Origin of the sequence: Nonomuraea sp. NPDC049028 (genome assembly GCF_043197735.1) — a bacterium.
Taxonomy (GTDB): domain Bacteria; phylum Actinomycetota; class Actinomycetes; order Streptosporangiales; family Streptosporangiaceae; genus Nonomuraea.
The window spans coordinates 800,870-858,373 of sequence record NZ_JBICTR010000004.1 but is presented as its reverse complement, the minus strand read 5'-3'; the positions used below and the strand labels follow the sequence as shown (position 1 = coordinate 858,373).

Sequence of the window (57,504 nt, the reverse complement as noted above, 5' to 3'; positions counted from 1 at the left end):
GTCACCCTCATCCTCCCCCAGGGCGTGGCCCAAGCCGCGCCCGATCCGGGAAAGATCAATCAATCCGTCCAGGCCGACCTGGCAGCGGACGGAAAGGCCACCTTCTGGGTACGCCTGAAGGGCACCGCCGACCTCAGCGGCGCCCGCCGGGCCACGACCAAGGACGACAAGGCCGAGCAGGTCTTCGAGGCCAAGACCGCCAAGGCCGGCAGCTCGCAGGCGGCCCTGCGCAAGCTTCTGGACTCCCACAAGGCCGACTACACCCCGTACTGGATCGTCAATGCCGTCAGAGTGACCGCCGACCCCAAGCTGGCGGCCGAGATCGCCAACCTGCCGGAAGTGGACCGGATCGACCCCGTACGGACCGTGCCGCTGCCGAAGCCGGCGCCCGGCAAGGCCGAGGCGAAGGTCAATGCCGTCGAGTGGAACATCGACCGCGTCAACGCCCCGCGCGTCTGGAACGAGCTCGGCGACCGCGGCGAGGGCATCGTGGTCGGCACCATCGACTCCGGCGCCCAGTTCGACCACCCCGAGCTGGCCGCCGCCTACCGCGGCCGGAGCCCTGACGGCTCCGTCGACCACAATTACAACTGGTTCGACCCGGCGCACATCTGCCCGAGCGCGGCGCCCTGCGACAACCTCGGGCACGGCACGCACGTCATGGGCACCATGGTCGGCGTCAACGGCATCGGGGTGGCGCCCGGCGCCAAGTGGATCGCCGCCAAGGGCTGTGAGGTCAACACCTGCACGGACGCCTCGCTGCTCGCCGCCGGCCAGTGGATGCTCGCCCCCACCGACCTGAACGGCGCCAACCCGCGCCCCGACCTGGCCCCCGACATCGTCAACAACTCCTGGGGCGGCGTGGGCTTCGACCCCTGGTACAAGGAGATCGTCGACGCGTGGGTCGCCGCCGGCATCTTCCCGGCCTTCGCCAACGGCAACGAGGGGCCCGCCTGCCGGACCAGCGGCTCGCCCGGCCAGTACGTGAACAGCTACAGCGCGGGCGGCTTCGACGTCAACAACGTCCTGTACGCCCGCTCCAGCAAGGGCGAGGGCGAGAACGGCGAGATCAAGCCGAACCTGGCCGCCCCCGCCGTGGACGTCCGCTCTTCGGTGCCCGGCAACGGTTATGACAGCTACACGGGCACGTCGATGGCCTCGCCGCACCTGGCCGCGACGGTGGCGCTGATCTGGTCGGCGTCGCCGGGGCTCCAGGGTGACGTGGCCGCCACCCGGCCGCTGCTCGACAGCACCGCGATCGACGTCAACGACACCAGTTGCGGCGGCACCGCCGCCGACAACAACGTGTGGGGCGAGGGCCGCCTGGACGCCTTCGCCGCGGTGTCCGCCGCGCCGCGCGGGGGTCTCGGCGACCTCAAGGGTACGGTCACCGCCGCGGGCAGCCCGGTGTCCGGTGCCACGGTCACCCTGTCCGGGCCGCTGAGCCGTACGGTGGTCACCGGTACGGACGGGACGTACGCCGTCCCGCGCCTGCTGCCGGGCGACTACCAGATCGCCACAGAGAAGTTCGGCTACGACAAGGGCAGCGCGACGGCGACGATCGCGGCCGACCAGAGCACCACCGCCGACGTGGTGATGACCCAGAAGGCCACGGGCGTGGTGACCGGCACGATCACCACGGCGGGCACGCCGGAGCCGGGCGCCAAGGTCGAGGCGGCCGGCACGCCCGTCAGCGCGGTCACCGACGCCGCCGGCCGTTACCGGATGTCGCTGCCGAACGGCACCTACGACCTCACGATCACTCCGGCCTCCCGCTGCGCCAGCAGCGCCACGGCGTCCGTCACGGTGGCCGGGGACGTGACCAAGGATGTCGAGCTGCCGTTGCGCGGTGACGACTTCGGCTACACCTGCCGCAGTGCCGCCGCCCCGTACGTCGCGGGCACCGACAAGCTCGCGCTCTCGGGCGACGACGAGGCGCAGCAGGTGACGCTGCCGTTCCCGGTCCCGTTCTACGGGGTGGGGCAGAGCAAGGCGTGGATCAGCACCAACGGGTTCGCCACCTTCGCCACCGACAAGGTCGTCACCGGCAGCAACGGCAAGCTGCCCAGCGCTGGTACGCCCAACAACGCCGTCTACCCGTACTGGGACGACCTGGTGGTGGACGCCGACAGCGGCGTCTACACCGGTGTCACGGGGACGGCGCCGCACCGCCAGTTCGTGATCGAGTGGCGCAACGCGAAGTTCTACTCGGCCACCGATCAGCGCGTCTCGTTCGCCGCCCTGCTGGGCGAGGACGGCACGATGAGCTACCGCTACAAGGACATCGAGAGCGAGCGCGACAAGGGCACCAGCGCCACGATCGGCATCGAGAACGCGACGGGCACCGACGCGCTCCAGTACGCCAACGAGGAGGCCGCGCTGTCCGCCGGGCAGGGCCTGACATTCATCGCGAGCAGGCACGGCCTGGTGACCGGCACCGTCACCGACGCCAACGACGGCAAGCCGCTGGCGGGCGCGACGGTCAAGGTGGGCGACGTGGCCACCTACACCACCGGCGAGGACGGCGCCTTCTACGGGCAGGTCCTGGCCGGTGACTATGAGGTGGTGGTGTCGAAGGAGAACTACGGCACCTTCACCAAGAGCGTCACGATCGCGCCGACGACGGTCACCAGGATCGACACCGCGCTGGTCACCGGCCGGGTCAGCCCCTCGGTCAGCGAGCTGACCGTGGTGATGCCCACGAACGCCGCCAGGACCCGCACGATGGAGCTGACCAACCTCGGCTCGCCCACGGCGTACACCGTCACCACCGACCCGGCGCAGAGCTGGATCGGCGTCACACCGACGGCGGGCGATCTGGCCAAGGGGCAGGCGGTCACGCTGAAGGTCAGCGTGTCCAGCACCGGCGTCCAGCCGGGCACGTACCGCTCGGGCAAGCTGATCGTGAAGTCGGCCAGCGGGCGGCAGCCGATCATCGAGGTCACGGTGACGGTCGTGGTGCCCAAGCTCCAGGTGGCTCTGGAGGCCGGCGGCACCAAGGCCGTGACGGACACCGCCGGTGACGCGTGGACGGCCGACAAGAAGTACAGCACCGGCGGCTACGGGTATATCGCCACCTCGACCCGTACGACCACCTCGTCCAAGGCCATCAAGGGCACCGACGACCAGGCGCTGTTCAAGTCGGCCCGCGAAGGGATGCTGGAATACCGCTTCGACAACGTGCCGGCCGGGACGTACACCGTCGAGCTGGACTTCGCCGACGTCAAGTCGACGCAGATCGGCCGCCGGGTCTTCGACGTCCTCGTCGAGGGCCAGCTCGCGATCCCGGCGCTGGACCTGGCGCTGGAGGCGGGCACGTACACGGCCGTCAGCAGGCAGTACACGGTGAAGGTCACCGACGGCCAGCTCAACGTCCGCTTCGCCACGCGGCAGGGCATGACGATCGTCAACGCCATCCGCATCTCGGAGCGGCCCGACAAGGTCTCGTGAAACAGCCAGAATGACCCGGGCCCGCCTCTAAGGCGGGCCCGGGAGGCTTTTCAGGGCGTCTGCAGTATCGCAGGTTCGCCTTCATGGTGAAGGGCGATCGTCCATAGCCGGGGAGGCCAGGGGCAGGGTGACCGCGACCTCGAAGCCGCCTGACGGCTTCGGCCCGGCCGTGACCGTTCCCCCGTAGAGCTTGACGCGTTCGCGCATGCCGATCAGGCCGTGACCATCACCGTCCGGGGTGACGGCCGGCCCGCTGCCGTCGTCGGTGACGCGCAGCTCCAGCTCGGCGCCGTAATGGAGCGAGACCGTCGCCGTCGCCGGGCCCGCGTGCTTCAGCACGTTGGTGAGGGATTCCTGGACGATCCGGTAGGCACACAGGTCGATTCCTGGAGGTAACGGGCGTACGGCGCCGGTGATCGACATCTTCACCGGCAGGCCGGCCGAGTTCACCCGTTCCACCAGCTGTTCGAGCCGTTGCAGACCGGGTGCCGGGTCGTAGCCATCCGTGTCGTCGCTCGCTTCTATGCGCAGGACGGACAGCAGTCGTCTCATCTCGCCCATGGCCTCGCTGCCGGTGTCGGCGATGGTGGTGAGCGCGCCGCGCGCCGTGGCGGGGTCGGTGCCGAAGACGTACCGGGCGAGTCCCGCCTGGATCACGATGACCGACATGTGGTGGGCGACCACGTCGTGCAGTTCGCGGGCGATGCGCACCCGTTCCTCGGTGACGGCGCGCCGCGCCTTGTCCTCCTGGTCCTGGCGCAGCCGTCCGGTGAGGTGGGCCAGCTGCTTGTTGCGTTCGACCAGCATCCGGGTGCTGTTGCCGAACGTCCAGGCGACGGCGACCATGATGCTCACCTGCAGGACGTTCGGCCAGGCGAAGTCGGGCGGGGCGAGGAACGCGGCGTGCCACCAGACGGCCGTCATGGGAAGCACGCAGGGGAGCGACACGGCCGGACGCCACCGACTGGCCACGGTGTACAGCGCCAGCAGCGGCGCCACTTCGTTGAACCTGGAGTCGTAACCGGCCAGGTGGAAGACGAACGCCGCGGCGCAGGAGATCGCCAGCACGGTGAGGGACGCGCGCCGCCGCCAGGCCAGTACGAGGTTGGTCACCAGCGTCAATCCCACGCCGACGGCGTCCAGGGGACGCTCCGCGTAACCCGCCTCGGTCCCGCCCACGGAGAACAGGAACGTCAAGGTGATGGCGGCGACCGCCGCGCCGAAAGCCAGGTCGACGATGAAAGGGTTCATCGCGGCCAGCCGTCTGAGGGACGACAGCAGCTTTACCCGCATCAGCGCATGTTAGCGGCGATCTCCGCGCGCCGCTGGACGGCTTGGGCGCGGACCATCCGCGCGTACAGGCCGCGCCGGTCGCCGAGCAGTTCCGGAGGCGTGCCCGACTCGGCCACGCGTCCGCCGTCCAGTACGACGACCGTGTCGAACGCGTCCAGGCCCCCGAATCGATGGGTGATCATCACCGTCGTCAGCCCCCTGCGGCGCCGCAGAACCGCGTGGACGACCTCGCGTTCGGCCAGCGGGTCGAGCGCGGACGTCGCCTCGTCCAGGACCAGGACGGGCGCGTCGCTCAGGAGCGCGCGGGCGAGGGCGAGGCGCTGACGTTCACCGCCGGAGAACAGCGCCCCGCGCTCGCCGACCACGGAGTCGTAGCCGTCGGGCAGGGCCATGATCCGCTCGTGCATCCTGGTGGTCGCGCAGGCCGCGACCAGGTCGTCCAGGCCGGCGTCGGGGGCGGCGTAGCGGAGGTTGTCGGCGATGGAGCCCTGGAAGAGCAGAGCCTCCTGTGGGGCCAGGCAGACGCGTCCGCCGGTCCGTACGGAGCCCTCCGCCGGTTCGTACAGACCGGCGAGCAGGTGGCCGAGCGTCGTCTTGCCCGATCCGTTCGGGCCGACGATCAGGGTGGCGGAGGCGGCGGGCAGGTCGAGGGTCACCTCGCGGAGCGCCCACCGGGTCTCGCCCTGCGGCCCCGCGTAGGCGTACGAGGCGCCCGCGACGCTCACCTCACCCGCCCCTGCTCCCCCCACGGGAGGGGGCGATTCCGGCGGCAGGTCCAGGTACTCGAAGACCCGCTCGAAGGCCGCCTGGGCGGTGCGGAACTCCGTCGAGATGTGCAGGATCTGCCAGAGCGGCTGGTAGAGCCTCGACTGCAGGACCACGAACGCCATGAGCGTGCCGGGCGTGATCCCGTCCATGAGCCCGGCCGCGACGAACACGATGTACGGAGTCAGGACGAAGAAGATGTGCCCCGCGCTCAGCACCGACTGAGCGGCCAGGCTCGCGCGGACGCCCAGCCCGGCCAGCCGTTCGCTCTCCGCGGCGAACACCGCGGCCTCGTGGCCGTCGCGCCCGTGCACCCGGGCGAGCGTGATGCCGCCCAGGGAGAGGCGTTCGGCGGCGATGGAGGCGATCTCCGCGCGGGCGCGCTGGCCGGCGGCGGAGAGGATCTTGAGCGCGCGTCCCGAACGGGCGGTGACCCACAGGATGGCCGGCGCCAGGCAGAGGGTGACCGCCGCGAGCCGCCACGACAGCGAGAACATCGCCCCCAGCGCGAACAGGAACCCGAGCAGGCTGCCGAGCAGGCTGGGCAGCGTGTCCTTGATCGCGTCCTCGATCTGGTCGGTGTCGTTGGCCAGCCTCGACTGGATCTCGCCGCTCCGGGCGGCGGCGAAGAAGCCCAGCGGCATCCGCTGCAGGTGGCCGAACAGCCGCGTACGCAAGGAGTGGATGACCCGCTGGGCCATCCGGGCCGAGATCCACGCCTGGGCCAGGTCGACGCCCGCCGCCCCGGCCGCGACGACCGCCGCGAGAGCGGCGATCAGGGCCAGCAGGCCGGGCCGCGGGCCGCCCGCGCCGAACAGGGCGCGGTCGAAGACGACCTGGGTCAGCAGCGGCACGGCCGCGTTCAGCGCGGAGAAGATCGCGACCAGCAGCACGACGAGCAGGACGGCGCGGCGATACGGCGCGAACAGCCGGATGATCCTGCGGGTCGTCACGACGCCTGCCCTCTCGGAGATCTGGAAACGGCGTGCGGCCGATGCCAAGCCGCACGCCGTTATCTTCATCAGTTGGTGTCGGTGCAACCCGGGTGCTTGATGCAGTTGCTCAGCAGCGCCGACTCCGAGGTGCTCGGCTCACGCTCCTGCAGGTTCTGCAGGTCCTGAACGTCGAAAGACATGTTCTCCCCCTCTCTCTGGTTCCGTTCCTTCGGGTATCACCGCGCTCGAAGCGCGGTGAGCTCATGGGCTGGGCGGCCGATGACGTCGTCGAGCGTCCACAGGCGCGGATGTCCGTGACGCAGGCGCAGCAGGAAGGCGAGGACGCCTGCGGCCCCGCCCAGGTAGCTCGGCAGGATCCGGCCCAGGCGGTCGGGCACGTGCAGCCGGCCCGCGCGCCTGACGGCCCGCGCGGTCAGGCAGGTGGCCAGATCCTCCGCCCATCGGTGGTACCGCTCGTCTCCGGTGAATTCGGCCATGTCGAGCAGGAAGTCGCCTTCGCCCGGCAGGCCGTGGCACAGCACCGAGCCCGACTGCCACCTCGTCCGGTGTACGGCGACCGCCGCCTGCTCGGCGAGCTCCAGCGCGATCGGGTCGCCGGTGGCGTGCCAGTAGCGGATGAGGAACGAGCCGACGCCCGACGATCCGCTGCACCAGTGGGGGCGGCGCGGCCGTACGGACTCGGGCTCGTCACGCCGGAACGGCCACCAGGCCGCACCCCGTTCGACATCGGCGTGCGCGTAGAACGTGTGGGCCACCTCGCGCACGGTCTCCAGCCACTCCGCCTGGCCGAAGGCGACGCCCCCGTAGAGCAGGGCGGTGCCGATTCCCGCCAGGCCATGGGCGAAGCCGAAGTGATTGGTGCCGGCGAGGCTGGAGTCATGGGAGGCCGGTGTCAGCCATTGCGGGCGCCCGTCCAGCGAGGACCGCGCGTCGTGCAGGTTCTGGAACATCCGCGCGGCCCGCTCGCGCAGCGCGGCGTCGTCCGCGCGGATGGCCAGGCGCAGGGTGGCCATCGCGCACCCGGCCAGGCCGTGGGTCATGTCGGGGCTGGGATGGTCGGTCGGCAGCCGGTACGCGGCCCGCACCGCGAAGTCCCTCGACTCCGCGTCCCGCGCCGCCTCGTACAACGCCCAGAGGGCGCCGGATCGCCCGGCGTAGAGGCCGGACGGCCAGACGTCCTCCTCGGCGAGGCGGCGGCGGAGCCAGCGCGAGACGGTGCCGGCCTGTTCGGGAGGGAGGACCGGGAGGATGCCGGCCGCGCCGGCGCTCACCGCGCAGGGGTCGGCTTCGAGCCCATAGGTGATGTTGGGCCAGGGGGACGGGCTGTCGGCGCGGTCGTCCATGGTCTCGGCCAGCCAGGCGAGCCCGTCGGCGACCAGGTCGTCCGCGCTCACGCGAGACGGAAGAACGCGTCGCGCGAGGGGCTCTCGGAGCTTGGCCAGGAAGCGCGCGCAGGCGTCGAGCGTCCAGCGGTCCTCGGGTTCGGCGAGCAGGCCCGCCACCATGGGCCGGAGCGCCGCCAGAGCGGGGTTGCCCTCGGCGACCCTGGCCAGGAGGTCGCCGGCGCGGGCGCCCCAAGCCGGGCCGGCCTCCTCGTCCTCCGCCAGGCCGAGCTCGGCGCCGACCGCGAGGAAGTACACCAGCGCGCCGAGGCTGTAGAGATCCGCCGCCGCCGTGGGCGCCTGGCGGAAGGCTCCGGAGTACGGCGCCAGCTCCGGCGCGAGATAGCCGGAGGTGCCGCCGATCATGACGGTGCTGTCCCGCTTGGCCGCGTACTCGAGGTCGACGAGCCGGATCTGGCCGTCGGGCAGGATCATGACGTTGCCGGGGGAGAGGTCCCGGAAGACGTAGCCCTGCTCATGCACCTTCTGCAGCAGGCCGACCAGGCGTGCGACGACCGGTATGACCTGCTCGGCCGGGCAGCCGAAGCCGTCCCGGCCGAGAGGCGTCGCGTGCGCCTCCGTCCATCGGTGCGCGGTGTGGCCGGGCACCAGCTCCTCCGCGAGGAAGGCGTGGCCGCCCTGTTCGAAGAAGTCCACGACGGCCGGCACGCCACCGGTGGCGGCGAGGTCGTCGAGAGCCGAACGTTCGAGAGCCAGCCGGTCCTTGGCGTCCCGGCCGCTGAGGTCGGAGGAGGCATGCGGGCGACCCTCCTTGATGACGACCTCGCGGCCGGTCTTCGTGTCTTCGGCGATGTACACGCCGCCCCTGTTGGCGTGTCTGATCGCCTCCCGCACCACGAACCGGTCGTTGAGCATGACCGCGGACGTCCCTTTTGCGGTCTTTTTTGGTGGTTCAGGGAAAGGGCAGGCCGCGAAGCTCGGCGGGGTGAAGGAGGCCGCCCGTTCGTCGCGGACCAGTTGTCCTCCCGGAGCGCGCAGTCGTACCTCGTAGAACCCGTCGTTGCCCAGCGTCCGGTGCCCGGAGAAGGCGCCATAGCGGTAGTGGACGAGGCCGCCCGCGCGGTAGGGCCGGTCGGAGAGGATCGCCGGGCCAGGCAGTCCCCTGGTGGCCTCGTCGAGGAGGGCGGCCAGGCGGACAGATTCGGCGTCACTGGTCGGGTAGGCGGTCACGAACTTGCCCGCCTGCGCCCGCGCGCAATGCGGGGCGAGCAGCTCCCAGTAGTCGCCTAGCCGGTCGGGGAACTTGAAGGCGCATCCCGCCTCGATGAGCACCCGGGCGACCTGGGCCAGTACGAAGGGAGCCGACAGCATCGTGGCGGAGACGTGCAGCTTCCATCCCTGATCGGGCATCGGATAGCCGTCGGGAGTGACCCGGCACCAGAAATCGGCCGCCTCGATCGCCCAGCCGCCCTCGCCGGACCGGGCCAGCTCGTCGGTCACGAGGTCGCGCAGAATGGTCGCGTCCGCCCCCATGGCACTACCTCCCGAAGTCCGGCGCCGCTCGTGGAGCGCTCCATAGGAGGGTGGCCGACGGGTCTTGCATTTCGCTGACAGGGGCTGTCGGCGCCTGACTGATCGTCAGATGGGCGGCGAGCGACGCCGCGGGTTTCAGCCCAGGAACTTCGCGGTCAGCCCAGGAACTTCGCGGTCGTCGCCACGAACCGGTCGGCGTTGTCGACCCACGGGAAGTGGCCCGCTCGCGGTTGAACGACGAACTCGGCGTCGGGGAACAGCCCGGCGTACTCGGCCACGACGCTCGGGGGCGTGTTCAGGTCGACCTCGCCGGCCAGCAGCAGCACCGGCGCGTCGAAGGCGGCCAGTGCCGCGCGGGTGGCGGCCGGGTCGTAGACGCCCTCGGCGCCGAAGGCGGCGGCGGCCTCGTCGTTTCGATGACCCTCCTGAGCGGCGTGGTGGGCCTGCGCGGCCGCGTCCCACCGGCCGTAGAAGAAGGGGTCGATGGCCGTCCAGCTGTCGTCGGTGGCCTTGCCGCCCATGATCGCCTCAAGGGCCGCGAAGGCGGCCGCGAACCAGGGCTCCTCCTCGCGCAGCCGCGCGACCTCCAGCCGGGCCTCACCGGTGACCGCGAGGCCGACGGCGAAGGGGCTCGGCGTGATCAGCGCGAGTTTGCCGACGCGTCGCGGATGCCGGGCCGTGTACAGGGCCGCGAGGTTCGCGCCGGCGCAGTGCGCGAGCAGGTCGATCCGGTCAAGACCGAGGTGCTCGCGCAGCGCCTCGACGTCGTCGACCAGCCGGTCACAGCGGTAGGAGGTGGTGTCCTCCGGTGTCGCGGACCGGCCGGTGCCCCGAGGGTCCACCATGATCAGCTGTCGATGCGCCGACAGGCCGCCGAGTTCGCCGAGGTAGCCGGCGTCCTGCATCGGGCCGCCCGGCAGGCAGATCAGCGGGGTGCCCGCTCCGAACACGTGGTAGGCCAGGGTGGTTCCGTCAGGCGCGGAGAAGGCAGGCATGGCGTGGATCCTGTCAGCGGCGTTTCGGTCAGGGCGAACGATTATCCCGAGCCCCGGCCAGTGCCCCGAGCCCGGGTCTGGTCGGCGTCCCGGGCCTGGTCAGCGGCCTAGGTCGGCCGGTGCTCTCGGAGACACGGCCTGAGGGTCAGGTGGTGACGATCGCCGCGTTCTCCCCCAGAAGCGCGAGAACGACCGCCGTGTCGAGCAGTAGCGACGGGATCAGCCGGACCCGGAACACCGCGAGTATGGCCGCCACCTCGTCCGCGTGCGCCGTGTCGATCACCGGAACGGGCAGGCGGGCGGCAGCGGCGGCGGCGTCGGCCAGCACCTGCTCGCGCGCCTCGGCGTACTCCGCGCTGCGGGCGATCGGCTCCAGCCGCCGCCACACCTGCGGCATGAAGCCGCCGATCGCGCGGTAGTAGCTCAGCACCCGGGGATGACCGTGCACGGTGCGGATCTCCTCGTACACCCGCGCCAGTTCCTCGCCGGGCGGAGTGCCGTCCGGCACGATGTTGACCGCTTCCGGGGCGACGCCACGCGGGCCCGGATCGGGGGTGGTGCCGTCGAGCGCGAGGGTCGCGGGGGCGCCCACGGTCAGCCCTCGGTACCAGCACGAGGCCAGCAGGAGGATCTCGGGCAGCAGCCGGTGGAACGTGATCGTGTAACGGCGGGTGTCACCGGCCGCCAACGACTCCTCCGGAGCGGGCAGTAGCCCGGCCGGCACGCCCAGCCCCGCCGCGGCCTGCTTGAACTCGGGTGACCCGATGATCGGCTTGAACCGGTTCCAGGCCGGGACGAGGTAGTCAGGGTAGTTCGCGAGCGCCTGGAAGATCGGGCTGACGAACGGTACGCCCAGGTAGCCCGGTACCTCCTCGATCACCTGGGCGGTTTCGGGGGTCAATTCGGGCTTGCCGGGCAGCGACGGCAGGAGCACCGCGCCACGGGCGGCATCGCCGGGCTCCGTCGTGGTGATCGCCTCAGTCCGCGGGCCGACCGACGAGGAGCGCTTCGAAGATTGCATGCAACGTAGGGTACAAATTTGGATCCAATTTCTCAAGAGGCACCGTTTCCGGCCGCAACCGGTTGACCCACCATGCTCCCGACCTGTCCGGGAGCATGGTGGGTCAACCGGCTATGGGCGTCGTGCCGCCCAGGCGGTCCTCGTGGTGCGGACGTGAAGGTCGCCCCGCCGCAGGATGCCGTCGGGCCTTTCGTCGTCGAGAAGGGCGTCGAGTGCGGCCAGGTCGTCGGCGCTCAGCCGCTCGCCCAGCCCGGTTCGCAGGCGTCGCAGGGACAGCTGGGCGTAGCGGCCGGTGGCGGCGGGCAGAGGGGGCGTCAGGTCGACGGTGAAGACCCGTTCGGTCTCGACGGTGAACCCGGCCCTGGTCAGGAGTGGGCCCCAGTCGGCGCCCATATGCGGGAGCCGGGCGCTGCGCTCCTCGGCCATTGCGGCGTGGCAGCGCGCTTCGAGTCCGGGGCGGCCGATGCCGAGGTCATCGGGCAGGAAGCGCGGGAAGGAGTCGATCTCGACCGCCACCAGCAGCCCGCCGGGGCGGAGCGCCGTGCGGACGTCGGTGAGCGTGCGGACGGGGTCCGCCATGTGGTGCAAGGACGAGGCCGCCCACACGAGGTCGACGGGGTCGAGATCGGGCCAGGCCGCGTCCAGATCCGCCTGAACGGTGCGGACACGGTGGGCCACGCCCCGTTCATCAGCCTTGTTCCGGAGGTGGTGCAGATAGGGCGCGGACATGTCCAGCGCGGTCACCTCGGCCTTCGCGAAGCGCTCCAGCAGGGCGAACGTGCCGGTGCCGGTTCCGCTGCCGAGGTCGAGGAGATGGCTGGGGGCCGGGTCGCCGGCGAGCTGGTGGACCCAGGCGGTCACCTCGGACAGGTACGCGTGCAGCACCTCCGCGTCGAGATCCAGCAGTTCGGTCATCACGGCGTCGTCGGATCCGGCCGTGGAGTGGTCGTGGTGGGTTGCCATGTTCGGAGACTATGTCCACCTTGCTCCTCTGGCATAAGGTCTTGCGTATGAAGCAAGACGGAGATCTCGACGGCTTGGTCCGCAAGCGGATCAGGGGCCTGCGTACGGCCCGCGGCTGGTCACTCGACGACCTGGCGGCCCGCTGCTACCTCAGCCCCTCCACCCTGAGCCGGATCGAGACGGGCCACCGGCGCATCAGCCTCGACCAGCTGACCGCGATCGCCCGCGCCCTGGAGACCACCCTCGACCACCTCGTCGAGTCGGTCACCGACGACGATGTGGTGATCAGGCCCCAGCGCAACGAGGCGCGGGGGATGACCATCTGGACGCTGAGCCGGGAGCCGGGGCCGAACGGCATGACCGTGGCCAAGATGCGCCTCACCAAGCCGCCCCCGAGGGACCCCGCCGAGCTGAAGGTCCACCCCGGCAGGGACTGGTTCACCGTTCTGTCGGGAGCCGTCGTACTGCTGCTGGGGGAGCGGACCATCGTGGTCGAGACCGGTCAGGCGGCGGAGTTCTCGACCATGATCCCCCACGCCTTCGGCGCCCACGACGGCCCGGCCGAGATCCTGACCATCCTGGAGCACGACGGAGAGCGCACCCATCTCCGCTCATCGCCGTGACCGGGCCTTCAGGACAGGTACAGCCCGGCGGACATCCGCAGGGCGTCGAGCCGGCGGCAGGCCGCGGCCTGCACGTCCTCGACGTGGATCCGCGCCTGCCGCTCCGCGCCCTCACGGTCGCGGTTCGTCAGCGCCTCGACGATGCGCTGATGGCCCGCCACACACGTGACCACCTCGTCCGGGGTGAAGAGGACGGCCATGTTGTACGTGATGCCGAAGTCGCGGTTGCGCAGCCATTCGTCCAGCAGCCGGCCGTTGCCCGAGGCCCGCACGATGGCCTCGTGGAAGTCGCGGTTCATCCGCCCCAGCTCGGCCCGCGGGCGCTGGATGAAATCCGCCATCGGCCCGTCGTAGAACGCGGCGATCGTGTCCAGTTGCTCCTCGGACGCGCGCACGGCGGCCAGCCCGGTGGCCATCGACTCAAGGGCGCACCGCACCTCGTAGATCTCGCGGATCTCGTCCGGCGTGTGCTCGCGCACCACCCAGCCCTGCCGCTCCCGGACGACCAGCCCCTGGTCGACCAGCCGCATCAGCGCGACGCGTACGGGAGTGCGGCTGCTGTTGAGCCGCGCCGCCACCTCGTCTTCCGGAAGCCGCTGGTTGGGCCGGTATTCGCCCTGGAGGATCGCGGCGCGTATGTGCTCGTACGCCTGATCGCCGAGCGACTCCCCGCTACCCGCACGGGGCCTCCTGCGCTTGACCGCAGGCTCCTCCGCACGTGCCTCGCCGGGTCGTTCGGCCATCAGTCCTCCGGTCCGTCGCCTGTCATGGAGATTCTCCCAGTATGCGATGAGATCCAGAAACCTGAGGATCCTGCGATCAAAGTGCCGTTGACTAAGGTTGTGGCCGTGTCAGGTGTGGCTCAGTTAGAAGTCCCACGGGTGTCCGAGGACGTGCCGGACGTCGTGGTCGTGGATGGGCAGGCGCAGTCCTACAGCGGCAACGTCCATGAAGAGCTCAAAGTGGTTCTCGTGCTCGACTCCGGTTTCACCGTACGCAGACGCGGCACGACATTCCACGCCGCTCCCGGCCAATTACTCGCTCTCCATCCGGATGACGCCCATTCCGGGCAGCCGGATGATCCCGGGTCGGCGCACTGGCAGATCATGTGCGTGTCACCATCCTTGATCGCCGAGGTCGCCGCGCCTGACGCCGTGCGCTACGGGGACCCGGTGATCCGGGACGGCGGGCTGGCCGACCGCTTCCGGTCCGTACACAGCTCTCTCTACCTGCCGCCGGGGCAAGCCGGTTCGGCGCTGCGGCAGGAGACGGGGGTGCTGGAGTTCGTCGCCGCGCTGGCTCGGCACGCCTACGATCCCGAGGGCGGGAGGGACACCAGGCAGCGGGCCCCCGAACTCGTACGCGAGTATCTGCGGGCGAACCTCTCCCGCAACGTGACGCTGGACGAACTCAGCGCGATCGCGGACCTCAGCAAGTATCGGCTCGTCCGCGCGTGCACGGCGCGGTTCGGTCTGCCGCCGCACAAGCTGCACCTGCGTCTCCGGCTGGATCGGGCCAGGGAGTTGCTCCGGCGCGGCGCGGGGATCGCCGAGGTCGCGTACGAGACGGGATTCCACGACCAACCCCACCTGACCCGGGTGTTCGCGCGAGCCTATGGGATGACCCCGGCCATATATCAGTCGACCTATCGAGGCACGACCTGGACCTCGCGCTGACCCCGGGCAGGGCAAGTGGCGGGGCAAGAACGTGCAATACGGATGCCGATCACGGTCGATAGGTTCCTTCGCGTCGCCAACTTGGCGCGAATGTGAAGGAGATTATGTGATGCGGTACCGACTGCTTGGTCGCACCGGTTTGAGGGTGTCTGAGGCGTTCCTTGGCACGATGACCTTCGGGCAGGACTGGGGATGGGGCGCCTCCACCGAGGAGTGCCGCAAGATGTTCGCCGCCTATGCCGAAGCCGGCGGGAACGTGATCGACACCGCCAACCGCTACACCGAGGGCAGCAGCGAGCAGATCGTCGGGGAACTGCTCGGCACCGACCGCGACCGCTTCGTGCTGTCCACGAAGTACACCCTGACCATGGACGGCACCGACCCCAACGCCGGCGGCAACCACCGCAAGAACCTGGTCCGTTCGGTCGAGGCCAGCCTGCGCCGGCTGGGCACCGACTACATCGACCTGCTGTGGGTGCACATCTGGGACCCCAGCACACCCATCGAGGAGACCATGCGGGCTCTGGACGATCTCGTACGGGCCGGGAAGGTGCTGTATGTCGGAATCTCCGACGCGCCCGCCTGGCTGATCTCCCGCGCGAACACCATCGCCGAGTTCCGCGGCTGGACGCCGTTCGCCGGCCTCCAGCTGCCCTACAGCCTGGTCAAACGCGACATCGAGCGCGAGTTGCTGCCCATGGCCGCCGCTCTGGAGCTGTCGGTGGCCGCATGGTCGCCCCTGGCCGGCGGCGTCCTGTCCGGCAAGTTCACCCGGTCCGGTGCCGACGGTCCGTCCCGGGTCGACCGCGCCACCATCTCCGAACGTGACCTGAGCATCGCGCGCACGGTGGACGCCGTGGCCGACGAGCTCGGTGTCTCCTCCTCGCAGGTCGCCATCGCGTGGACGCGGGCGCACCGGCCCTGGATCCACCCGATCCTGGGCGCCCGCACCCTGGACCAGCTGACCGACAACCTCGCCGCCATCGACCTGGAACTGCCAGAAGAGGCGGTGCAGCGGCTGGAGCAGGCCGCCTCGATCGACCTGGGCTTCCCGATGGAGTTCATCATGGACACCACCACCGACTTCGTCTACGGACCCAGCGGAAAGCTGGTCGACGGCCGCCCCGTCGGATAAGCGCGCCGCCGGGCCGGATCGGCGGCTGAGCCACCCCTTTTGAAACAGGAGCCTCCCATGAGGTCTATTCGTCATGCCTTCCTGGCCGGAGCTCGCCGGCTCTCGGCGGTCATCGCGGTCGGCGCCGTCCTGGCCACCGCGCCCGCCACGGGCCCGCGAGCGAACGCAGACACCTGCGACCAGGCCTGCCAGATCGACTGGGCCTGGACCGCCCAGCGGCAGAACGCCCTGCCTCGTACCCCCTTCTACGACGCTCCCGACCCACTGCCGTGGGCGCCGAGCGGAACCCTGATCCGCGCGGCGGCCACCTCCGACTACGTGGTGGAGAACAAGCCGGTCAAGGCCGTCCGCGTGCTGTATCACTCCCGTACCTCCCGGGGCCGGGACGTGGCGGTCTCCGGCGTCGTCCTGGTGCCGCAGGACCGCCCGCGCCCGGCGGGCGGCTGGAAGGTGGTCGTGGACGCGCACGGCGCCAGCGGCATCGCCGCGGACTGCGCGCCGTCGCTGATGCGCGACCTGTACCACGGCAACCAGATGGTCCGCTTCCTGGAGCGGGGGTACGCGGTCGTCGCCCCGGACTACGCGGGCCTGGGCACGACCGGCCGTCCGGAACTGGTGAACAAGACCGCCGAGGCGGAGGACATCGCCGGGGCGGTGCGGTCCGCGCGCCAGGCGGTTCCGGACCTGTCGGGCGACTGGGTGCTGTGGGGCCACTCCCAGGGCGGCGGCGCCGCACTCGGCTTCGCCGAACGCCAGGGGACACGCCCCGAGCCGGGCTACCGGGGCGTGGTCGTCACCTCGCCCGCCGCCGACCTGCCCGCGCTGGCCGCCCACGTGGCCACGACCGTCCCGTACGGCGGGTTCGCCCCGCTGCTCGCGCAGGGCGCCGCCTACAGCGATCCGAAGATCGACATCGGACGTCTCCTGACCCCCGCCGCCCTGTCCCGCCAGGACGCCGCCCGGAACGGTTGCCTGGGCGTGGCCACCGCGGTCTACGGAGATCTGACCGGTCCGGCACTGGTCCAACCGGGCTACTCCGGCGACCCGCGCTTCACCCGATACCTGCGCGACAACAGCCTCGGCCGCAAGCGCGTCGTCGGCCCGGTGCTGTTCCTGCAAGGCGGTGCCGACACCGTGACCCCTGAGCCGATCAATGCCCAGGTCGCCGCCCGCCTCCGCGCCACAGGCTCGCACATCACCTACCGCGTGTACGACGGTCTCGAACATGACACGTACGGCACTGCGATGGGCATCGACGACGGCGCCATGCCCGACATCCTCGCCTGGATCGGCGCCCGGTTCGCCGCCGTTGAGATCCCTTGATGCGAGTTCTGACCCGGCGTTCCCGGGCGAACATCCGGTGAACGCCGAATGTCGGAAAAGCGTAGATGTGATCGTGACGACAGAGAGACACTTCGGACATATCAGACCGTGAGCATGATCACATGACGACTCCGTCCTCGCGATTAACGGTGACCGATGGCAGAAGCCCCTTCTGAGGGGCCGTCGCGGCCGCCCCTCGACATCGATCACGATCAGCTCAGGAAGCACGCGGCGCCCGCCTTCGACGACGCGTCCGCGGCGGTGCGGCGGGCCGTCGGGAAGGCCGCCGATGCGCTGAGCGCACTGGGTGGCTGGCCGGTGAACGAGCCGGCCGACAAGGCGTTCGTCGAGTGGTACAAGCCGAAGCGCGACGAGATGCTCCGCATGATCGAGGACTTCGCGGCCGTGTACGGGGACATCGCCGACGGCATCCTGACCATGCGCCGCAATGTGGCCACCGTCGACTGGGGCATAGCCGACGACATCAAGATCGCGGACGTGCCGGTCTACACCTGGCCGGTGGAGGGCACCCCGTGATCCCCCTCAGGCCGATGCTGTCGCCGACGGCCTTGAGCGGGGCCAGGGTCCTGTCACCCGCCAGCCTGATGACGACCCTGCTGCTGGCCTCAGCCGGGACGATGGTCGCCCTGCGCGTCTACGCCGGCGTCACCGCGCCGGAGATCGACCCGGCGGAGCTGCGCAAGGCGGCCGCCGCCTTCCGCGAGCTGGCCGACGACCTGAACGGCCCGGAGCAGCCTCCCCCGCACGGCCACACCGGCGGCGTCGCCGGGATGGCCGACAGCGCCGCCGCCTCGGTGTGGAACAACAACGGCGGTCAGGGAGTGGACGCCTTCGCCCAGCTCTACATCCTGCGGATCATGGGCTTCCCCGCCGCGTTCGCCAAGGACTGCCGGGTGCTCGCCGCCGGCTGCGACGCGTACGCCGACCTGGTGGAAGGGGTGCGCAAGCAGCTCGCCGAGCTGGACAAGGCGATCGTGCAGCTCCTGTGGCTGGTCTGCTTCCAGCCGTTCACGACCATGTTGTACGGCGTGGCGCAGGCGATGGCCGCCGCCCAGATGGCGCGGCTGGTGAAGCTGGCCCAGACGGTCAAGGCCGTCTTCGGCGTCAACGTCGGCCGGATCCTGCAGATCTGCCTGCCGAAGTACGTGCTGACCACGCTCAACTACGCCGCCATCGACGGCCCCGCCTACGCCGCCGGTGCGCTCACGCTGGACGCGGCGAGCGACGCCGCCCACGGCCGGCCGACGAGGTCGGCGGGCGAGAACACCAGGGAGTTCGGCGGGATCGTCGCCGGGAACACCGGCTACATCCTCGGCTACGACGTGGCCAAGCTGGGCCTGCCCGGTCCCGCCACGCGGGGCGGCGAGCTGGTGGCGCGGCTGTTCGGCTCGGGGTTCGGCTACACGCCGGTCAAGAGCGCCCTGGACGGCGACGGCGAGATCATGACGACGCCGGAGGAGTGGGCGAGCAAGGTGGAGGGACACGGCCTGCGGGCGCTCATCTTCCCGCCGGGCTGGAAGTTCGGCCGCTGAGTCCCACCAGCCATTCAGCCGGTGCTGTGCGGCGAAGGGATGACCCGAGTTGATCCCCTCTCAAGCACCCGGCAGGATATCCGGACGTCCTTTACCCTCAATTTACGGATGACATGTCATACCGAAAGCTCCTGCCAGCGATCATCCTCGCGGCCGCGATCACCACTACCGCCGCGCCTCCGGCCAGCGCCAACGGCTTCGGCAGCGCCAACGGCTGCTGCCCCTTCGCCGACAACGGCAAGCACTGGTACAACTACGCGTCCCTGGAGACCCGTACCAGGACCGCCGTGAAAGCCGCTCTGCTCAACCTGGACTCCCAGACTGACATGACCGTGGCCCACGACACCACCGCGGACCCGAGCACCGACGTCGAGTCCTTCGACCAGTACTACGTCGACCACTGGGGCCTCGACTGGGACGGCTCCAGCACGGGCTACAACCTGTTCGCGTACTCGAAGTGCGTCAAGACCGTCGCCCCGGCCGACAGCAGCCAGCCGTGGCGTTGCGACCAGTACGAGGTCCGCTACGATCTGGCCGACATCGACTGGATGACCGCGACCCAGCGGCAGGCCCTGGCCTGTCACGAGGTCGGGCACACGGTCGGGCTCGACCACTCCACCGAGTCGACGTCGTGCCTGAAGACCGGAGCGCACAAGATCATCAAATACAGCGCGCATGATGTCGCCCACATCAACGGCCGCTACTAGGAGACCGGCGATGCGAAACCTCAAACTCCTCACGGCCGTCGCCGCCTGCGCCACCGCCGCGCTGACCGGATGCGCCCAGCAGGCCGCCCCGCAGGCCGGTCAGCAGCCGCAGCGCTCGTTCTGGTCCCAGCTCCACACGGACGCGGGTGGGACGGGCCAGTACCTCTTCGACTCCCTGGAGGACATCACCCCCGGCGCCCGGCCGTCCGGCGCGTTCCGCCCGGCCGCCGCGCTGGTGGAGGGCACGGTCGTCGGCGTAGAGCCGGGCATCGCGTACGCCTCGGACGACGACTCGCTGACGCCGCGGGTCGTGCCATACGAGAGCCAAGAGGCCGCGATCCGCTGGGCCAGCGTCGTGGTCAAGGTGGACAAGGTCCTCGCCGGCAAGCTCGGCCGCGGGTACACCGGGGGACAGATCCGGCTCCGGGTCGAGCAGCCCACCGGCACAACGCTCGACGGCCTGCGCCAGTCGATCGGCACGGCCGGCCGCGGCCTGTTCTACGTGGACAACGCCCTGGACCGGGTCAAGCGGCGGGCCGCGTCGCCGCAGGCGCAGGCGTACCAGGCGTCCGTGCAGCTCCCGATCGGCCAGGGGGTGTTCGTCGAGGAGAAGCCGGGGGCGGCGCTCGTCGCCCCCCTCGCGGACGAGGACCGTGCCGCCCAGCTCCTGGGTACCGACGGCCGGCAGGCGCAGCTCAGGTCCACCGGGGACTCCCCGCTGGCGCAGCTCCGCGGCCGGGCCCAGGAGTCGGCCTGCGAGAAGGGCACGGCGACAGACAAGGCCGCCTGCTGACGGATGCCACGGCTGAGAGGCCCCCGACGGGGCCCTCAGCCGTGCTCTCACCGCCGCGCCCGCTCACCTGGCCAGGTCGCGGACCAGCGACGGGTAATCCTTCAGGGTGATGTTCTCGGCGAAGTCGTCCGCCATCTTCATCATGAGCTTGAGCATGAAGCTCGCCTTGAACATCCAGTTGCGCATCCGGATCCGCCCCTTCGACGGAGGCGCCAGCCACGGACCGGCGTTGCCCTTCTCCGAGACCTTGGCGTACTCGCGGAAGCCCTCCTCGTACCGCCGGAACGCCACCCGGTGGTCGCCGTTGGCCGCCGCCAGCTCACCCGCCAGCACGTACGCCCCCACCAGCGCCAGCCCTGACCCGAACCCGCCCAGCGTGTTGGCGTAGGCCGCGTCACCCAGCAGCGCCACCCGCCCCTGGGAGTACCGGTCGATCTTCACCCGGCTGATCGAGTCGAGGTAGAAGTCGCCGGTGCGGCGCACCGCGTCCAGGATCTCGGGCGTCCGCCACCCCATCCCGGCGTAGGCGTCGAGGACGACCCGCTTCATCGCCTCGGTGTCGTAGCGGTCGTAGTCGAGGCGCGGGGCGGCGAAGACGAAGAAGGCCGACGCCTTGGGACCGCCGGCGGCGACCATCCTGCCTGGCTCGTTGTACATCTTCGCGTTCGCGCCGAACCGCTCGGGCACCTCGGCCAGGGCGTAGTAGTGGCCGAGGAACTCGACGTAGTCCGACTCGGGGCCGAAGACCAGCCGCCGGACGTTCGAGTGGATGCCGTCGGCCCCGATCACCAGGTCGAACGTGCGGGGCGCGGAGCGCTCGAAGGTGGCGTGCACCCCGCCCGGGGTCTCGGTGAGTGAGGTGATCGAGTCGCCGAAGACGTACTCGCAGCCGGCTTCGACACTCCTGTCGTAGAGCAGGCGGGCCAGGTCGCCGCGGTGGATCTCCAGCTCGCCGCCGCTGAACTCGCCGGGCATCACCGCGAGCGTCCGGCCGCGCGCGTCGACGAAGGCCTGGTCGGTACCGCCGGTCTGCAGGCGGCGCACGTCGTCCAGGATGCCCATGCGGCGCAGGACCGTCATGTGGACCTCACCCTTGAAGTCGACGGCCTGGCCGCCGGGGCGCAGGCCGGGGGCCTTCTCGACGATCGTGACGCGGAAGCCGTAGCGGGCGAGCCAGTAGCCGAGGGCGGGGCCGCCGACGCTGGCACCGGAGATGAGGACGTTGGTGTTCTGCATGTCCCCGACTCTCGCGGGGCGCGCTGACACCCTGAGGACAACCGGCTGACAGTGCGTCCCCTTAACCGACGAGGACTGACAGCGCCTCGTCGCCGCTCAGCGCGGCTCCCGTGGCGAAGTGGGCGGCGAACACGTCCGCGCCCAGCCGCTCGGTCGCCGCCGCGGCGACCATGGCGACGTCCCGATCACCCGCGACGGTCGTACCGCGCAGCGCCACCCCCACGCCCAGCAGGTACGCCGCCCGCTCAGCCGCTCCGTCGAGCAGCGCCAGCCCCGCGTGGCCCTCGGCGATCTCGGCCGCGTCCGTCGGCACCACCGTGCGCGCCAGTTCCAGCGCCTCCCCGTGCCTGCGCCTGGCCTCGGTGAGATCTCCCTCGGCCGCGGCCAGCCGGCCCAGCGCGGTACAGGCGAATGGCCTCATGCCCTCGGTCGCGTACGAGCCGGGAACGGCGGCGTCCAGCACGGCGGTGTAGCGGGCCCGCGCCTCGTCGTACTGACCGGAGAACCGCGCCAGGTCGCCCCACGCCATGTTCAGCAACGGCAGCCCGCGCGACATGCCCGTCCGGCGGGCCAGCTCGGTGGCGCGTTCGAGATCGGCGCGGGCCCCGTCCAGGTCGCCTTCCCGCGTCAGCCCCGCCGCCCTGCGGCACAGCACGTCCACCAGCTCGTCCGCCGCGCCGAGCTGGCCGTTCAGGTCCACGGCCTGGCCCCAGAGCCGCCTGGCGGCCGCCCAGTCGCCGCGCCGGCTCGCGATCATCGCCAGCCATTCGTGGCTCTGCGCCATCCCCCAGCGCTCGCCGAGGGCGCGAAAGCGGGTCAGCGTCTCCTCCAGCCGCTGCTCACCCTCGGCCACCTGGCCGTCGTGCAGGAGGATCAGCCCTTCTCCCAGCATGGACACGGCCCGGCTCCACGGGTCGGAGCCGAGCAGTCGCCCGCGGCGCCGGGTGGACACCGCGTCTGCCGGGCCCGCCGTCATGCCCCACAGCACGGCCAGGAACGGGTGCCGCAACTCGCCGTCCAGCGTCGTCATGATGTCCACGGCCCGCGCCCACCGCTCGGGGGACACCTCCGGTACGGCCTGCAGCACGCACATGACGTACTCCTCTTCCAGCCCCGCGACCGGCTCGTCACCCATCAGATGGAGCAGCCGCATCGCGGACGAGGCGATCTGTTCGCGCCGCCCGCTCAGCCACGAGTACACCGACAGGGCCGCGACCAGCCGCGACGCCGTCTCCGGATCGTCCTCGACGGTGTGCCGGAGCGCGGCCCGCAGGTTGTCGTACTCGGCGGAGAGCCTGGCCAGCCAGTCGAGCTGTTCGGCCCGCCGCAGCCACGGGTCGGCCCGCCGGGCCAGATCGAGGAACCAGGCGGCGTGCGCGTCGCGGGTCCGCCGCTGCTCTCCCGCCTCGGTCAGCCGCTCGGCGCAGAACAGGCGGATCGTGTCCAGCATCCTGTAGCGCCCGCCGTCGGCCTCGATGAGCGATTTGTCGACCAGGTCGGCCAGCACGTCGCCGTCACCGCAGACGAACTCGGCCGCCTCCAGCGACGCTCCCCCCGCGAACACCGAGAATCGCCTCGCCACCTCCTGCTCCTGTGGGGTGAGCAGGCTCCAGCTCCACTCGACCACCGCGTGGAGGGTGCGGTGCCTGGCCGCCGCCGTACGGTCGCCGCGGGAGAGCAGCTTGAAGCGGCCGTGCTCGTTCAGGCGGTCGGCGATCTCCGCCGGGGTGAACGTACGCAGCCGCGCCGCCGCCAGCTCGATGGCCAGCGGCAGACCGTCCAGCGTGGCGCAGATCCCCGCGCAGACCTCCATGACCTCGGGATCGGCGCTGAACCCGGGCCGGACGGCGGCGGCCCGCTCGGCGAACAGCCGTACGGCCGGATAGGTAAGGGCCTCGGCGGGATCGATGCCCGGCGGCGGCACGGCGAGCGGCGCGAGGGGGACCAGCATCTCGCCGGTGAGCCCGAGCGGCTCCCGGCTGGTCGCCATGATCGCGACGCCGGGGCAGGCGTCCAGCAGCCGCCGGACCAGTTCGGCGGCGGCGGCCACCACGTGCTCGCAGTTGTCCAGCACGAGCAGCGCCGGCTGGTCGGCGAGGGCGGAGACGAGCCGGTCGACCGGGTCGGGACGGTCCAGCGCGGGCACCTGCAACCCGGCCTCGCGCAGCCCTAACGCGCCCAGTACGGCCGGGGCCACCTGAAGCCCGTCGTCGACCGACGACAGATCGGCGAACCCCGCCTCTCGCCCCGGACCCGCCCGGTGGACGGCCTCGACGGCGAGCCGCGTCTTGCCCATGCCCCCGGGGCCGACGATGGTGATCAGCCGGGCGTCGCCGAGCGCGACGATCCTGGCCAGCTCCTCCTCCCGGCCGACGAGCCGGTTGAGCGGCACGGGCACCCGCCGCCGGGGAGCCTGCTCCCGCCGTTCCTCGCCACGCAGGATCGCCAGGTGCAGGGCCGCCAGCTCAGGAGCGGGATCGGCCCCCAGCTCGTCGGCCAGCAGCCGCCGTACCTCGTCGTAGACCGCCAACGCGGCGGCCTGCTGCCCGGAGGCGTGCAGCGCCCGCATGAGCTGACCGCGCGGCCGCTCGCGCAGCGGATGGGCCGCCACCAGCTCGCGCAACTCGGCGACCGAGGTCCCGCCGGGCAGGGCCAGCTCGGCCTCCGCCAGATCCTCCCTGGCCGTGAGCCGCGCCTCCTCCAGCCGCGCCACCTGCGGCGCGGCGAACGGCGCGTCGGCCACATCGGCCAGCGCGGGCCCCCGCCACAGGGCCAGCGCCTCCCTCAGCACCCGCGCGGCCGACTCGTGCTGCCCCGCCGCCAGCAGCCTCCGCCCGTCCCGGGCCAGCCGCTCGAACCGGTGCGCGTCGATGTCCTCCGCCTCCACCGCCAGCCGATAACCGGCGCCGTGGAACTCCACCAACCCGGCCGGCAGATTCCGGCGCAGCCGGGAGACGTGAGCCTGGATGGCGTTGGCCGCCCCGGCGGGCGGGTCGTCGCCGTACTGACCGTCGATGAGCCGCTCCACGCTGACCAGCTGCCCGGCGTCGAGCAGCAGCAACGCGAGCAGCGCCCGAGGGCGCGGCCCACCCACGGCGACCGCTTCACCGGCGGCCGTCCGCACCTCAAGCGACCCAAGGATCCCGAACTGCACGGCACCGATTCTGTCCCATTCGATGAACTCCTCGTCCTCGGCTCTGGCCAGACCGGTCACCTGCCAGCCGCGGTCCCGCGCGAGCGAGACGACGTACCCCCCGACCGCCCCGGCCGCCCCGGTCACCAGCAACTGGTCGCCGTCGCTGGGTGCGTCACCAAGGAGATCGATGATCTGGGCGGCGGCCAGCCCGTTGAGCGGTACCGTCGACGCCGCGATCAAGTCCAGCCCGCCGGGAACGACGGCGACGCCGGCGGCCCGCACGACGAGCTGTTCGGCGTAGGTGCCGAAGTCGCGGTCGAAGCCGTCCACCAGGCCGGCGACCGGCGTGCCGGCCCTCAGGTCCACGCCGCGGCCGGTCGCGACGACAGTCCCGGAGAAGTCCCAGCCCAGGCCGGTGTGCTCGGGCTGGTTGACCAGCCCCATGGCATGGAAGAGGCCGCGGGCGACCGCGAGGTCGACGGGATTGACCGACGCGGCGGCGATCATGACCCGGACCTCACCGGGCCCGGGCTCGACGACGGGAACGTCGATGATCTCAATCGAGTCGGGTCCGGTCGGGGTGCGGACGGCTGCCGTACGGAAGGTCGGGATGCTCATGGTTTCGCTCCTCATGGCTGGGGGTCCCGGTAGCAATCGCGGAAAAACAACGAACCCGTCTCTGACCTGCGTCGCAGCCAAGCAGTTGTGGGGGGTGGTCGGTCCAACTACGGTCGCGTCGTCGGCATCGTCGGCCTGTCGCATACCGGCCGGCGGGTGGCACACCTGCTGCGGTCCTTCGACCTCACCGTGCTCGCGAGCGACCCCTACGCCACCGAGGCGGACGCCCAGGCCCTCGGCACGACCCTCGTTCCGCTGCCCGACCTGCTGCACCGCAGCGACATCGTGCCCCTGCACGCGCCGTCGCTGCCCGAGACCCGGAACCTGCTGAACGCCGACCGCCTCGCGCTGCTTCCCGACCACGCCACGGTCATCAACACCGCCCGAGGCAGCCTGATCGACACCGGCGCGCTCACCGCCGAATGCGTGAGCGGGCGGCTCAGCGCGATCCTCGACGTCACCGACCCCGAACCGCTGCCGGTCGACTCACCGCTGTTCGGGCTGGCCAGGTGGGTGTACGGCCCGGTTCAGATCTCGGTCGTGACGTTCACCTCCGTCGGTGGGGCCTCATGCGCCGCCGAGCTCGCAGCGGTTCAGTCCGCCAGGTCGACGACCAGTCCGGCGAGCTGGGCACAGCCGTGGACAGACCTCTTTCGGCGTAGCCGTTCCACGTGCGCCGAGGCGGCGGTACGGTCCCAGGGCCGGATGTGCGAGCGAGGGGGCAAGGATGCTGGAAGAGGCATTGGTGGCTCTGGCCGCGGCGGGCGGCACCGCGGTGGTCCAGGCCGCCGGCAATGCGGTCACATGTGCGCCAGGCCCGCACGCGCCGGGCTCAGCCTGCTTTGTAGGAACCTTCAGGCGGTGGTCGCGGTGGGGCCGACCCGCGGAGTTCTGGTCACCACCGAACCGGCCCGGCGCCGCTGCCCCGAGTTGCCGACCGCGCTGCATGGCGCGGCGCACGGCTGCTCGACAACACAGGTAACGGACACCACGTCGTCGTGAGAGTGGGACCTGCGGTACCCACACTCGCCGAGGTGACGTTGTCCTACCGGGGCGCGGTACAGGCGGCCCGGGTCGCTGACACCATGCCGATGTTCCGGCCGGTTGTCGAGTTCGGGAACTCAGGTCTACCGGCTACTCGCCGGCCTCCCCGTCCGTCTTGGCTTCCGGGCCAGCTCGACTCGATGGTGGGCCGGCTCCTGAACACCGATCCCATCGTCTTCGCCACCGCGGAGCTGTTCCTCGACCGCGCCGGCGACGTCCGCGCCGTCGCGGACCGGTGCACTCGACTGCCGTCGCGGATTCAGCCCGCCGGAAACAACTCCTTTGGCGTCATCGCAGCGAGCTGCATCCCTTCCCATCGGTACCGTCCTCGCCGCCGAACAGCCAGTTCGCAGAGGCCCGCGGCCATCATCGCCGTCATGACCCTGAAGGGATGTTCCGCCTAGGTCAGCGCAGGATTCGGCTGACTGTTGGGTGAGGGAAACATGGTGGCACAGGGATTCAAGATGGCACTGACGAGGAGTGCGGCCACCCAGCGCGGCGGTTGCACAAACCGCGGCGTTCGCGCTTACAGGGCACGGCAGGTCCTGAGGTAGCTGAGGAACGAGGCCTGCAGCCCAGTCACGTGCGTTTCGTGCATGAGTGCGCTGGTGACGGATCCGCTGCGTGAGGTGAGGCGGTGAAGGAACGTGGCCGCGTTCTTCGCGAGATTCTGGTAGACCGCCACGTCTCCGAGGATCTCTCGGTCGTTGAAGGTCACGTGAAGCTTGGTAGCAGGCAGGGTGTCACCCATTGCTTGAAGACGAGCGAAGACCTGACTGTCTGCATTGACAATGCCGGGGCTGCCCGCGCCGATGCTCTCGAAGAAGGTGCTATTGGTGAGCCAGGCGTAGAGACTGAAGAGTCCGCCGTAGGAATAGCCGAAGAGGCCGTGACCGCTCGGGGCAGTGCCGTAGTCGCGTTCGATCCGCGGGTGTAGATCGTCGGTAAGGAAGTTCAGGAACATATCCCCGCGGCTGTCGCTCAATTCAGCGAGGTAGGCGTCGGCTTGCTCGCGAGTCATCGTGCCCGCTTCGACCCCCATCTCCATCGCATCGATGTACTCCTTCGCGATGGGTTCGCCGGGGGGCACGAGGTCGCGGTTGCGCAACCGCTCCCAGTGCTCTGCTTCCTCGCCTGCGTAACCCACGCTGACTTGGACGTAGGGCTGAATCGACTGCATGGGGTCCAGTTGCGTGACGATGAGTGGGGCGGTCATGCCCACGGCCCAGTTGCCGTCGAGCACGTACACGACAGGCGCTTGCGCCGCGGCAGGGTCGTAGCGCGGTGGCGTGGTGACCCAGACGCCGTAGTCGTGCCCACCGCTGGAGCGCACCTCAAAGTAGTCGGTGTGGGCGAGGCAGCCCTGCCACATGGTGCTCATCTGAGGTCCTTTACGATTTGGCCGGCCTGGATTACGAGGACGGCGTTGGTGGGGTCGGAGAACAGTTCTGGGTCTTCGAGCGGGTTGCCGTTCCAAAGAACGAGGTCTGCCTGCGCGCCGGGAGTGATGACACCCACCTGGCCGGACAGGCGGAGGATCTCGGCGTTGGTCTGGGTCGCCGCCACGAGCGCTTCCATCGGCGTCTCGAGGGCTGCGCGCAGGCTGAGTTCTTTGCCGCGACGGTCCTGGGCCGGACCGATGAGATCGGAACCCAGCCCGATCCGTACTCCTGCGTGCTTGGCGACAGCGAGCGCCTTCGTCATCTGCTCGCGTGCGCCCTTGGCTCGGTCGCGGGTCGACTCGGCGAGACCTGCTCCGGCGGTGTCGTGCAGCAGTTGCTCGACGACAGCGAAGGTGGGCACGAGGGCAACCTCGCGAGCGGCCATCATGGTCGCTGTGGATTCGTCGAGGCTAGTGCCGTGCTCGACACAGCGCACCCCGGCCTCGACCGCATTTCGTATGCCCTCGTTGTTGTGGGCGTGAACTGTCACATAGGTGTTCCGTGCCGCAGCTTCTTGAACTGCAACAGCGATCTCTTCGACGGTGAACTGGGTGTCGGTCAGTCGATCATGTGCGCCCACCACTCCGCCGGTCACGCAGAGCTTCAGGAAGGAGGCTCCGCGGCGGAAGGCTTCGCGGACGTTGTGTCGCAGCTCGTCCGCGTTGCCCGCCATCATGGAGAGGGCGCACAGGCCCGCGATGTGGTGGCTGCTCCACAGCTCGGTGGGTTCCCATTCGGCTCCGTAGTAGCCGTGCCCGCCGATCTGGCACTGAACAGGTCCGCACGACAGGACGCGCGGCCCTCTGACCTTGCCCTTCGCGATCGCGGTGACGACACCGCCGTCGATCCCGCCGGTGTCGCGAACGGTGGTGAAGCCGGCGTCGAGCGTCGCGCCGGCCGTGGCGAAGATGTCCGCCGCGATCTCGGCGGCGCTTATCTGAAACGAGAAGTGCGGCTGGATCGGGCTCGACAGGCCCAGGTGGACGTGAGCGTCGATCAGGCCGGGCGTCATCGTCAATCCCTCGGCATCGAGACGCTCGCCGTGCGCGCTGGAGGCACCGAGTTGGGTGATGCGGCCGTTCTCGATGGTGATGTCGAGGTTGCTGGGATCGCGCCCCGATCCGTCGATGACCGCCGCGCCGACTACATGAGCAGGTCCCATAGTCGATCCTCCGCCGTTGCGAGCTGACTGCGACCATGTGCGAAGCAACACGGAACCGCCAATCTTTCTTTTCCAATGGATAAACTGTGGGAGTGATCCTGTCAACCTCGGAACGCAAGGGCAGCGCGCGCGAGCGACTCCTGGCACGGCTTCTCGACGCCTTCGGCGAGGCCCTTCCCTCGCCGGAGATGTCGCTCCGTGAGATCGCCGCCCGGATCGAGACCAGCCACGCCCTGTTGCGATACCACTTCGGGTCACTCTCGGGCGTCTTGGCCACCATGCTCAAGGCGCAGCGATCCCGTGACAACGAGGCACTTTTGGCGGCCGCCCAGCAGGGCACCTTCGACGATTTCGTTGTGGCGATCTGGCGTACTTACACCCGGCCAGAGCAGCTGCCGCGTGCCCGCGGCTTCTTCTACGTCGTCGGACTGGCCGCGTACAGCCCAGAGGACTTTCGTGAGTTCATCGACTCGCTCGACGACCTGACCAACATGCTGGCCTCTCTCGCGGAACGCGAAGGGCTCGACACGAAGGAAGCGCGGGATGTGGCCACCGTCACCATTGCCGCGATTCGTGGCCTGCTCTTGCAGGAGGTTCTGACTTCAGCAGTCCACTCGGAGGACGCGGTTGCCTTGATCCTGCGCATGAGCAAGGGGCGATCCGTGCCGCGCACAAGTCCGGGGCCTTGAGCAGGTAGCCGCCTTTCACCACCACGTGAGCCGGGGTCCCGGTAGTCCGGTAGGACACGAACACATCCCCGCTACGCAGACCATACGATGGCCTTGGCGGTAAAGCGGTGTGGGCGGAGGTGCTCACCACTGACGCAGATCCTTAAATCGGCCTGCATGAATACACAGACCGATTTGCGCTTTGTGCCGGCGGCGGTGTCAGGCCAGGTTTCGTGCGCAGGCGGTGAGCAGGGAGGCCAGCTGTTCCACCTCGCCTGGCGGGAGGTCGGTGATCATGCGTTCCTCCACGTCGAGCACAACCCTGTGGGCGTGGTCGAGCAGGGATTGACCCGCATCGGTGAGGGTGACCGGCAGGGCTCGACCTGAGGTCGGTTGCGTGGCGACGGAGACCAGCCCGGCCCGAGTGAGCCCGGCGAGCACGTCTCGCAGGGACTGCCGGGTGACAAAGGTGCGTCGGGCCAGTTCGGCGGCCGGGGCGCCGGGCGCGTCGGCCAGTGCCCGCAGCACCGCGTACTGGGACATGGACAGGCCCATCTCGCGCAGACGCTCCTCACACGCGCCGCGGAAGGCCTGGCTCACCTGCTTGACCAGATAGCCGACGCGCTGACGGACATCCATTTGACTCATGACAGGAACCTTACACATAATCCTCCGTGTAAGGAACCTGACATGAGGAGAAGCCGTGCCCGCGACCACCACCATCACCGTCGACGCCCCGGTGGCGACCCTGATCAATGTCTTCACCGTCCAGGCCGACCGTCAGCGCGAGCTCGTCGACCTGCTGGTCACCGCCACCGAGGAGGTCATGCAGCACCTCCCCGGATTCGTCGCCGCCAACATCCACGCCAGCGACGACGGCACCAGGGTGGTCAACTACGCCCAGTGGGAGACCGCGGAGGCATTCCAGGCCATGCTCGGCACCCCAGCCGCTCAGGTGCACATGCGCCAGGCCGCCGCCCTGGCAGACGGATTCGACCCCCACTTGTACGCCGTCGCATCAGTGCATCACCGCTGAGCACGTCACGGTCCGAAACAACAGCGACGAACAGACGCTCGTCCGCTACGGCTCCGCTACAGGGCGAGCTGGAGTGTCACCCTCTGATGGGTCGGCATGTAGCCGAGCGCGTCATTGATGGCGCGCATCGGACGGTTGCTGTCGGCCGTGTCGGTCAACAGGCCATCGAGGTACGGATAGCGCTCGCGGGCCTGCCGGATGGCCTCGGCCTTCATCCAGCGGGCCAGGCCGTGCCCGCGATGTTCCGGCAGCACGCCGGTGCCGTAGTGCTGGGCATCGCCCTTGCCGTCTCCCGGGACGACCAATTCGGTGAAGCCGACGATGGAACCGTCCGACTCGGCGACGGCAGCCACGGTGTGGAGCAGATCGCCTCGGTTCTCGATCGTTCGCACCGCCTCCCGTACGCGGTCGACGTCCCAATGCACGCTGCTGTAGTCGGTGTCGTCCATCGGCATGTCGTCCATGGCGCGGCGGGCCGCGGCGAACGTATCAGCCAGTTCGTCGGGCACCATCCCGTCCCACGCGACCAACCGGTACCCGAGGTGCGGGCTGCTGACGATCTCCCGAAGGCCGGCGAGGTCGGCCTGCGCCAGTGGCAGTCGCGTGTAGGTCAGGGTCAGCACTTTGCGGAAGTCGTGTGCCGACAGGAAGGCCTCTCCCGGCGAGCCAGGCTCTGCTTCCGCGATGACGGAGCGTCGGCCCTCATCGCGGGCCGCGGCCAGCGCGGCCGTCAACAGGAGAGAACCAACACCGACGCGCTGTTCGGCCGGGTGGACGTGGAGATCGAGCTCGGCCAGATGATCCTGGCCCGCCCTGGTGAACAGGCGCAGAAAAGCCGACCCGACGGGAACGCCGGTGGATCGGGTGGCCAGCCAGGCGAGGCGCCGGCTGGATGAGGTGAGCTTGGGGTCAATAAGAGGGGTGATGCGAATCGACACGATGTCTCCGGCTTGAGGGGAGGTGGTGGGTGATAGCAGAGCTGCGGCCTTGCCGCTGAACGGTCCTGCGCATCTGCTGCACACCTCCTGCAAGTACGGCCTCGACATCCGACGGGATCGGCAGACTATAGCGGACGCGATCATCGTGCAGTAGATCGGCTCACGTCGACCGATCGTGCCACCGCCGGCTCAGAAGGTGTCGTCCCAGACCTGAGCAGTTGTGCTGTTGCACCGCCAGATCCGCATCGCGAGGCCCGGCGCTGTCGAGGCATTCGGGACGTCGAGGCAGTGGCGTCACGGTGGACCGGGCGGGCCACCCGATCAGAAGCCGGGTCGCCCGAAGGATCTCCCTCGGACGACTCGGCTTCTTGCCACATTTCCGCCGGCTCAGCCGGTCGTGGCATAGCGCAGCAGGACGTTGTCGGAGCCGTCGAGGCTGCGGACCTCCGCGACGGTGAGCCCTTCGACCGGCTGAGTGAAGATCGGCGTCCCCTCGCCGAGCGCCTTCGCCCCCACGATCAGGTGCAACTCGTCGACGAGCCCGGCGCGGAGCAGAGCGTTCCAGGTGATCCGGCTGCCGAAGGTGACGATGTCGCCGCTGGTACGTTGCTTGAGCTCCTTGACCCACCCCTCGGCGTCGGCGCGCTTGACCACGGTCGTCCGGTCCGCCCACGACGCGATGTCCGAGTCCGTGAGCGAGTCCGACACGACGCTGACCTCGATCCGCCCGTAGATCGCGCCGAACTGCTGGTTCACCGTGGACGTCTCGGGGTTGTCCGCTTGGGCGGGCCAGAACCTCATGAACATCCGGTACGAGTCGGCGCCGAGCAGCAGCGAGCCGGCGGCCTGGATCCGCTCCAGGTTGTAGGCGTCGAACGCGGCGTCCATCGGCAGCACGAGCGGGTTGCCGTCCGCCGCCGCGTAGAAGCCGTCAAGAGACATGATGTTGCAGACGATGAGCTTGGCCATACCAGGCACTCCGTTTCCTCCGTCGATCAGCTTGTGGCGCCCACCATGTCTGGGAGATGCGTCGGCCGACAGATGCAAATATCACCAGACCCCCGCTGACTTTCGCTACATCAACCGAGGTCAAGCCTGTTGCGGGAACCTGCAACACCCCTGTTCCTCATGCGGCCGGAACGCCCAGGATCGCCTCATGCTCAGTGCTGCGATCAACAGAAGAGGCGCGTTGCGGGCAGGCGCCGTGGCAGGGCTGGCCGCTGCGGGCACCGGATGCCGGGCCAACTCTCGTACGGCCTTCCACGCTCGCGCTTCCGACGGCGTCGCCAGCTTGGGCCGCAAAGCCGTGACGTAAGACGGCTCATGTAGTTGTGATCATCACGCGACACCCTACGCAGGCCACGAGTCGCCACTAGCACTTGGCCAGAGACCTTGATGACAAGTCGGCTCACGTCCGGGGGCGCGGGGGCCGGCAGGCCACCGCCCGGAGCGCCACCCGCGCGTAGCGCGCCCCGATCGCGATGACCGAGCTTTGTCAGGCCCGCCGCCGAGCCCGATAGGCGGCTACGTGCATCCGGTTTCCGCAGGTACGGCTGTCGCAGTAGACACGGGATCGGTTGCGGGACTCGTCCACGAACACCCGGTCGCAATCAGGTGCCGAACACGTTCGCAGCCGTTCCCACTCCTCGTCCACCACCAGGTGCGCCAGCGCCACCCCGCAGTCCGCCGCCAGGTGCTCGGAAAGTGTCGCGTCCGGGGCGAAGTAGTGCATGTGCAGCGGATGTCCGTCGTGCTCCGTCAGCCGGGGCGTGATGCGGGTCCCCGACAGGAGCGTGTTGAGCAGTCGTACGGCCGTCGGCTGGTCCGGGGCGGTGAAGACGCGGTGGAACGCCTCTCGCACCAGTCGCACCTGCCCCAGGTCGCGGGCCGTGAGCGCGCCGATGCCGCTGACCTGCCGCGACTCGACGAACGCGTGCAGGTCGGCCAGCTCGGCCAGGCCGTCGTCTCCGCCGGTCGACGGGGACGTGTTGACCAGCTCTACCACCGTGGCCAGCGAATGCACCATGTCATGGCCAAACGGCATGTTGACTCCTGTCGACGACCGGCTCTAGCGTGGTCGCAGCGTATCTCGCTCCAAGGAGCTCGGGGGTTTCTGTGGGTGCACATCGTCGTATCGTGCTGATTGCGATCGCGGGTGCGCTGATCATCTCCACCTCCGCGCCGCTGGTCCGGTTGTCGGGGGTCTCGCCGGCGACCTCGGCGTTCTTCCGGTGCGCGTACGCGCTGCCGCCGATGCTGGTGCTGGCCTGGCTCGAACGGCGGAGGCTGGGGCCCCTCCCGGCCCGCAGCCGCAATCTGGCGTGGCTGGCGGGCGTGCTGTTCGCGTTCGACCTGCTGTTCTGGCACCACGCTATCAAGTACGTGGGCGCGGGGCTGGCGACCGTACTGGGCAATCTGCAGGTCTTCATCGTGGCCTTCGCGGCGTGGGCGCTGTTCCGTGAGCGGCCGTCGAACCGGCTGATGATGGCCACCCCGGTGGTGTTCGCCGGGGTGGTGCTGATCTCGGGGGTGTTCGACAGCGCGGCGTATGGGGCGAACCCGCTGCTCGGGGTCGTGACGGGTGTGGCCACCTCGATCTCGTACGCGGGGTTCCTGCTGGTGTTGAAGGGCGGTTCGGGGCGTACGGTCGGGCCGTTGACGCACGCCACCGCCGTGGCCACGGTCGGGATGGCCGCGCTGAGCCCGGTGTTCGGGGGCGCCGACTTCGTCCCGAGCTGGCCGGCGCACGGCTGGCTGCTGCTGCTCGCGCTCGGGCCGCAGGTGGCCGGCTGGTCGCTGATCGCGTACTCGCTGCCCAGGCAGCCCGCCGCGCTCACCGCGCTGCTCCTGCTCGTCCAGCCGATGACGACGGTCGGGCTGTCGGCGGTGCTGCTCGGCGAGCACCCGTCGCCGCTCCAGCTCGCCGGGTGCGGGGTGATCGTCTTGGGCGTCCTGTACGGCTCGCGGCGCGCTCAGCCCGCCCGCACCGAGGCCGAGCAGCCGGAGCAGGTGCCGAACACCTCGACCGTGTGAGTGATCTCGGTGAAGCCGTGCTCGGAGCCGACCGTCTCCGCCCAGCGTTCGACGGCGGGACCGGCCACCTCGACGGTCCGGCCGCAGCGGCGGCACACCAGGTGGTGATGGTGGTCGCCGCTGGCGCACGCGCGGTAGACGGACTCGCCGTCGTCGGTGCGCAGCACGTCGACGTGACCGCCGTCGGCCAGCGCCTGCAGCGCCCGGTAGACCGTGGTCAGGCCGATCTTGGCGCCGTGGGCGCGCATCTCGGCGTAGACGTCCTGGGCGCTGCGGAAGCTCTTGCTCTGGCGGAGGGTGTCGTGCACGGCGTCGCGTCTCGTGGACATCATCGTGCGACCTCCTCGACGCGCATGGTGGATCGCTCGCTCACTGTGGACTCCTGGGGTCTGCCTCGCCGTACGAACTTACCGACACCGAGGGCCAGGACGAAGCCGCAGAGGGCAAGAAGCACGATCGCGGCGCCCGGCGGCACCCTGGCGGACAGCGTCGAGGCGAGCAGCCCGCCCACCGCCGCGACGACGCCGAACAGCATGGCCAGCGCCATCGTCGAGCGGAACCCCCTGGTGAGCTGCTGACCGGTCGCCACCGGGATCACCATCAGCGCGCTGACCAGCAGCAATCCGACCACGCGCATGGCGATGACGACGGTCAGCGCGGCCGTGACGGCGATCAGCAGGCTGAGGAAGCGCACCGGCAGGCCGCTGGCCCTGGCCATCTCCTCGTCCTGGCAGAGCACGAACAGCTCCCTGCCGAAGATCACGACCACCGCGATCACCGCGACGGCCAGCGCGCCGATGATCCAGATGTCCTCGGTGGTGACGCTGGCGATGGCGCCGAAGAGGTAGGAGTTCAGCTTGGCGTTGCTGCCACCCGGCGCGATGCCCATGAGCATGACGCCACCCGCGATGCCGCCGTAGAACAGCAGCGCCAGCGCCACGTCGCCGCTGGTGCGCCCGCGCGCCCTGACCAGTTCGATGGCCACGGCGCCGATGACGGCCACGGCCACGGCGGTGAGCACGGGCGCGGTGCCCGTCAGGAAGCCCAGCGCGACGCCGGTCAGCGCCACGTGCCCGATGCCGTCACCGAGCAGCGCCAGCCTGCGCTGGACGATGAACGTGCCGACGGCGGGCGCGCAGAGCCCCACCAGCAGCGCCGCGATCAGCGCCAGCTGGAAGAACTGCTTGCCCAACAACTCGATCATGGCTCTCCCCGCCATCCGGAAAGCGGTCCCGCGCTCGCCTCGGTGGCGTGCGGGTGCACGTGTTCGTGTCCCGGCCGGGCGCAGTCGCCCTCGGGCCGTGGTGGTCTGCCGTCGTGCGCGATCCGGCCCTCACGGACCACCACGCCGCGGGTGATGAGCGGCTCGAGCGGGCCGAGCTCGTGGGCGACGAGCACGATGGTCTTGCCGTTCAGCACCAGCGTGGCCAGCGTATCGGCGAGCAGCTGCTGAGTGTCGGCATCGACACCCGCGGTGGGCTCGTCCATGACGTACGTGTCGGGTTCGCCGGCCAGCGCGCGGGCGATGAGCACCCGCTGCTGCTGGCCGCCGGACAGCGATTGCACCGGGTCGCCCGCCCGGTCCGCCAGCCCGACGGCCTCGAGGGCGCTCGCCGCCGCCGCCTTGTCCGCGGCGCTGGTACGGCGCAGCCGGCTCTGCCTGGCCACACGGCCGGAGGTCACGACCTCCCGGACCGTGGCGGGCACCCCGCCGCCGACGGCCAGGCGCTGCGGTACGTAGCCGATGCGCCACCAGTCGCGGAATTTCGCGGGCGGTGTGCCGTACAGGAGGGTCTGGCCGCCCGAGAGCGGAGTGAGGCCCAGCAGGGCGCGCACCAGCGTGGACTTGCCGGAGCCGTTGGCGCCCATGAGGGCCACGACCTCGCCGGGGCAGATCGTGAGATCGATGCCGCGCAGGATGTCGCGCCGGTCCAGGCTCACCCGGCCGCCGGTCATGGCGAAGGCGGTCTCGCCTGTGCCGCTCATGCCGTACGCCCCAATGTGCCGCTCATCTCATACACCCCAATGCGCCGGTCATGCCGTACACCCCAATGCGGTCTGCAAGGTCTTCAGGTTGTCGCGCATTCCCGACAGGTAGTCGCCCGACGGCTTGCTCTCCAGCGGATCGAGCACCGCCGTCCGCGCGCCGACCTCCTTGGCCAGCACCTCGGAGACCTTGGGGCTGACCAGGGCCTCGGTGAAGATCGTGGTCACCTTCTCGTCCTTGGCCAGCTTGGCGACCTCGGCGATGCGGGTGGGGGAGGGCTCGGTCTCCGGGTCCAGGGTGATGCCGATCTGCTTGAGGTGATAGCGGTCGGCCAGATAACCGAACGCCTCATGGGCGGTGACCAGCGTCTTGGTCCCGCAGGTGGTCAGGGCCTTGGCGTACTCCTGGTCGAGGGTCCCCAGGGCACCCGCCGTCTTGACCGCGCGGTCCCGGTAGCCCTGGGCGTGCGCGGGGTCGGCGGCGGCCAGTCGCTCGCCGAGCTTGGCGGCGACGGTGGCCAGGCGGGACGGGTCCAGCCAGAGGTGCGGGTCGTAGCCGATGTCGTGACCCTCCGCGTGCTCGCCGGCGGGCAGCGTCTTGACGGCGGTCGCGGCGTCGAAGCTCTTGTCCTGGTCGACCGCGTCGTCCACGGCGGGCTGGACGCCCTTGATGTAGACGGTCAGGGTCGCGTCTTCGAGCTGGGCCACCTGGTGCGCGCCCAGCTCCAGGTCGTGCGGTTCGACACCGGGGGCGGTCAGGACCGACACGCTCACGTCGGGGCCGCCGACCTGCTCGGTGAGCCACTGGAGCGGGTAGAAGGCGGCGATCACGGCGGGCTTGCCGGGCGCCGCCGTCTCAGCCGCGCCGGTGTTGGAGCACGCGGCGGCCGTCAGGGTGGTCGCGAGGATGGCAGCACCGATTAGGGGCGTTCGGGACATCACGCCCCCGATTATGGGGAAAATGAAAATGATTGTCAAAATCTCCGGCTAAAACACTCCGAAGCGGTCGGCCGCGAGGACCAGCAGGAAGGCCAGCATCACGACTCGCAGCAGCCGCCCGCCGAGCCCCAGCGACGGCCAGGACAGGTACGCCAGCCAGCCCACGAACCCCAGCACCGGCAGCACCGCCACGCCGCCCAGCCAGCTGTCCACGGCGAACCCGGTCAGCAGCAGCACCACCAGCACGGCGGGCGCCGCCCACTTGGGCGCCTGCGTGAACAGGAACGTCATCGGGGTCGCGCTGCGCTCCTCGACCGCCTTGCGCAGGCCGGTCGCGCCGGGTGTGAAGAACTGCTCGCCGGCGGGAAGCGGCCGCCGGGCATTCCCGCGGCGGTTGTCATTGGTGGCCACGGCCCGAGCCTAGCCCCGTCCCCATCGAACAGCAGGTGGGCGGTCGGAGCGCCCGAATCGGTCAGTGGGTGCGGGCAGGTCAGGGACTGGAATCGCCCAGCGGTACGTAATCGTCTGACATCCTGGTGTGCGTGCTCGCCGTCATCCGTTACACCGTCCCAGAGTCCCAGTCCCAAGACTTCGTCAAGCAAGCCCATGTCATCCTTCAGACACTGGCCGACCAGCCCGGATTCCTGCGCGGCCGGTTGGCCCGCTCGGTCGATGAGCCCAACCTGTGGGCGCTGGTCAGTGAGTGGGAGGGCGCCGGGTTCTACCGCAGGGCCCTGTCCGCGGCGCGGATGGCGATGTATCCCCTGATGATCCTCATGGTCAATGAACCAAGCGCGTTCGAGGACGTCTATCTTCAAGACGGCGAGTAGAAATACTCGCGCGCGAGGGCTCGTGAGCGTCCCCTAAGCTGGGAGCTCACCCATTCCCTTCGCCGACCTCCAGCCGGAAAGAGACGCAACCAAAATGGCACGACGCACAGACGTCATGGACACGATCGTCAGCCTCGCCAAACGCCGCGGGCTCGTTTACCCGTCGAGCGAGATCTACGGCGGACTGCGCGCGTCGTGGGACTACGGTCCCCTGGGCGTCGAGCTGAAGAACAACGTCAAGCGGCAGTGGTGGCTGTCGATGGTCCAGTCGCGCGACGACGTGGTGGGCCTCGACTCGTGCGTCATCCTGGCCCGCGAGGTCTGGCAGGCCAGCGGTCACGTGGAGACCTTCACCGACCCGCTGACCGAGTGCCAGTCGTGCCACAAGCGCTACCGCGCCGATCACCTCCTCGAGGCATACGAGGAGAAGAACGGCAAGGCGCCCGAGAACGGCCTGGCCGACATCACCTGCCCCAACTGCGGCAACAAGGGCGCCTTCACCGACCCGAAGCAGTTCAGCGGCCTGCTCAAGACCTACCTCGGCCCGATCGAGGACGAGTCGGGTCTGGCCTACCTGCGCCCGGAGACCGCGCAGGGCATCTTCATCAACTACCTCAACGTGCAGCAGTCGGCGCGTAAGAAGATCCCGTTCGGCATCGGCCAGGTCGGCAAGTCCTTCCGCAACGAGATCACGCCGGGCAACTTCATCTTCCGCACCCGCGAGTTCGAGCAGATGGAGATGGAGTTCTTCGTCAAGCCGGGCAGCGACGAGGAGTGGCACCAATACTGGATCGACGAGCGCTTCCGCTGGTACTCCGATCTGGGCATCAACAAGGACAACCTCCGGCTCTACGAGCACCCCAAGGAGAAGCTGTCCCACTACAGCAAGCGCACGGTCGACGTCGAATACCGCTTCAACTTCGCGGGCGGTGAGTGGGGCGAGCTCGAGGGCATCGCCAACCGCACCGACTTCGACCTGACCGCCCACTCCAAGGCGTCGGGCGTCGACCTGAGCTTCTTCGAGCAGGACACGGGCGAGCGCTACGTGCCCTACGTCATCGAGCCGGCGGCGGGTGTCGACCGGGCCACGCTGACGTTCCTGCTCGACGCCTACAGCGAGGACGAGGCGCCCAACGCCAAGGGGGTCATGGAGAAGCGCACGGTGATGCGGCTCGACCACCGGCTCGCCCCGGTCAAGGCCGCGGTGCTGCCGCTGTCGCGCAACGCCGACCTGTCGCCGAAGGCCCGCGACCTGGCCGCACAGCTGCGCCGGCGGTGGAACGTCGAGTTCGACGACGCGGGCGCGATCGGCCGCCGCTACCGGCGCCAGGACGAGATCGGCACGCCGTTCTGCATCACGGTCGACTTCGACACGCTCGAGGACCAGGCGGTCACGATCCGCGAGCGCGACACGATGGCTCAGCAGCGCATCTCCCTCGACGCCGTCGACTCCTACCTCCGCCAGCACCTGAACGACTGATTTTTTGTTACGGCCGGCAGTGGCCAGCCCCACCCGCCATACGTGGCCGGGCCCTGTCCAGGGGCACGCTCCTGCGGTTTACGGGGCTGGGCGCCGTGACGTGCGCATTGTTGACCCCGTTCGCGGTCCTTCCTGGACCGTGGGCGGGGTCGATGCCGTTGGAGCAGGTGGGCAGGAGCATCAGCGGCGGGTGCGGCTTCGGCACACCGCCAGGGTGATGGCGTACGCGATCGGGGGCAGGACGAAGATCGCCACGCGCAGCCCGTACACGATCCAGAGGTAGGTCTCGTGCGGTGCCGCGAGCAGCGGCATCGGCGCCTTCGGGTCCGGCGGGGTCTCCGAGACCCACGTCCCGGCCCACAGCACCGTGAAGAACGTGATCACCGCCGCCCCGAGCGCCGTGCGGACGGGCGCGTGCGAGGGGCGGTCCAGGAGGTTGTGCACGCGGCGGTCCCCGGTGAAGCGGCGCTCCAGGAACGGATAGAACAGCAGGACCGTGAAGAAGGCGGCCAGGACCAGCATCGGGATCCAGAGGCCGACCTGCAGGACGAAGCCGCCGACGGTGATCTCCCAGGGCGGCGTCAGGCGTAACGCGCCTTCCAGAACGCCGTAATACCAGAACGGCTGAGCCGACGGCGGCCAGCCGCCGGGCTGGTACGCCCCGTGCTCCCACACCGGGTTGACCCGGACGAAGGTGGCCAGCAGCGTGATGACGGCCATCGTGAACAGCGTGGTGGCGCCGTTCTTGACGGCGAAGTACGGGAAGAACGGGCCGCCCGTGACCCGCGTCTCGTCCGACGCCGGAGTGCGGTGCTCGGTGTGCTTCTGCCGCCAGGTCAGGACGATCCCGTGCAGCGGCACGAGCGCCAGCAGGATGCCCGGCACCAGCAGCACGTGCGTCACGAACAGGCGCGGGATGACCTGGCCGGGAAAGCCGCCGTCGAAGACGAACGCCGACAGGTAGCCGCCGACGAGCGGGATCGACAGCAGCAGGCCCTGAGCCTCCCGCAGGCCGGTCATGGCGAGCTGGTCGGCGGGCAGTGAGACGCCCAGGAACGACTCGAACAGCACCAGCCCGAACAGCAGCACGCCGGTCATCCAGCTCAGCTCCCGCGGCTTGCGGAAGGCGGCGGTGAAGAAGACGCGGAACAGGTGGGCCACGATCGACAGCACGAAGATCGTCGCCGCCCAGTGGTGCATCTGGCGCACCAGCAGGCCGCCCCTGATGTCCAGGCTGAGCTCGCGTACCGAGGCGAAGGCCACGTCGGGGTTGGGCTTGTAGAAGAAGACCAGGAAGGTGCCCGTCAGCACGAGCAGGACGAACGAGTACAGGGCGAACTCGCCGAGCAGGAACGACCAGTGGCTCGGAAAGAGCTTGCGCAGGTTCGGGCCGAGCCAGCCGGCCAGCCCGAGGCGCTCGTCCAGGTAGCGCGCGGAGCCCTGAGCGGCCTTGGCCGATCCGGCGACCAGGCGGGCCGAACGCTGGGGCTTCGTAGGAGTGGCCATCGGGCGCCTCCTGCTAGGGGGTGCTCCTGATTGTGAACCTTAACTCTGGATCTTTCAAGAATTGGTTTATACCAATTGGTATAAACCAATTCTTGGTCAAACAGAACATAAATTGGATTAGACCGGTGATAGGCCCTTCACCAGCTGAAACGTTGACTTAACCGATGAGTGCAGTTTCATCATGATTATCGCCGGTAGAGTCCGAACCAGAGGCGTTGATTGGAGCTGTGGTGGCCAAGTACGTTTACGACTTCACCGAGGGCAACAAGGATCTCAAGGATCTTCTCGGCGGCAAGGGAGCAAACCTCGCCGAAATGACCAATCTCGGGCTGCCCGTCCCTCCCGGGTTCACGATCACCTCCGAGGCATGCCGCCACTATCTGGCCGAGGGCGCGGTCCCCGACGGCCTGGAGCGGGAGGTGGCCGAGCACCTGACCGCGATGGAGAAGCGGATGGGCAAGACGCTCGGCCAGGCCGACGACCCGCTGCTGGTCAGCGTCCGCTCCGGCGCGAAGTTCTCGATGCCCGGCATGATGGAGACCGTCCTCAACATCGGGCTGAACGACGAGTCCGTGCACGGCCTGGCCAAGCAGGCCGGCGGCAACGACCGCTTCGCCTGGGACTCCTACCGCAGGCTCATCCAGATGTTCGGCAAGACCGTGCTCGACATCGACGGCGAGCTGTTCGAGCACGCGCTCGAATCGCTGAAGGGCGACCGGCAGGACACCGACCTCGGCGCGGCCGAGCTGCAGGGCCTGGTGGAGACGTTCAAGGGCATCGTGCGCGACCAGACGGGCAAGGACTTCCCCGCCGACCCGCGCGAGCAGATGCGCCTGGCCGTCATGGCCGTCTTCGACTCCTGGAACGCCCCGCGCGCCATCCTTTACCGCCGCCAGGAACGCATCCCCGCCGACCTCGGCACCGCGGTCAACATCGTGGCCATGGTCTTCGGCAACGTCGGCAACGACTCGGGCACCGGCGTCGCCTTCACCCGCGACCCCGGCTCCGGTCAGCAGGGCATCTACGGCGACTACCTGCAGAACGCCCAGGGCGAGGACGTCGTCGCCGGCATCCGCAACACGATCCCGCTCCAGGAGCTGGAACGCCTCGACAAGAGCTCGTACGACGAGCTCCTGCGGATCATGGAGACGCTGGAGAACCACTACCGCGACCTGTGCGACATCGAGTTCACGATCGAGCGCGGCAAGCTCTGGATGCTGCAGACCAGGGTCGGCAAGCGCACCGCGGCCGCCGCGTTCTGCATCGCCACCCAGCTCGTCGACCAGGGCCTCATCACGCTCGACGAGGCCGTCACGCGGGTGACGGGCGACCAGCTGGCGCAGCTGATGTTCCCGCGCTTCGACTCGGGCACCGAGAAGAAGAAGATCGCCAAGGGCATGAACGCCTCGCCGGGAGCCGCCGTCGGCAAGGTCGTGTTCTCCTCCGAGCGCGCCGTCGAGCTGGCCGGCCAGGGCGAGGACGTCATCCTGGTGCGCCGCGAGACCAACCCGGACGACCTGTCCGGGATGATCGCCGCGCGCGGCATCCTGACCAGCCGCGGCGGCAAGACCTCACACGCCGCCGTGGTCGCCCGCGGCATGGGCAAGACCTGCGTCTGCGGCGCCGAGGAGCTGGAGGTGTCGATCGGCGAGCGCAGGTTCACCGCGCCGGGCGACATCGTGGTGAACGAGGGCGACCTCATCTCCATCGACGGCACGACCGGCGAGGTCTTCCTCGGCGAGGTGCCCGTGGTGGACTCGGCCGTGGTCGAGTACTTCGAGGGCCGGGAGCCCGACGACGACCTGGTCCGGGCCGTGGACCGGATCATGCGGCGGGCCGACGAGGTACGCCGGCTGGGCGTGCGGGCCAACGCCGACACGCCCGACGACGCGGCCAGGGCGCGCCGCTTCGGCGGTGAGGGGATCGGGCTGTGCCGTACGGAGCACATGTTCCTGGGCGAGCGCAGGCAGCTCGTCGAGGACCTGGTGCTGGCCTCGGGCGACGAGGAGCGCCAGGCGGCGCTGGACGCGCTGGAGCCCCTCCAGAAAGCCGACTTCGTCGGGATATTTCAGGCTATGGAGGGTCAGCCGGTCACAGTCCGGCTCATCGACCCGCCGTTGCACGAGTTCCTGCCGGACCTCACCGACCTGTCGGTCAAGGTGGCCACCGGGGACGCCACGGACAAGGACCGCAAGCTGCTGGTCGCCGTCAAGAGGCTGCACGAGCAGAACCCCATGCTCGGGCTGCGTGGTGTGCGGCTCGGCCTGGTCATCCCCGGCCTGTTCGCCATGCAGGTACGCGCCATCGCCCAGGCGGCCAAGGAGGTGCCGGGAGCCAAACCGGAGATCATGATCCCGCTCGTGGCCGCCGTACAGGAGCTGGAGGCCGTCCGCGAGGAGGCCGCCGGAATCCTCGCGGACCTCGGCGTCGAGGCCCTGATCGGCACCATGATCGAGACGCCCAGGGCGGCGCTCACCGCGGGCCAGGTCGCCGAGGCGGCCCAGTTCTTCTCCTTCGGCACCAACGACCTGACCCAGATGACCTGGGGCTTCTCGCGGGACGACGTGGAGGCCGCGTTCTTCTCCCGCTACCTGGAGCTCGGCATGTTCGGGGTCTCGCCGTTCGAGACCCTCGACCGCGACGGCGTCGGCCGCCTGGTCACGATCGCCGTCGAGGAGGGCCGCGCGGCCCGCCCCGACCTCAAGCTCGGCATCTGCGGCGAGCACGGGGGCGATCCCGACTCGGTGCACTTCTGCCACCAGGCCGGGCTCGACTACGTCTCGTGCTCGCCGTTCCGCATCCCGGTCGCCCGCTTGGAGGCCGGCCGCGCGGCCTTCGCCGAATGCGACTCCGACACCCGGTAGGCAGCCGAAGGGGGGTACCCCCAGACACCAGCCACGACGGACCGTCAGATCTTCCTCTCCCGAAGGGGGATCACACGACCGCCTCGATCCCTGTGACGGCCCGTTGTGGTGGGGGTCCTTTGGGTGAGATTCCCCCTGCGGGGGAGGGGATGGAGACGGCCCGTCGTGGCTGGTGGCCCTGTGGGGACCATCGCGGTCAACCGGGTGAGACGGTCGCCTCCGCCTGCTCCAGCGTGGCGGGCACGTAGTCGTGACGCATGCCCAGGTCGCCCAGCCACTTCCGGAGCCCGGGAACGGCGGACGGGTTGGCCGCGACCTGGGCCGCGTACTCCGACAGCGCCACCTCCTCGCCGTCGTCGAACAGCAGCCGCGCCGGCCCCGCCCACGACAGCGTCCACCGGGCCTGGCCGTGCTGGATCAGCACCGCCTCCAGCGCCTGCCCGAGCACCCCGGCCAGCAGCGTCTCCGACGGGTTCCAGCCCAGCTCGCGCAGCTTCTCCTCCAGCTCGGGCCGCCGTCCCCTGGCGATCACCTCGAAGGCCGCGTCGAGGTAGGGCCGGGTGGCGCCCAGCACCCGCTGCCCGGCCAGCGCCAGGTCGTTGAGCGCCTCGGCGTTGCGGGCCGCGTACATGCCCTGGGACACCAGCTCCTCCCACGACACCGCCCGCAGCCCCGTGAGCGCCTCCGGCGTCCACATCGACTGCTCGACCGCCTGCACCGCCACGTTCGCGTCGCGCAGCAGCGTGAGGGCCGAGCGCGGGTCGGGTACGTGCTCCGGCTCCGGAAGCAGCTCGATGGCGGCCAGCCGGTCGGCCAGGCTCGGGTGGGAGTCGTAGAGGGAGGTCTCCCGCGGCTCCTCGCCGAGCTTGGCCACCTCGGCCTGCCTGGCCGGATCGCTCATCAGCGCGTGGAACCCGCCGAACACCGCCGCGGGCCGGTTGCCGCCCGCCCCGGTCATCGACAGGTAGCCCTCGGCGTAGATCTTCCAGGCGGTCGCCGTGCTGTGGATCTTGCGCAGCGCCTCCGACATCGCCTGGCGACCGCCGATGGCCACCGCGAACCGGTCGGCCTCCAGCTCCTGCCCGCGCGACACGCTCTGGGAGACGAGCATGTAGAGCTTGGCGTAGTACGTGAACAGCCGCTGGACGTACGGGTTGCCGGCCAGCCCCTCGACGGTCGCGATCAGCCCCTCCCGGCCCCGGTAGACCGGCGCGCCCAGGCGGGTGTGGGCGCCGCTGTAGTGGCCCAGCTCGTGGCCGAGCACCGCGCGCATCTCGTCGACCGTGAGGGTCTGCAGCAGCGGCAGCCCGATGTACATGCGCCGTCTGGTGGCCTTCATGCCGAGGAAGCGGGTGTCCTCCGCCACGGCCGCGTTGACCTCGGGCACCAGGCGGATCTCGTCGGGTGGCGCCGTACGGACGCGCTGGGACAGGTCGTCGACCATCTGCCAGAGCGCGGGCTCGTGCTCGCGGGTGACCAGCACGCCCGGCTGCTCGCCGTCCTTGCGGCGGCTGACCATGATCAGGGCGCGCACGAGCGCGGCCCCCGCCAGGGTCAGGATGACCGCGTACTTGAGGCCGTTGACGTGGAAGTCGACCAGCAGCAGCACATCGAAGAAGACGGCCGCGACCAGCACGAGGCCGACCAGCACGTAGAAGCCGGCAAGCAGGGCGAAGGCCAGCACGGCCCGGAACGCTGTGGTCATGGAGGAGGGGCTCCCGGGGAATGGGGTTCTCGCGAGGGTCGACACTAGCGGAGACCGGAAACTGGATAAAATCACAGCTCTTATGGCCCGTTACGACGAACACGACCAGGCACGGTGGGTGCCGGAACCTCCCGGCAACCCGGAGCGCAGCGCGTTCGAACGCGACCGCGCCAGGGTCCTGCACAGCTCCGCGCTGCGCAGGCTGGCCGCGAAGACGCAGGTCGTGGGGCCCGGCGAGACGCTCGGCGGCGGCCAGCACATCCCGCGCACCCGGCTCACCCACTCGCTCGAATGCGCCCAGGTCGGCCGGGAGATGGGCGCGACGCTCGGCGTCGACCCCGACCTGGTGGAGACCGCCTGCCTGGCGCACGATCTGGGCCATCCGCCGTTCGGTCACAACGGCGAGGTGGCGCTCAACCAGCTGTCCACCTCGTGCGGCGGCTTCGAGGGCAACGCGCAGAGCCTGCGCCTGCTCACCCGGCTGGAGGCCAAGGTCCTCACCGAGGACGGCCGCAGCGCCGGGCTCAACCTCACCAGGGCCGCGCTCGACGCCTCCATCAAATATCCGTGGACCTGTGACAGATCGCCGAAGTTCGGAGTCTACGACGACGACCTGCCGGTCTTCGAATGGATCAGGGACGGTGCTCCCGACGGCCGGGTGAGCTTCGAGGCGCAGATCATGGACTGGGCCGACGACGTCGCCTACTCCGTCCACGACCTGGAGGACGCGCTGCACTCCGGCCACGTCACGCCCGAGGCGCTCCTGTCGGCCGCCGAGCGCCGCGCGGTCTGCGAGACAACCCGCACCTGGTACGCGCCCACTGCCGACCTCGCCGAGCTCGAGGCCGTCTTCGCCGCACTGATCGCCACCCCGCTCTGGCCGCGCCGCTTCGAAGCCACCTTCGCCGACCTGGCCGGGCTCAAGGCGCTGACGAGCGGTCTCATCGGCCGCTTCTGCCGATCCGCCCAGACCGCCACCAAGGACGCGTACGCCTCGCGGCACCGCGCGGAGCTCGTCGTCCCCCCGGCCACCCGGCTGGAGTGCGCGCTGCTCAAGGGCATCACCGCCCACTACGTGATGACCACCGAGGACCACCACGCCAACCAGGCCAGGCAGCGCGACCTAATCACCGAGCTGGCCTCCCTGATCACGCTCGGCGCGCCCGCCACCCTGGAGCCCGCTTTCCGGCCCACCTACCTCGGCGCGCCCGACGACGCCGGCCGCGTCCGGGTGGTCATCGACCAGATCGCCTCTCTCACCGACACGTCCGCCATCGCCTGGCACAAGCGTCTTTCCCGATGACCCCCGGCGGGCGGATACTGCGGCCATGGCTACATATGTGATCGTCGGCGCGGGACTGGCGGGGGCCAAGGCGGCGCAGACGTTGCGGGAAGAGGGCTCCGACGACGAGATCGTGCTGATCGGCGCGGAGTCCGAACGCCCCTACGAGAGACCGCCCTTGTCGAAGGAATACCTGCAGGGCAAGAGCGAGCGGGAGAAGATCTTCGTCCATGGCGCCGACTGGTACGCCGACAACGGCGTGGACCTCAGGACCGGCCTGCGGGTCACGCGCCTGGAGCTCGACCAGCACGCGGTCCGGCTCTCCGACGGCTCGCGCCAGCCGTACCACAAGCTGCTGATCGCGACGGGGGCGAGGCCGCGGCGCCTGCCCGGACCGGGCCTCTGCCTGCGCACGGTCGAGGACAGTGAGGCGCTCAAGGCGCGCCTGGCCGGCGCCGAGCGGGTGATCGTGGTCGGCGCGGGCTGGATCGGGCTGGAGACCGCCGCGTCCGCCCGCAAGGCCGGGTGCGAGGTCACGATCGTCGAACCCGACCCCACGCCGCTGTATCGGCCACTCGGGCCCGAACTCGGCGAGGTCTTCGCCGGGTTGCACCGGCGCAACGGCGTCGACGTGCGCACCGGCACCGGCGCCGCGGAGATCACCGAGACCGGCGTGCGGCTCAGCTCCGGCGAGCGCCTGACCGCCGACCTCGTCATCGTCGGCATCGGCGCGGAGCCCGAGGTCGGGCTGGCCCGGGACGCCGGGCTGGAGGTCGGGAGCGGCATCCTCACGGACGCCGCGCTGCGCACCTCGCATCCCGACGTGTTCGCCGCGGGCGACGTCGCCGAGTCCTTCCATCCCCTGTACGGCCGGCGCATCCGAGTCGAGCACTGGGCCAACGCGCTGAACGGCGGCCCCGCCGCGGCCAGGTCCATGCTGGGCCAGGAGGTCTCATACGACCGCGTGCCGTACTTCTATACAGACCAGTACGACCTGGGCATGGAGTTCTCCGGCGACATCCAGGGCTACGACGAGGTCGTCTACCGGGGTTCGGTCCCCGACCTGGAGTTCGTCGCCTACTGGCTGCGCGAGGGCAAGGTCGTCGCCGGCATGAACGTCAACGTCTGGGACGTCGTCAGCGAGATCCAGCAGCTCATCCGCTCCGGAGTTACCGTGGACCCGAAGGAGCTGACGTCGGACCGGCGATGAAGCTCACGTCGGATTGACGATGATCACCGTAGGAGTCGGCGTGGCGTGGGTCTTCTTTTTCTTCTTCTTGGGCTCCACCACCTTCTTCGACGCGCACTGAACGGCGCACGGCGGCGTCTCGCCCAGCCGGCCGCGCATCTTCAGCGTCTCCTTCTTCGGCGACAGCGTCTTGTTGCCGGTCTGCCAGGCGTCGAGGTAGTCCCAGGGGTTCACCATGCCCCGGCGCACCCACCAGTAGGCGGGGCCGGTCTTCCAGGAGATCGCGAAATAGAGGTTCGTGGCGGTGTCGCGGGCGTTGCCCGAGTTGCCGACCCGGCCGAGCATCTGTCCGACCTTCACCCGTACGCCCGGCTTGAGGCCGTCGGCCACGGCGTCGAGATGGCCGCCGAGGTAGCGGACGCCGTCGTCGCCGATGATCGTGACGAAGCGGCCCTCGCGGTAGGCGCCCACGTCGGTGGTGGGCGACCACTTGTTCAGGGTGTTGACCTCGTCGACCACGCCGTCCACCGGCGCCACGAAGGCGCAGCCCTTGCCCGCCCAGATCACCGTCTTCGGGAGCACGAGCAGCTGGCGCTGGTAGGTCGTCCGGCAGCCCTGGACGGGGAAGGCGTAGGTGTACTTCGACAGCTTCGGCGGCGGGATCTTGACCGGGTCCTCACCCTTGGGCGGCGTTTCGGCCGACTGGGGATCGGCGGTTGGCGTCTGCGAGGGAATAGTGGCGGTGACGGACGGGCTCGCGCTCGCCGGGGGCGTGGCCGGTGACTGCGCGCTGACGCCCGCCACTCCGGTGGCTTGTGGCGAGCAGGCGCTCGCCAGCAGCGCGGCGCCCGCTAAAGCCGCCCAACGTCCGAGATGCCCCGCTCGCATGATCTCCACCCGTGTCGACGTGTCCACCGCAAACATTTACCTTTGTAGCCGACCGGGGAAGTGCTCCCGACAGATTTCCGCCTTTCGCGACGCGACGGTGACATCCTCCTACCGCCAGGTCACCGTCACCTCACGGAGGGCAGTCATGAGCCCGGGTGGGGACGGTTGTCGTAGCTCGGGAATAGACTCACCGGCGTGGCTGGCAGGATCCGTGACGTCGATATCGCGCTCGTTCGTGAGCGATCGCCCATCGCCGATGTGATCGGCGAACACATCCAGTTGCGCAACGCGGGCGGCGGCAACCTCAAGGGGTTGTGCCCGTTCCATGACGAGAAGAGCCCATCCTTCAACGTCACGCCCGAGCGCGGCATGTATTTCTGCTTCGGCTGCACCGAGGGCGGCGACGTCATCACGTTCGTCGAGAAGATCGAGCACCTGACGTTCGGCGAGGCGGTCGAGCGGCTGGCCCAGCGTGCCGGGATCCAGCTTCAGTACGACCAGGGCGGCTACGTGCCGCGGCGCGACCACGGCGAGCGGGCCCGGCTGATCGAGGCGCACAAGGCCGCCGCCGAGTTCTACGCCGAGAAGCTGCTCGGCCCGGAGGCCGCGCCCGGCCGGCGATTCCTGTCGGAGCGGGGGTTCGAGCGGGCCGACGCCGAGATGTTCGGCGTGGGCTACGCGCCCAACGAATGGGAAGGGTTGACGCGGCATCTCCTGGGGCGCGGCTTCACCGCCGACGAGATCGTCAAGGGCGGGTTGGCCAAGGAGGGCCGGCGCGGGCCGATGGACCGCTTCCGCGGGCGGCTGATCTGGCCGATCCGCGACGCGACGGGTGACGTGATCGGGTTCGGGGCCCGTAAGCTGCTCGACTCCGACGACGGGCCGAAATACCTCAACACCCCCGACTCCCCGCTCTACAAGAAGAGCCAGGTGCTCTACGGCATCGACCTGGCCAAGCGGGAGATCTCCAAGCGGTCCCAGGCGGTCATCGTCGAGGGCTACACCGACGTCATGTCCTGCCACCTGGCTGGGGTGCCGACAGCGGTCGCCACCTGTGGCACGTCGTTCGGCGAGGAGCACATCAAGATCCTGCGGCGCTTCCTGCTCGACCAGGCGGAGTTCCGCGGCGAGGTGATCTTCACCTTCGACGGCGACGCGGCCGGGCAGAAGGCGGCGCTCCGGGCGTTCGCCGACGAGCAGAAGTTCGTCACCCAGACCTACGTGGCCGTGCAGCCTGACGGGCTCGACCCGTGCGACCTGCGCGTCAAGCAGGGCGACGCGGCCGTGCGCGACCTGATCGCCAGCCGCGAGCCGCTGTTCCAGTTCGCCATCCGCAGCACGATCTCCCGCTACGACCTGCGCAGCAACGAGGGCAAGATCGCCGCGCTCGACGCGGCGGCGCCGATCGTGGCCGGGATCAAGGACGTCGGCCTGCGCAAGCGCTACGCGATCGACCTCGACCGGTGGCTCGGCTTCATGGACGAGCGGTTCGTCATGCAGCGCATCGCCGAGGTCGGCGGCGCCCAGCAGGGTCGCCCGCGGCGGGCGCCGCAGGCCGCGCCCGTCGATCCCAACGTGCGGGTCGAGGGCGAGCTGCTCAAGCTGGCCATCCAGCGGCCCGCGCTGCTCGGTCCCCGCTTCGACGCGCTCGACCCGCGGGCGTTCACCGCGCCCGACCACGTGCTGGTGCACCAGGTGATCACCGCGGCGGGCGGCGCCGCGTCGGCGGGCCACGGCGGCCGCGAGTGGGTCGACCGGCTGCTGGAGCAGTGCCACGACGACGTGACGCGGGCGCTGGTGACCCGGTTCGCGGTCGAGGCGATCCGGGCCGACTCCCACACCGAGGAGCGCTACGGGGCGGCGATGCTGGCGGCGATCGAGGCCATCGCGGTCGACCGGGCGATCGCTCAGGTCAAGTCGCGCATCCAGCGGCTCAACCCGGTGGATGAGCAGCAGGACTACAACCGGCTGTTCGGCGAGCTGGTGGCGCTGGAGCAGCAGCGCAGAGTGCTCCGCGACCGGGCCGCGGGCAGCTGAGGGGTTTGGGGACGCTTTCACGGGCAGCCGCGGCAACCGGCTCAGGGTTTCGGCGGGCCCGTGCGCACCCGCTTTGACGTAGCCCATCGGCGGATGACGAGCCGCGAATGGTCCCTGTAACGGCTCGTTCGAGAGTTCCCGAGCAGAAGATGTCGGGAACTTGTTGAATCCAGATAGCGGTGGCGAAATCCTTCACCGGTCGCGTAGGACAGCGGTGTCAGAAGGCATCCGGGCAGGCTACGCCTGGTGTCCGGCGACAACCCCGCCCCGGACACTCCTTACTCGACCGCGTAATTGACTTTACTTTCCTGATCAAAGTGCCGCTAAACCTTTAAGCGATCTCAATTTGGTAAGGGCCACGGCCTTACCTTCGGTTACAAAAATGGGTCTGCCATTTTACGGAACCAATACTGCAGACTGTGTCCCGTGGGTGCATCGGTACTGCCAAGTGGACCGCCATCCGTAGATCAAGTGGCGGACCTCGTCGCGAAGGGAAGGGAGCGCGGAAGCGTAACCGTCGATGACGTCGCAGCCGCGCTTGACCGCTCAGAGTTGCCGTCCGACGCGTTGGAACGCGTCGTGCGGATGCTCGCGGAGAACGGCGTGGAGGTTCTCGAACCCCAGGGAGAGGAAGAGACCACCCGCGCCGACGAGGAAGACGTAGGCAAGCGGGCGCCGACCAGCGATCTAGTCCGTATCTACCTGCGGGAGATCGGCCGGGTGCCGCTGCTGACAGCCGAAGAGGAGGTGGAGCTCGCCAAATCGATCGAAGCCGGTCTGTTCGCCGAGGACAAGCTGGCCAGCGGAGTGTCGCGTCTGGCCTTTCCCGAGTTCAGGGAGCTCGTCTGGCAGGGCACTCGGGCGAAACAGCGCCTCATCGAGGCGAATCTCAGGCTCGTCGTCTCGATCGCCAAACGTTATGTGGGTCGTGGAATGCTCTTCCTCGATCTCATCCAGGAAGGCAACCTCGGGCTCATCCGCGCGGTGGAGAAGTTCGACTACACCAAGGGATACAAGTTCTCCACTTACGCCACCTGGTGGATCCGGCAGGCGATCACCCGTGCGATAGCCGACCAGGCGCGCACCATTCGCATTCCGGTACACATGGTGGAGACGATCAACAAGCTCGTCAGAGTGCAACGGCAGCTCCACCAGGACCTCGGCCGTGAGCCCGCGCCCGAGGAGATCGCCAAGGAGATGGACCTCCCGGTCGATCGTGTGGTGGAGATCCAGCGCATCGCCCAGGAGCCGGTGTCACTGCAGTCGCCGATCGGTGAGGAAGACTCCGACCTCGGTGACTTCATCGAGGACGCCGACGCGGTCGTGCCCATGGAGGCGGCGGCCTTCATCATGCTGCAGGACCAGCTCGACGACATCCTGGCGACGCTGTCGGACCGTGAGCAGCGCATCATCCAGCTCCGCTTCGGCCTGGCCGACGGGCATCCGCGCACGCTGGAGGAGGTGGGCAGGGAATTCGGCGTCACCCGGGAGCGCATCCGGCAGATCGAGTCGAAGACGCTGGCCAAGCTCCGCCACCCGACCAGGGCGCAGATGCTGCGTGACTATCTGGATTGATCGACTCGCGTGGCGACGAACGGCGGGCCCGGGGTTCTCCCCGGGCCCGCCGTTCGTTCGTCTACGCAGCTTCAGGAGCAGCCCTCGAACTGCGGCACCGCGATGGTGCTGAGGTTCAGGCCGGCCTTGCCGAACCACTTGTGCAGCAGTTTCGAGGCCGTCCCGTCCTGGTACATGGTGGTGATCGCCCGGTTGACCGCCTCGCACCCCGCGACGTCGCCCTTGTGCATGCCGACCCCGGTCCGCTGCTCGTTGAACTGGGCGTTGACCAGCCGCAGCCCGCTGCCGTCCTGGACGGCCAGACCGGCCAGGATGACGTCGTTGGTGGTGATCGCGTCCAACCGGCGGTCCTTGAGCGCCGCCAGGCAGGCCGCGTAGTCGTCCACCGGCACCACCTCCGCCGCCACCTTGCGCTCCTCCAGGACCCGCTGGGTCGCGTTCGAGCCCTTCACCTGGCAGATCTTGTGGCCCTTGAGGTCACGGACGTTCTTGATCGACGGCTCGTCCGGCCGTACCAGGATGTCCTGGTAGGAGATGTGGTACGGCCCGGCGAACAGGACCTTCGCCTTGCGGTCCTGGCTGATCGTGTACGTCGCCAGCACGAGGTCGGCCTTGCCGTTGAGCAGGACCTTCTCCCGGTCGGAGGCCAGCACCGGGATGAAGGTGAAGTCCTTGCCGAGCTTCTGGGCGATGTAGCGGGCCACGTCCACGTCGAAGCCCTCGAAGGTGCCGTTGGACTTGCGTACGCCGACCGACGGCAGGTCGGGGCGGACCCCGATGACGATCGCGTCCTTGTCCACGATCGACTCCGCGCCGCCCATGCCGCAGGCCCCGGCCAGCAGCGCGGTCAGGACCAGCACCGCCGGTAGCAGCCGCTTCATCGGTACTCCTTGAGCCGTGGCCACACCCCGGCGATGACCAGCAGGCCGAGGCCGCCGATCGCGAACGGGAGCAGCCGCCACAGGTTGTCGAGCGCGCTCTCGCCGGCGTCCGTGGCCCGCTTGAACACCGCCTCATGCTGCTCGGCGAGCTTCAGCAGCGCCTGGTCGTAGGCGTCGAAGGACTCGCGCACCGTCCCCAGCCTGGCCGACACGGCCTGGCCGGCCTGGCCGCTGGCCGCCAGCGCGCGGAACTTGGCGTCGGCGTCCTGGAAGCGTGTGTACGCCTCGAGCGCCCGCTGGCCGTCGCTCCCGCCGAGCTCGGTGCCCAGCAGGCCGAGGAAGTGCTTGGCGCCCTGCGCCACCTTGGCCTGGTAGGTGTCGAGGTTCCCGGCCTCCAGATAGATAACCGACTGGGACTTGTCGAGGAAGGTGTGCTCGTAGGTGTCGGCCCGCCCCTTGTCGAGCAGGAACCGGCTCTGGTCGCCGTGCAGGCTGTTGCTGATCGCGCGGGCCCTGGCCAGCGTGAGCACCGAGTCGAAGCCGTCGGCCTTGGCGGTGCGCAGCTCTTGCGTGTCCCGGCCGAGCACGTTCACCCCGGCGAGCAGCGCGACGACGGTCACGACGGTCGCGGCCAGCAGCGCCGGCCCGAACACCCGGCGGAAGCGCCGTGCCAGGAAGACCTGCAGCCAGATCAGGCAGGCCAGGGCCAGCAGCCCGGCCACGATCACCGCGAACCGTACGACCGGCACCATGACGCTCTTCTCGTCATAGGTGCTCCGCACGATCGTGCCGCTCTCCAGCGTCAGGTTGTACGCCTGGGGGAGCAGGACCAGCCGCATCAGGTCGGTGGCCTGCCGGTACACCTCGACCACCTTCTGCGGCGGCGGCCCGGCCGCGTGACCGGACTGGGTGTCGAGCAGCAGCGCCTGCCCGGCCAGCCGCTCGTAGCGGCCGAGGCCGTCGAGCACGGACTGGACGGTCTGCCGCTCGGCGGGGTTGTCGCCGGACAGCTCGAACGCCTTCAGCAGCGCCTGGTTGGCCTCGGAGCGCCGCCGCTCGTACTGGGCGATGGCGGCCTGGCGCTGCGAGGTGTAGTCCTTGCCCATCAGCAGCGCGTCGGCGACCTGCGCGTCCATGTCGCTCAGCCCGAGATACAGGCCGGCGGTGGCGACCACCTGGGGGCCCGCGTCGCGGCCGATCACCGTCAGCCCGTCGCGCGCGCTCACGCTCCCGGCCGCCAGCGCGGCGAAGAGCAGCGCCAGGGAGGCCACGGTGATGCCGGAGATGACCCGGATCCTCCCCGGCACACTCCGGCGCGCCGGAGCCCCCGGCGGTGCCAGCCCGACCTGGCCTGACGGCCTGGCCTGGACGATGGTCATAATGCCCCCTCGCAGGTCGTGAAGGTAGTCGTGGCGGCCCCCTCGCCGGTCACGGCGTGCCTTCGCGGATCGTGATGACGGTCCAGGCGCCGACGTGGATGCGGTCGCCCGCGCCCACCCGGACCGGCACGTTGACCGCCACCGGCCTGCCGTTGACCTGGGTGCCGTTGGAGGAGCCCGGGTCGACGAGCGTCCACGAGCCGTCGTGCCCGGCGAGCAGCACGGCGTGCAGATGGGACACACCGGGGTCCTCGGGCGGCCCGGTCAGGTCGATCTCCGGCCGCAGGTCGCGGCCCCGGCTGCGGCGGCCGATGCGTACCTGCTCGCCGGACAGCGCGAAGGACCGTTCGGGGCAGTACGGCGGGAAGGCGACGGCGTCGGCATCGGGGCCGCCCTCGGCGATCACCTTCTCGTAGTAGGCGCGGTCGGCGGCGGTGACCGCCTCCCAGCGCGCTCCGGCCACCGGCGGCGCCATGGTGGGCGCGGTGCCGGAGTAGTCGTGGCCGCACACCTCGCAGAACTGCCCGGCACGCGGCGTCTGGCAGACGGGACATTCTTCCACCGCCGCGCCGGAGCCGACACCGGCGGGCGCGGCCGGCGCGGCGGACGACGTGACCGGTGGCGGGGAGGCGGCCAGCTGGAGGCCGCAGACGTCGCAGTATTCGTCGTCGCCCGACGTGTGGCCCTGGGGGCAGGTCGCCATCAGCTGCCCTCCCCGTTCTTGCGCAGCTTGCTGGTACGCACCGAGCCGGTGTCGAGCTCGATCGCGTCGGCCTTGTCGACGTTCTTGCGCAGCCGGGCGGTGCCGGAGGCCGGATCCACCTCGACGACCTTGTCGAGCAGCCGGGCCGTGTCCTCGCGTCCCGAGTCGGCGGCGAGCTGTTTGGCCTTGGCCAGGCGGGCCGTCGCCCTCTCGACGTCGCCGGCCGCGCGGGCGCTCAGCCCGTCCTGGATCAGCTCGTGCAGCTCGGCCTGGCCGGTGTAGTGGGCGACCTTCCCGTTGATCCGGGTGGACTGGGCCAGGTCGTCGGTCCACTGGGCGAGCACGTTGCCACTGGCGAAGACCTCCTGGGTGTCGGGACGGAGCAGTTTCACCCAGCCCGCGCGGATCTCGCTGCCGATCTGGCCGGGCGGCACCTCCACGCACAGGTGGTACTCGCGGTCCTCGGTGCCCCACGACCCGGTCGGGTAGTCGCCGGTCAGCGGGTTGACGTCGGTGCGCTTGCCGGTCAGGTCGAGCAGCGTGGGGGAGACCTGCTTGACCCACTTGAGCGTCGCCGTCTGCGGCACCCACACCCGCATCACCAGCTCGGCCACGGTCTTGCTCATCGAGGTCTGGGTGAGCTTGCGGAAGAAGTCGGCCAGGTCACCCTGGTTCCGGACGAAGTCAAACGTACCCAGCAGCGCCTCGGCGACCTTGCGCAGCTCGGCGGGCACCCAGTCGTCGCCGACGCCGAGGCTGTCGCAGACGAACGCGCCCTCGCAGCGGGCCAGCGCGCCGGCGAACACGTCGGCGCGCTCGTTGTTCTGGCCGTCGGTCATCAGGATGGCGTGCCTGATCGCGTTCGGGTGGGCCGACAGCAGCTGGGCCGCCAGCTGCAGCCACTGGCCGATCGAGGTGCCGCCGCCGGCGGAGAGCTTGCCGATGGCCCGCTGCGCCTCGGCCCGGGTGGCCGCACTGGCCCTGACCAGCTGGGGGCCGTTCGGGTAGACGACACGGGCCCGGTCGGTCCCGGCGATGACCGCGAAGTGCACGCCGTCGCGCAGGGTCTGCACGGCCGTCGCGGCGGCGGCCCGGGCCTCTCTGATCTTGCCGCCGCTCATCGACCCGGACGTGTCGATGATGATCACCTCGGCGGCCTCGGCCGGGGTGGCGGATTCGGTGGTCACCGTGCCGGTGGAGTTGATCGTGAGGATGGCGTGCACCTCGCGCCCGTCGATCGGGAGGTACTTGTTCTGGTCGATGTGCAGGGTGAAAGTGGGCTGGTCACCCATGTGCGTCTCCTAGAGGGATCAGGACGATGGTCACGTTGTCTTGCCCGCCGGAGTCGAGCGCGTGTCGCAGCATCGCGCGGGCCATGTCCAGAGGGCTGCCGGTGGAAGGGAAGGTGTAGCCGTCGAGGTAGCGCCACAGGCCGTCGCTGCACACGAGCAGCAGGCCCGGGGTCTCCGGCTCCAGTACGCGGACGTGCGGGCGCACGTCGCCGTAGTCGGCGCCGAGCCAGGCGGTGATCTCACCCGTCGGCGCGGCGTCGTCCACGGTCAACTGGGTACCGACGACCTGACCGGTCACGGCGGACCGGATGGCGGCCGCCGGAAGAACCCCGACCGGCCGAGTGTCAGCGCTCGCCTCGACCGGCGGGCTGCCCGCGGAAAGATCGGTCTCGACGGGCCGGGTGTCGGTGGGAAGGCCGGTCTCGACCGGCCGGGCATGGGGGGGAGGGTCGGTTTCGACCGGTTGGGTGTCGGCGGACGGGTTGGTTCTGGTCGGCCGGGGGCCGGTGGACAGCCAGTACGCGCG

At 69.8% G+C, this 57,504-nt stretch carries 48 protein-coding genes (2 of these 48 only partly in view); 20 read left to right on the top strand and 28 right to left on the bottom strand.

The features are described from left to right. Positions 1–3,450 carry the 3' portion of a S8 family serine peptidase gene (locus tag ACGFJ2_RS19335; protein ID WP_393469949.1) on the top strand. 51 nt of this gene lie to the left of the window's left edge, so only the last 3,450 of its 3,501 coding nucleotides appear in the window; its start codon lies off the left edge, out of view; its stop codon occupies positions 3,448–3,450. Between the two features lie 81 nt (positions 3,451–3,531). On the opposite strand, the gene ACGFJ2_RS19330 is transcribed toward ACGFJ2_RS19335, so the two are convergent. The 6 genes from ACGFJ2_RS19330 to ACGFJ2_RS19305 form a co-directional block, all read right to left on the bottom strand. Further along, complete coding sequence (locus ACGFJ2_RS19330) at positions 3,532–4,743, bottom strand: sensor histidine kinase (protein ID WP_393469946.1); 1,212 nt, start codon at positions 4,741–4,743, stop codon at positions 3,532–3,534. Then, entirely contained in the window at positions 4,743–6,461 is a 1,719-nt protein-coding gene (locus ACGFJ2_RS19325; protein WP_358174180.1) for an ABC transporter ATP-binding protein, read from the bottom strand. The genes ACGFJ2_RS19330 and ACGFJ2_RS19325 overlap by 1 nt, the downstream gene beginning before the upstream one ends. Before the next feature lie 218 nt (positions 6,462–6,679). Next, positions 6,680–9,340: a class IV lanthionine synthetase LanL gene (gene lanL / locus ACGFJ2_RS19320; protein WP_393469942.1), complete on the bottom strand. Its 2,661-nt coding sequence runs from the start codon at positions 9,338–9,340 to the stop codon at positions 6,680–6,682. 155 nt (positions 9,341–9,495) lie between these two features. Further along, positions 9,496–10,335 (bottom strand): alpha/beta fold hydrolase, encoded by an 840-nt coding sequence (locus ACGFJ2_RS19315; RefSeq protein ID WP_393469939.1) that lies wholly within the window; start codon positions 10,333–10,335, stop codon positions 9,496–9,498. Positions 10,336–10,480: 145 nt separating this feature from the next. Next, positions 10,481–11,356, bottom strand: coding sequence for a hypothetical protein (locus tag ACGFJ2_RS19310; protein ID WP_393469937.1), 876 nt, complete (start codon positions 11,354–11,356; stop codon positions 10,481–10,483). 111 nt (positions 11,357–11,467) lie between these two features. Then, complete coding sequence (locus ACGFJ2_RS19305) at positions 11,468–12,319, bottom strand: class I SAM-dependent methyltransferase (RefSeq protein WP_393469934.1); 852 nt, start codon at positions 12,317–12,319, stop codon at positions 11,468–11,470. A gap of 47 nt (positions 12,320–12,366) precedes the next feature. Between ACGFJ2_RS19305 and ACGFJ2_RS19300 the strand changes: the two genes are divergently transcribed. Continuing rightward, the gene (locus ACGFJ2_RS19300) at positions 12,367–12,942 is read left to right on the top strand and encodes a helix-turn-helix domain-containing protein (protein ID WP_393469931.1); all 576 of its coding nucleotides are present in this window, start codon (positions 12,367–12,369) and stop codon (positions 12,940–12,942) included. An 8-nt stretch (positions 12,943–12,950) separates the two neighbouring features. Here ACGFJ2_RS19300 and ACGFJ2_RS19295 read toward each other — a convergent pair whose 3' ends face one another. Next, the gene (locus ACGFJ2_RS19295) at positions 12,951–13,685 is read right to left on the bottom strand and encodes a GntR family transcriptional regulator (protein ID WP_393469928.1); all 735 of its coding nucleotides are present in this window, start codon (positions 13,683–13,685) and stop codon (positions 12,951–12,953) included. Between the two features lie 138 nt (positions 13,686–13,823). Here ACGFJ2_RS19295 and ACGFJ2_RS19290 point away from each other — a divergent pair, with 138 nt between their 5' ends. The 7 genes from ACGFJ2_RS19290 to ACGFJ2_RS19260 all read left to right on the top strand — a co-directional run bounded on the left by ACGFJ2_RS19290 (position 13,824) and on the right by ACGFJ2_RS19260 (position 20,129). Then, positions 13,824–14,618, top strand: a complete 795-nt coding sequence (locus ACGFJ2_RS19290) for an AraC family transcriptional regulator (RefSeq protein WP_357947568.1) — start codon at positions 13,824–13,826, stop codon at positions 14,616–14,618. A 169-nt stretch (positions 14,619–14,787) separates the two neighbouring features. After that, positions 14,788–15,753: an aldo/keto reductase gene (locus ACGFJ2_RS19285; RefSeq protein WP_393469925.1), complete on the top strand. Its 966-nt coding sequence runs from the start codon at positions 14,788–14,790 to the stop codon at positions 15,751–15,753. Positions 15,754–15,810: 57 nt separating this feature from the next. After that, on the top strand, positions 15,811–17,076 hold the full coding sequence (locus ACGFJ2_RS19280; protein ID WP_393469923.1) for an alpha/beta fold hydrolase: 1,266 nt from the start codon (positions 15,811–15,813) through the stop codon (positions 17,074–17,076). 156 nt (positions 17,077–17,232) lie between these two features. Continuing rightward, positions 17,233–17,613, top strand: coding sequence for a hypothetical protein (locus ACGFJ2_RS19275; protein WP_358174158.1), 381 nt, complete (start codon positions 17,233–17,235; stop codon positions 17,611–17,613). Then, positions 17,610–18,629, top strand: coding sequence for a hypothetical protein (locus tag ACGFJ2_RS19270; RefSeq protein WP_393469920.1), 1,020 nt, complete (start codon positions 17,610–17,612; stop codon positions 18,627–18,629). The genes ACGFJ2_RS19275 and ACGFJ2_RS19270 overlap by 4 nt, the downstream gene beginning before the upstream one ends. Before the next feature lie 113 nt (positions 18,630–18,742). Continuing rightward, entirely contained in the window at positions 18,743–19,336 is a 594-nt protein-coding gene (locus ACGFJ2_RS19265) for a matrixin family metalloprotease (protein WP_357947583.1), read from the top strand. Positions 19,337–19,346: 10 nt separating this feature from the next. Further along, entirely contained in the window at positions 19,347–20,129 is a 783-nt protein-coding gene (locus tag ACGFJ2_RS19260; protein WP_357947586.1) for a hypothetical protein, read from the top strand. A 63-nt stretch (positions 20,130–20,192) separates the two neighbouring features. On the opposite strand, the gene ACGFJ2_RS19255 is transcribed toward ACGFJ2_RS19260, so the two are convergent. Both ACGFJ2_RS19255 and ACGFJ2_RS19250 read right to left on the bottom strand, forming a co-directional pair. Then, complete coding sequence (locus ACGFJ2_RS19255; RefSeq protein WP_393469916.1) at positions 20,193–21,365, bottom strand: FAD-dependent monooxygenase; 1,173 nt, start codon at positions 21,363–21,365, stop codon at positions 20,193–20,195. Positions 21,366–21,426: 61 nt separating this feature from the next. Then, positions 21,427–25,119, bottom strand: a complete 3,693-nt coding sequence (locus ACGFJ2_RS19250; RefSeq protein ID WP_393469913.1) for a BTAD domain-containing putative transcriptional regulator — start codon at positions 25,117–25,119, stop codon at positions 21,427–21,429. An 87-nt stretch (positions 25,120–25,206) separates the two neighbouring features. Between ACGFJ2_RS19250 and ACGFJ2_RS19245 the strand changes: the two genes are divergently transcribed. Continuing rightward, positions 25,207–26,121, top strand: a complete 915-nt coding sequence (locus tag ACGFJ2_RS19245; protein ID WP_393469910.1) for an NAD(P)-dependent oxidoreductase — start codon at positions 25,207–25,209, stop codon at positions 26,119–26,121. A 568-nt stretch (positions 26,122–26,689) separates the two neighbouring features. Here the strand turns inward: ACGFJ2_RS19245 and ACGFJ2_RS19240 are convergent. Together ACGFJ2_RS19240 and ACGFJ2_RS19235 are read right to left on the bottom strand one after the other, a co-directional pair. Next, positions 26,690–27,544, bottom strand: coding sequence for an alpha/beta hydrolase (locus ACGFJ2_RS19240; RefSeq protein WP_393469907.1), 855 nt, complete (start codon positions 27,542–27,544; stop codon positions 26,690–26,692). Beyond that, positions 27,541–28,767, bottom strand: a complete 1,227-nt coding sequence (locus tag ACGFJ2_RS19235) for an amidohydrolase family protein (RefSeq protein WP_393469904.1) — start codon at positions 28,765–28,767, stop codon at positions 27,541–27,543. The genes ACGFJ2_RS19240 and ACGFJ2_RS19235 overlap by 4 nt, the downstream gene beginning before the upstream one ends. Positions 28,768–28,859: 92 nt before the next feature. On the opposite strand from ACGFJ2_RS19235, the gene ACGFJ2_RS19230 reads away from it, so the two are divergent. Then, positions 28,860–29,456, top strand: a complete 597-nt coding sequence (locus ACGFJ2_RS19230; RefSeq protein ID WP_393469901.1) for a TetR/AcrR family transcriptional regulator — start codon at positions 28,860–28,862, stop codon at positions 29,454–29,456. A 198-nt stretch (positions 29,457–29,654) separates the two neighbouring features. Here ACGFJ2_RS19230 and ACGFJ2_RS19225 read toward each other — a convergent pair whose 3' ends face one another. Beyond that, the gene (locus ACGFJ2_RS19225) at positions 29,655–30,083 is read right to left on the bottom strand and encodes a MarR family winged helix-turn-helix transcriptional regulator (protein ID WP_393469898.1); all 429 of its coding nucleotides are present in this window, start codon (positions 30,081–30,083) and stop codon (positions 29,655–29,657) included. 55 nt (positions 30,084–30,138) lie between these two features. Here ACGFJ2_RS19225 and ACGFJ2_RS19220 point away from each other — a divergent pair, with 55 nt between their 5' ends. Then, positions 30,139–30,471, top strand: a complete 333-nt coding sequence (locus tag ACGFJ2_RS19220) for an antibiotic biosynthesis monooxygenase family protein (protein ID WP_357947610.1) — start codon at positions 30,139–30,141, stop codon at positions 30,469–30,471. Positions 30,472–30,527: 56 nt separating this feature from the next. On the opposite strand, the gene ACGFJ2_RS19215 is transcribed toward ACGFJ2_RS19220, so the two are convergent. From ACGFJ2_RS19215 to ACGFJ2_RS19205, 3 genes are all read right to left on the bottom strand, one after another. Next, positions 30,528–31,409, bottom strand: a complete 882-nt coding sequence (locus ACGFJ2_RS19215; RefSeq protein WP_393469894.1) for a GNAT family N-acetyltransferase — start codon at positions 31,407–31,409, stop codon at positions 30,528–30,530. Positions 31,410–31,796: 387 nt separating this feature from the next. Beyond that, entirely contained in the window at positions 31,797–32,378 is a 582-nt protein-coding gene (locus ACGFJ2_RS19210) for a dihydrofolate reductase family protein (RefSeq protein ID WP_393469892.1), read from the bottom strand. Positions 32,379–32,904: 526 nt separating this feature from the next. Next, positions 32,905–33,453: a CGNR zinc finger domain-containing protein gene (locus ACGFJ2_RS19205; protein WP_357947619.1), complete on the bottom strand. Its 549-nt coding sequence runs from the start codon at positions 33,451–33,453 to the stop codon at positions 32,905–32,907. Between the two features lie 92 nt (positions 33,454–33,545). Between ACGFJ2_RS19205 and ACGFJ2_RS19200 the strand changes: the two genes are divergently transcribed. After that, entirely contained in the window at positions 33,546–34,442 is an 897-nt protein-coding gene (locus ACGFJ2_RS19200) for a DMT family transporter (RefSeq protein WP_357947623.1), read from the top strand. Here the strand turns inward: ACGFJ2_RS19200 and ACGFJ2_RS19195 are convergent. Genes ACGFJ2_RS19195 through ACGFJ2_RS19175 form a run of 5 tightly spaced genes read right to left on the bottom strand, consistent with a single transcriptional unit; the run spans position 34,382 to position 37,778 of the window. After that, positions 34,382–34,771 carry a transcriptional repressor gene (locus ACGFJ2_RS19195; RefSeq protein WP_357948142.1) on the bottom strand — a complete coding sequence of 130 codons (390 nt, stop codon included), beginning with the start codon at positions 34,769–34,771 and terminating at the stop codon, positions 34,382–34,384. The genes ACGFJ2_RS19200 and ACGFJ2_RS19195 overlap by 61 nt on opposite strands. Beyond that, a complete protein-coding gene (locus tag ACGFJ2_RS19190; protein WP_358174127.1) occupies positions 34,771–35,646 on the bottom strand; it encodes a metal ABC transporter permease in 876 nt (291 codons plus the stop codon). The genes ACGFJ2_RS19195 and ACGFJ2_RS19190 overlap by 1 nt, the downstream gene beginning before the upstream one ends. Beyond that, entirely contained in the window at positions 35,643–36,428 is a 786-nt protein-coding gene (locus ACGFJ2_RS19185) for a metal ABC transporter ATP-binding protein (RefSeq protein WP_357947629.1), read from the bottom strand. Before ACGFJ2_RS19185 ends, ACGFJ2_RS19190 begins: the two co-directional genes overlap by 4 nt. A 48-nt stretch (positions 36,429–36,476) precedes the next feature. Continuing rightward, entirely contained in the window at positions 36,477–37,367 is an 891-nt protein-coding gene (locus tag ACGFJ2_RS19180; protein WP_393470022.1) for a metal ABC transporter substrate-binding protein, read from the bottom strand. Positions 37,368–37,415: 48 nt separating this feature from the next. Beyond that, on the bottom strand, positions 37,416–37,778 hold the full coding sequence (locus ACGFJ2_RS19175) for a DUF6703 family protein (RefSeq protein ID WP_393469887.1): 363 nt from the start codon (positions 37,776–37,778) through the stop codon (positions 37,416–37,418). A 131-nt stretch (positions 37,779–37,909) separates the two neighbouring features. Between ACGFJ2_RS19175 and ACGFJ2_RS19170 the strand changes: the two genes are divergently transcribed. Further along, entirely contained in the window at positions 37,910–38,197 is a 288-nt protein-coding gene (locus ACGFJ2_RS19170) for an antibiotic biosynthesis monooxygenase family protein (protein ID WP_357947635.1), read from the top strand. A gap of 94 nt (positions 38,198–38,291) precedes the next feature. Next, positions 38,292–39,677, top strand: coding sequence for a glycine--tRNA ligase (locus tag ACGFJ2_RS19165; RefSeq protein WP_357947638.1), 1,386 nt, complete (start codon positions 38,292–38,294; stop codon positions 39,675–39,677). 180 nt (positions 39,678–39,857) lie between these two features. On the opposite strand, the gene ACGFJ2_RS19160 is transcribed toward ACGFJ2_RS19165, so the two are convergent. Next, the gene (locus ACGFJ2_RS19160; RefSeq protein ID WP_393469884.1) at positions 39,858–41,183 is read right to left on the bottom strand and encodes a cytochrome bc complex cytochrome b subunit; all 1,326 of its coding nucleotides are present in this window, start codon (positions 41,181–41,183) and stop codon (positions 39,858–39,860) included. A gap of 230 nt (positions 41,184–41,413) precedes the next feature. On the opposite strand from ACGFJ2_RS19160, the gene ppdK reads away from it, so the two are divergent. Continuing rightward, positions 41,414–44,047, top strand: a complete 2,634-nt coding sequence (ppdK, locus tag ACGFJ2_RS19155; RefSeq protein ID WP_393469881.1) for a pyruvate, phosphate dikinase — start codon at positions 41,414–41,416, stop codon at positions 44,045–44,047. A 196-nt stretch (positions 44,048–44,243) separates the two neighbouring features. On the opposite strand, the gene ACGFJ2_RS19150 is transcribed toward ppdK, so the two are convergent. Beyond that, positions 44,244–45,752: a M48 family metallopeptidase gene (locus tag ACGFJ2_RS19150; protein ID WP_357947647.1), complete on the bottom strand. Its 1,509-nt coding sequence runs from the start codon at positions 45,750–45,752 to the stop codon at positions 44,244–44,246. Between the two features lie 82 nt (positions 45,753–45,834). On the opposite strand from ACGFJ2_RS19150, the gene ACGFJ2_RS19145 reads away from it, so the two are divergent. Next, positions 45,835–47,055, top strand: a complete 1,221-nt coding sequence (locus ACGFJ2_RS19145) for a deoxyguanosinetriphosphate triphosphohydrolase (protein WP_357947650.1) — start codon at positions 45,835–45,837, stop codon at positions 47,053–47,055. A gap of 25 nt (positions 47,056–47,080) precedes the next feature. Beyond that, positions 47,081–48,244, top strand: coding sequence for an NAD(P)/FAD-dependent oxidoreductase (locus tag ACGFJ2_RS19140; protein ID WP_393469877.1), 1,164 nt, complete (start codon positions 47,081–47,083; stop codon positions 48,242–48,244). A gap of 3 nt (positions 48,245–48,247) precedes the next feature. Here ACGFJ2_RS19140 and ACGFJ2_RS19135 read toward each other — a convergent pair whose 3' ends face one another. Then, a complete protein-coding gene (locus ACGFJ2_RS19135) occupies positions 48,248–49,138 on the bottom strand; it encodes a peptidoglycan DD-metalloendopeptidase family protein (RefSeq protein ID WP_357947655.1) in 891 nt (296 codons plus the stop codon). Between the two features lie 168 nt (positions 49,139–49,306). Between ACGFJ2_RS19135 and dnaG the strand changes: the two genes are divergently transcribed. Together dnaG and rpoD are read left to right on the top strand one after the other, a co-directional pair. Beyond that, the gene (gene dnaG, locus ACGFJ2_RS19130) at positions 49,307–51,148 is read left to right on the top strand and encodes a DNA primase (protein ID WP_363990785.1); all 1,842 of its coding nucleotides are present in this window, start codon (positions 49,307–49,309) and stop codon (positions 51,146–51,148) included. Positions 51,149–51,619: 471 nt separating this feature from the next. Beyond that, a complete protein-coding gene (gene rpoD / locus ACGFJ2_RS19125; RefSeq protein ID WP_214638280.1) occupies positions 51,620–52,723 on the top strand; it encodes an RNA polymerase sigma factor RpoD in 1,104 nt (367 codons plus the stop codon). Between the two features lie 71 nt (positions 52,724–52,794). Here rpoD and ACGFJ2_RS19120 read toward each other — a convergent pair whose 3' ends face one another. The 5 genes in view from ACGFJ2_RS19120 to ACGFJ2_RS19100 are tightly spaced (at most 49 nt apart) and all read right to left on the bottom strand, a layout consistent with a single transcriptional unit that may run on beyond the window. Next, positions 52,795–53,604 (bottom strand): transporter substrate-binding domain-containing protein, encoded by an 810-nt coding sequence (locus ACGFJ2_RS19120; RefSeq protein WP_393469873.1) that lies wholly within the window; start codon positions 53,602–53,604, stop codon positions 52,795–52,797. Then, positions 53,601–54,983 carry a hypothetical protein gene (locus ACGFJ2_RS19115; RefSeq protein ID WP_393469870.1) on the bottom strand — a complete coding sequence of 461 codons (1,383 nt, stop codon included), beginning with the start codon at positions 54,981–54,983 and terminating at the stop codon, positions 53,601–53,603. The genes ACGFJ2_RS19120 and ACGFJ2_RS19115 overlap by 4 nt, the downstream gene beginning before the upstream one ends. A gap of 49 nt (positions 54,984–55,032) precedes the next feature. Continuing rightward, positions 55,033–55,686, bottom strand: a complete 654-nt coding sequence (locus tag ACGFJ2_RS19110; protein WP_357947667.1) for an FHA domain-containing protein — start codon at positions 55,684–55,686, stop codon at positions 55,033–55,035. Continuing rightward, complete coding sequence (locus tag ACGFJ2_RS19105; RefSeq protein ID WP_357947670.1) at positions 55,686–56,978, bottom strand: VWA domain-containing protein; 1,293 nt, start codon at positions 56,976–56,978, stop codon at positions 55,686–55,688. The genes ACGFJ2_RS19110 and ACGFJ2_RS19105 overlap by 1 nt, the downstream gene beginning before the upstream one ends. After that, positions 56,971–57,504 carry the 3' portion of a PP2C family serine/threonine-protein phosphatase gene (locus ACGFJ2_RS19100; protein WP_393469867.1) on the bottom strand. The gene runs 540 nt beyond the window's last position, so only the last 534 of its 1,074 coding nucleotides appear in the window; the start codon falls outside the window, past its right edge; its stop codon occupies positions 56,971–56,973. The genes ACGFJ2_RS19105 and ACGFJ2_RS19100 overlap by 8 nt, the downstream gene beginning before the upstream one ends.

Coding starts and splice junctions, on each gene's coding strand:
- ACGFJ2_RS19330 (WP_393469946.1), bottom strand. CDS start 4,743: ATGCGGGTAAAGCTGCTGTCGTCCCTCAGACGGCTGGCCGCGATGAAC.
- lanL (WP_393469942.1), bottom strand. CDS start 9,340: ATGGGGGCGGACGCGACCATTCTGCGCGACCTCGTGACCGACGAGCTG.
- ACGFJ2_RS19315 (WP_393469939.1), bottom strand. CDS start 10,335: ATGCCTGCCTTCTCCGCGCCTGACGGAACCACCCTGGCCTACCACGTG.
- ACGFJ2_RS19310 (WP_393469937.1), bottom strand. CDS start 11,356: ATGCAATCTTCGAAGCGCTCCTCGTCGGTCGGCCCGCGGACTGAGGCG.
- ACGFJ2_RS19305 (WP_393469934.1), bottom strand. CDS start 12,319: ATGGCAACCCACCACGACCACTCCACGGCCGGATCCGACGACGCCGTG.
- ACGFJ2_RS19300 (WP_393469931.1), top strand. CDS start 12,367: ATGAAGCAAGACGGAGATCTCGACGGCTTGGTCCGCAAGCGGATCAGG.
- ACGFJ2_RS19295 (WP_393469928.1), bottom strand. CDS start 13,685: ATGGCCGAACGACCCGGCGAGGCACGTGCGGAGGAGCCTGCGGTCAAG.
- ACGFJ2_RS19285 (WP_393469925.1), top strand. CDS start 14,788: ATGACCTTCGGGCAGGACTGGGGATGGGGCGCCTCCACCGAGGAGTGC.
- ACGFJ2_RS19280 (WP_393469923.1), top strand. CDS start 15,811: ATGAGGTCTATTCGTCATGCCTTCCTGGCCGGAGCTCGCCGGCTCTCG.
- ACGFJ2_RS19275 (WP_358174158.1), top strand. CDS start 17,233: ATGGCAGAAGCCCCTTCTGAGGGGCCGTCGCGGCCGCCCCTCGACATC.
- ACGFJ2_RS19265 (WP_357947583.1), top strand. CDS start 18,743: ATGTCATACCGAAAGCTCCTGCCAGCGATCATCCTCGCGGCCGCGATC.
- ACGFJ2_RS19260 (WP_357947586.1), top strand. CDS start 19,347: ATGCGAAACCTCAAACTCCTCACGGCCGTCGCCGCCTGCGCCACCGCC.
- ACGFJ2_RS19255 (WP_393469916.1), bottom strand. CDS start 21,365: ATGCAGAACACCAACGTCCTCATCTCCGGTGCCAGCGTCGGCGGCCCC.
- ACGFJ2_RS19250 (WP_393469913.1), bottom strand. CDS start 25,119: ATGAGCATCCCGACCTTCCGTACGGCAGCCGTCCGCACCCCGACCGGA.
- ACGFJ2_RS19240 (WP_393469907.1), bottom strand. CDS start 27,544: ATGAGCACCATGTGGCAGGGCTGCCTCGCCCACACCGACTACTTTGAG.
- ACGFJ2_RS19235 (WP_393469904.1), bottom strand. CDS start 28,767: ATGGGACCTGCTCATGTAGTCGGCGCGGCGGTCATCGACGGATCGGGG.
- ACGFJ2_RS19225 (WP_393469898.1), bottom strand. CDS start 30,083: ATGAGTCAAATGGATGTCCGTCAGCGCGTCGGCTATCTGGTCAAGCAG.
- ACGFJ2_RS19210 (WP_393469892.1), bottom strand. CDS start 32,378: ATGGCCAAGCTCATCGTCTGCAACATCATGTCTCTTGACGGCTTCTAC.
- ACGFJ2_RS19205 (WP_357947619.1), bottom strand. CDS start 33,453: ATGCCGTTTGGCCATGACATGGTGCATTCGCTGGCCACGGTGGTAGAG.
- ACGFJ2_RS19195 (WP_357948142.1), bottom strand. CDS start 34,771: ATGTCCACGAGACGCGACGCCGTGCACGACACCCTCCGCCAGAGCAAG.
- ACGFJ2_RS19190 (WP_358174127.1), bottom strand. CDS start 35,646: ATGATCGAGTTGTTGGGCAAGCAGTTCTTCCAGCTGGCGCTGATCGCG.
- ACGFJ2_RS19185 (WP_357947629.1), bottom strand. CDS start 36,428: ATGAGCGGCACAGGCGAGACCGCCTTCGCCATGACCGGCGGCCGGGTG.
- ACGFJ2_RS19180 (WP_393470022.1), bottom strand. CDS start 37,367: ATGTCCCGAACGCCCCTAATCGGTGCTGCCATCCTCGCGACCACCCTG.
- ACGFJ2_RS19165 (WP_357947638.1), top strand. CDS start 38,292: ATGGCACGACGCACAGACGTCATGGACACGATCGTCAGCCTCGCCAAA.
- ACGFJ2_RS19160 (WP_393469884.1), bottom strand. CDS start 41,183: ATGGCCACTCCTACGAAGCCCCAGCGTTCGGCCCGCCTGGTCGCCGGA.
- ACGFJ2_RS19150 (WP_357947647.1), bottom strand. CDS start 45,752: ATGACCACAGCGTTCCGGGCCGTGCTGGCCTTCGCCCTGCTTGCCGGC.
- ACGFJ2_RS19145 (WP_357947650.1), top strand. CDS start 45,835: ATGGCCCGTTACGACGAACACGACCAGGCACGGTGGGTGCCGGAACCT.
- ACGFJ2_RS19140 (WP_393469877.1), top strand. CDS start 47,081: ATGGCTACATATGTGATCGTCGGCGCGGGACTGGCGGGGGCCAAGGCG.
- ACGFJ2_RS19120 (WP_393469873.1), bottom strand. CDS start 53,604: ATGAAGCGGCTGCTACCGGCGGTGCTGGTCCTGACCGCGCTGCTGGCC.
- ACGFJ2_RS19115 (WP_393469870.1), bottom strand. CDS start 54,983: ATGACCATCGTCCAGGCCAGGCCGTCAGGCCAGGTCGGGCTGGCACCG.
- ACGFJ2_RS19110 (WP_357947667.1), bottom strand. CDS start 55,686: ATGGCGACCTGCCCCCAGGGCCACACGTCGGGCGACGACGAATACTGC.
- ACGFJ2_RS19105 (WP_357947670.1), bottom strand. CDS start 56,978: ATGGGTGACCAGCCCACTTTCACCCTGCACATCGACCAGAACAAGTAC.